Origin of the sequence: Streptomyces sp. SID13666, from assembly GCF_010548325.1 — a bacterium.
Taxonomy (GTDB): Bacteria; Actinomycetota; Actinomycetes; order Streptomycetales; family Streptomycetaceae; genus Actinacidiphila; species Actinacidiphila fildesensis.
Genome location: NZ_JAAGLX010000012.1, coordinates 1 through 55145, shown reverse-complemented (window position 1 = coordinate 55145; position 55145 = coordinate 1). Strand labels below are relative to the sequence as shown.

Sequence of the window (55145 nt, the reverse complement as noted above, 5' to 3'; positions counted from 1 at the left end):
CCGCCCCTTCCGCACCGACGAGTGGTTCCTCTACGAGCAGGAGTCCCCGATCGCGACCGGCGCCCGCGGCCTGGCCCGCGGCCAGATCTACGACCGCTCGGGCCGGCTGCTGGTCTCCGTGATGCAGGAAGGGCTCTTCCGCAAGATCGGCGGCTGACCAGCACCCCACGCGGCGGCGGCAGGCGGCAGCAGGCGCCGCCGTTCAGGGACGCCGGAACAGCTTCTTCCGGCGGCGGGTCCCCGCGCTGTCCCCGGGCCGCTGCAACCGCCAGCCCCGGCGCGGGCGCGGCTCCGGCCCACGCTCGGAACACGGCTCCGGCGCAGGTTCCGGCGCAGGTTCCGGCCGCGGCCGCGACTGCGGTTCGCGCTCGGGCTCGCGCTCGGGACCCGGCCCCGGCTCCGGCTCCGGTCCCACTGCAGGGGCCGGGCGTGGCTCCCGCTCCGCGGCCGGTGCCGGGCGGGGGGCCGGACGGGCCTGCCGGGCGCGGTCGAGGGCCTCGGCCAGGGAGAGCCGGGCCAGGGCGATCTCGTCCGGATGGTCCGCGGTGACCGCCGCGTCGATCAGTTCACGGGAGGCGAACTCTCCGGGCCTGCCCGGTGGCAGACCGGACCGCAACCTGCGCAGATAGGCCCGTTCGTACAGATCCGGCACCACCTCGGCCGCGCCGTCGGTGCCGAGCAGCGCCGCCCAGACCGCCGCCTCCTCCCAGGCGTCGGCCGCGTCCCGCACCAACTGCCCGGCCCTGCGGGCCCGCCAGCCACGTGCCCGGTGGTCCGCGCCGTCATCCAGAGCGCCACGCAGCGTTACCGGCAGCCTGCCGTGCAGCGCTTCAGGATGGTCCCGGGCGTACTGCCCGATCTCGTCGGCCAGATACATCCAGACGACGGCCCGGTAGCGGTTGACGTACCAGCGGACCGGCCGGATGAAGCCGCCCTTCGCCAGCTTGACGAAGCGGTCGCGGCTGACCCCGATGAGCTCCGCTCCATCGCCGCTGCCGACCACGCGCAGCCGGTCGCGCAGCGCCTGCGGGAAGCCCTCGGCCGCTCGCAGCCGGTCGACCTCCTCGCGCATGACGCGCCTGCGGCCCGGCCCGGCCGGTACGGCCCGGACCTCGCCGAGCTGGACGGCCAGCTCGAACTCCCCCGTTTCCAGTTCCAGTTCTTCCCTGGCCCGGTTCATCCCGAGCGCTTCGCCCGCCGGCGCCCCGCCCGCGGGCGATTCCTTACCGACTGCCGCTGCCGCTGCGACGGCGACCCCGACCGCGAGTGACTCCCGTACCACCATGACTTCCCCCACCGCCTCGACTACTGACAGTGACGAATGTAGCGCAGCCCGATGACCCAACCACGTGGCCTGTGGATAACTCCGCCCCCACCGGCACACCGCCTGCGGCAGCAAACATCAACGGCCCGCAGGCTCACCCTCCGGTAGGCGTGATCCCCGGCTGGCGGGGCGCGACCCCGAGGTGCTCGCCCACCCGATGCACGAGCAGCGTCATCTCATAGGCGACCTGCCCGACGTCGGCCTCCATACCGCTCAGCACCGACAGACAACTGCCGTCGCCGGCCGCGGTCACGAAGAGGTAGCCCTCGTCGAACTCCACCATCGTCTGGCGCACTCCACCGACCCGGAACTGCCGGCCGGCACCCTTCGCAAGGCTGTGGAAACCGGACGAAACGGCCGCCAGATGCTCGGCCGTCGGCCGGTCCAGACTGCCGCTGGCCCCGGTCACCAGGCCGTCGTTGGACAGTACGAGCGCGTGCTGCACATGCGGCACCCGCTCTGTCAGGTCGTCCAACAGCCATGCGAGTCCATTGCCCACCGTCATTCCCGGCCTCCCCGTATCGACTGCGGTACGAGACTGTCCTGAACAGCGCGCTACGGCAAGTCCCCATCGAGTCACGACCGGCATCGGTATCCGGCAGCGGGCCCCACCGGAATGGCCTGCCCGCCCTCACCAACAGCCCCCACCAACAGACCTCACCAATAACCCCCATCAGCGGCCCCACCGGTGGGTCCCGTCAGCCGACCCGTCGCAGCTGACGCTCGGCGTGCATCCGTTCGGCGTGCTCGACCAGGGCGATGAGCACGTCCTTGCCGGATTCACGGTCCCGCGCGTCGCACAGCACGACCGGCGTCCCCTCCGTCAGGTCCAGGGCCCGTGAGACGTCCTCGGGCCGGTAGGAGCGCGCGCCGGAGAAGCAGTTGACGCCGACCGCGAAGGGGATGCCGCGGTGCTCGAAGAAGTCGACTGCGGGGAAGCAGTCCTCCAGCCGGCGGGTGTCGGCCAGCACGACGGCGCCCAGCGCGCCGTGGGACAGCTCGTCCCACAGAAACCAGAAACGATCCTGCCCAGGGGTGCCGAAGAGATAGAGCGACAGCCCCGCCCGGATCGTGATCCGCCCGAAGTCCATGGCGACCGTGGTGGTGGTCTTGCGTTCCACCCCACCGGTGTCGTCCACTCCCCGGCCCGCCTCGCTGAGCGATTCCTCGGTGCGCAGCGGCCGGATCTCGCTGACGGCTCCCACCAGGGTGGTCTTGCCGACCCCGAAGCCGCCCGCGACCAGAATCTTCAACGCCAGCGCGGGCTCATCACGCCTACCCGGTTGCTCAGAGCGCCCGAAGTCCATCGATCACCTCTCGCAGAATGTCTTCGCCGGGAAGTTCGGCGGGCGCCACCGGCCGGCGCACCCGGACCCATCCCAGCGTGAGCAGGTCGCCCAGCAGGACGCGTACGACGCCCACCGGCAGGTCGGAGTCGGCCGCGATCTCCGCGACCGACAGCGGATCGGTCCGGCACAGGGCGAGGATCGTGCCGTGTTCCGGGGCCAGGGCCGGGTCGCCTGCGGCGCCGGGCTCCGCGCCCGGTTCGGCGACGACCTGCGCGATCAGGTCGAGATGCGCGCTGCCGCCGTCTCCCCGGGTCCGGCCGCCGGTCAGGGCGTAGGGACGGACCATCGGGCCCGCCTCGTCGTCGTACCAGCGGCCGTCCATCCGTGCTCAGCCGCCTGCCGTGGTGTCGGAGTCCGGCCGGGCGGGCGTCCGCAGATGCTCGCCGACCTGTTTGACGAGCCGGGCCATCTCGTAGGCGACCAGCCCGACGTCGGCCCCGGCGGTCGCGAAGACCGCGAGGCACGACCCCTCGCCCGCGGCGGCCACGAAGAGGAAGCCGCCGTCCAGTTCGACCATGGTCTGCCGTACGTCACCGGCGGCGAAATGCCGGCCGGCGCCCTTGGCGAGACTGTGGAATCCGGACGCGACCGCCGCCAGATGCTCGGCGTCCTCGCGGCTCAGCGCCCGTGAGGCGCCCACCGCCAGACCGTCGTTGGACAGGACCACGGCGTGCCGCACCCCGGCCGCCCGGTCCGTCAGCTCGTCCAGCAGCCAGTCCAGCCGGCCGGAACGGTTCGCCTCGATCATGCCGGGTCTCCCTCGTTCGACGCCGGGCGGCCGGCCGGACGGCCACCGCCGCGCGCCCAACCGCTGCGGTACGCGGTCATGATGGCGCGGATCTGCTCAGGAGTACGCCCGCCCGCGTCCTCCGACTCACCGTCCGACCCGTTGCCCGGCGCATGGCCGTCCCGTTCCGGAGCGGGTCGCTCCAGCAGTTGCGGGGCGAGGTTCGCCTTCCGTACCCGGCGCGGCAGATCGTCGTCGCCGTGCGCGGTGCCGTTCGCCGCCGGACCCACGGGGGCGGCCGGTGCGGCAGGACCGACAGGGCCGGCAGGGCCGTCCGGACCCGGCGGCGGATGCGCGGACGAGGCGGCGAACCCGCGGACCACGACCGGCTCCGCGGACCCGTCGTCCCGCTCGTCGCCGTTCCCCAGCCCCTTGCCGTTTCCGAAAGCTCTACCGCTTCCCGACGCCTTCCCGTTCTCCAACGCCCTGCCGTTCCGCGACTCCGCACCGTTCCGCGACGGAAGCGGCCGGACGACGACCGGGTCCTCGCGGTGGGCGCGCTGGGCGCGGTTGCGCTCGGCGGCGCGGCGGGGGGGGGCCGGGTCGGGAACGTAGCGCTCGATGAGCGCGGTGGGCAGCAGCACGACGGCCGTCGTCCCGCCGTACGGGGACGGGCGCAGCGAGACCTTGACGTCGTGCCGGGCGGCGAGCCTGCTCACCACGAACAGCCCGAGCCGGTCGCTGTCGAACAGGTCCAGCGCCTGGGCGCGGGCGATCCGCCGGTTGGCCTCTTCGAGCGCCCCGCCGCCCATGCCCAGCCCGCGGTCCTCGACCTCCAGCACATATCCGTTGCCGACCTGTTCACCGCTGATCCGCACCTTGGTGTGCGGCGGCGAGAACTGGGTGGCGTTCTCGACGAGTTCGGCGATCAGGTGGGTGAGGTCGGCGACCGCGCCGCCGATGACGGCGGCCTGCGGCAGCCGCCGCACCTCGACGCGCGCGTAGTCCTCCACCTCGGCGACCGCGGCCCGCACCACGTTCTGCAGGGGCACCGGCCGGCGCCAGGCCCGGCCAGGGGCCGCGCCGGACAGGATGATCAGGCCTTCGGCGTGCCGGCGCATGCGGGTGGTGAGGTGGTCGAGCCGGAACAGGTCCTCCAGCTCGCCGGGGTCCTCCGTACGCCGCTCCATGCTGTCCAGCAGCGCGAGTTGGCGGTGGACGAGGACCTGGCTGCGGCGCGCGAGGTTGACGAAGACCCCCGTGACGCCGCTGAGCAGCTCGGCGCGTTCGACGGCGGCGGTGAGCGCGGCACGGTGGACGGTCCGCAGCGCCTCGCCGACCTGGCCGATCTCGTCCGCGCCATGGGTGCCCTGCGGCGCCTCGGCGTCCAGGTCGATCTCCTCGCCCGCGCGCAGCCGGCGCATGGCGGACGGCAGCTTGCGGCGGGCGAGTTCCAGTGCGGTGTTGCGCAGTTCGACGAGTTCGGTGACCAGGGCGCGCCCGATCCGCACCGAGACGATCAGCGAGACGATGACGGCGAGCAGGCCGAGCAGCACCGCCGCACCGGAGGTGCTCGCCAGCCCCCGGATGATCGGGTCGGTGCCGGACGAGGCGGCCGCCGCGCCGCCCGCCGGGTTGTCGATGGCGCGCAGTCCGCCGATGACCGGTCCGGAGGCCGCCGTCCAGGTGCCCGCGGGCGCGGCGGCCGCGGCGCGCGGCCCTGGGTCGGCGCGCAGCACCCCGTCCTCCACGCCGAGCAGTGCGCTGTACGGTGCGGAGCCGCTCAGCTTCTCCCAGGACGAGCGGCCGCCGCCCCCCAGGTCACCGGCCGAGGCGTCGAGCAGCAGCCGCCGGGCCTGTACGGCACCGGTGAAGTCGCGGTAGCGCGGGCCGTCCAGGGTGCCGGTGAGTTCCGCGACGGAGATCAGGGCGTCCTCACGGGCGAGCATCTCGCCCGCCCGCCCGAACTCCAGGGCGACACGGCTGCCGGAGGTCAGGACCGGGTCGGAGCCGGCGGTCAGTACGCCGATGGCGGAGAAGGCGTTCTCGATCGCGTCGCAGTAGCCGCGGTACGTCTCGTCCCAGCCGGCGCTGCGGGCCGTGACCCGTGCCCGCAGCGCGCGCAGCCCGGTCACGCCGTCGATGAACGTCCGCAGCCGGGGCGCGACGTCCGAGGGCAGCTTGATGCCGTCGGCGATCGTGTGGCTGCTCCCCTGCCGCAGCGCGCCGGCCGTCCGGTCGGTGGCGGCGGCGGCGCTGTCGAGCTGCGCCGCGCGGGCGGCGGTCGGGGCGGCCAGGTACAGGGCGGCGGCGCGGCGTTCGGCCTGCAGAGCGGTGACGGAGGCGGCGACGGGGCCGCTGACCTCCTTCTCGACCTGCTGCGTGCGCAGCCGGCCGGAGACGTCCTGGGCGGCGTTGACGGCGGCGAAGGCCCACAGGGCCATCAGCGACACGACGGGCACCATGAGGATGGAGACGATCTTCGCCCGCACCGTCCTCGGCCGCAGCACCAGCCCCGGGACGAACCGCGACCGAACCGGCGGCCCTGCCCCGGGCCGTCGCGGACCACCGGTCCCGGGCCGTCGCGGACCACCGGTCCCGGCAGAAACGTTCGCTCCGACGGAAACGCTCGACCCGACAGGCGCGTCCGCATCCCCATCCGTCCGCGACGGGACATCCGGACCCCCGGAACCCCCCGCCCGGGGTGCGCCCGCGGCCAGCGCCAGCGGTGACATCCGCTCGTCGGCGGGCGGTCCGGCATGCGCGCGGCGGCCGCGCGGAGCGCTCACGCCGCACCCTCCTGCAGCGACTGGGCCGACGCGGAGGCGGCGCTTTCACGGGCGCTCGGGGACAGCGCGACGAACGCCGACGTCAGGAAGAGGTACGAGCCGAGGCCGACCACCAGGGGGAAGAGGAACGCGGTGGCACTCGCGCCCGGCAGCACCTCGGACGACGGAAGGACCGTCACCCGCACAGCGAACATCCCCGTGTAGTGCATGCTGCTCACCGCCGCGCCCATCACCAGCGACGCCCCGGCCACCACGACCGGCCGGTGCACCGTCAGCGCCGCGTACAGCGCGGCGGTGGCGGCGGCCAGCGCGATCAGTACGGACAGCATGACGCGCACCGGGTCGTAGCCGATGGTGCCGTGCAGCCGCAGGGCCGCCATCCCGACGTAGTGCATGGCGGCGACGCCGAGTCCGGTCGCCAGGCCCCCCGCCAGCAGGGAACGGATGCGGCCCCGCCCGTAGCCGACGAGGAACACACCGACGCCCACGACGGCGACGGCGATCAGCAGGCTCAGGACGGTCAGCGGCACGTTGTAGCGGATCTCGGTGCCGGAGACCCGGAAGCCGAGCATCGCGACGAAGTGCATCGTCCAGATGCCGGTGCCGAGCGCGCTGGCCGCGGTCAGCAGCCAGTTGCGCCGGGAGCGGCCGGTCGCGCCGAGCGCCCGTACGGTGCAGCGCAGGCCGAGCGTCGAGCCCACGCAGGCCATCACGTACGACAGCGTCGGGGTCAGCCAGCCGAAGCCGGCTTGGTCCATGTGTCCCATGGGTCCGGGACGCTAGCCCCGTGATGTTCGCAGTCCTTCGGGCAGTTCGGAACCCGACGGTTATTGACCGTCTCGTACGCTGATCCGGCCCCGAACGATCGCGCAACGCTCGAACGTGCGCGCAGGCGGGACGTTTCAGCCACTGCGTGGCGCATACATGATGACGCCCACTCCCACCAGGCAGACCACCGCCCCCACCACGTCGAACCGGTCGGGCCGGTAGCCGTCGGCCACCATCCCCCACACGAGCGAACCGGCGACGAACACACCGCCGTACGCGGCCAGGATCCGTCCGAACTCGGCGTCCGGCTGCAGGGTCGCGACGAACCCGTAGCACCCGAGGGCCACCACACCCGCGACCGTCCAGGCCCAGCCGCGGTGCTCGCGGACGCCCTGCCAGATCAGCCAGGCACCGCCGATCTCCAGCAGTGCGGCAAGGACGAACAGAGCGGCGGAACGCAGCGTGATCATGCGAACATGATGCATGGAGACCGAACGTGAACGAGTCCGCGAATTCTTCGCCGCCAAGGCCGTGGGCTGGGAGAAGCGCTTCCCCGACGACGGTCCCGCCTACGCGGCGGCCGTCGCGGAACTGGGCCTGCGAGCCGGCCGGTCGGCCCTCGACGTGGGCTGCGGCACCGGCCGCGCACTGCCCCCGCTGCGAGCCGCCGTCGGCCCGGCGGGCACCGTGATCGGCGCCGATCTGACCCCGGAGATGCTGCACGAGGCGACCGCGCTCGGCCGCCACCGTTCCGGCGCGCTGATCGAGGCGGACAGCGCCCGTCTTCCGCTGCGCGACGCCTGCCTGGACGCCGTCTTCGCCGCCGGGCTGCTGCACCATCTGCCGGACGCGGCGGCCGGGCTGCGCGAGTTCGCCCGGGTCACCCGGCCCGGCGGCCGGCTCGCGCTCTTCCACCCGATCGGCCGCGCCGCGCTCGCCGCCCGGCGCGGCCATGAGCTGCACGAGGACGACGTCCGCGCGAAGCCCAACCTCCCCCCGCTGCTGACCGACGCGGGCTGGGAGCTGACGGTGTACGACGACTCCGCGGACCGGTACCTGGCCGTGGCTACGCGGGTGAACTGACCGCTGCCGAACCGGCCCCGGCGATCACGGCGGCGAACGCCTCGGGGTTGTCGAACATCATGTTGTGACCGGCGGCCGCCACCGTCTCGACCCCGACACCCGCCGCCACCAGTTCCGCCCGGCCGTCGACGTCCGGGCTCAACTCCCCCACCAGGAAGGTGCGGGGGATGTCCATGGCCAGCAGCATCGTCCGCATCGTGGGTTCGCTGCCCCGCGCCAGCCGGGTGGCGGTGCGGTACAGCGCCACCGGGTCGGCGAGCCGCATCGTGGCTCCCCAGATCGGGCCCACCCGCTCCAGCACGGCGGCGAATCCACCGCCGTCCACGAACTCCCGCTCCTCGTACCGCGCGATACCGCTGCTGCCGGCTCCGACCGGCGGGTTCGGGTCGAGGTTGGCCTCTGCGAGCACCAGCCGGGCCACCAGGTCCGAGCGGCGGTGCGCCAGGACGATCGCGACCGCGCCGCCCATGCTGTGCCCGACGACCTCGGCGCCGCTCACACCGGCCGCTTCCAGGACCGCGGCGACCGCGTCGGCATGCTCCTCCAGCAAGTAGCCGAAGTCCGCGGGCCGGTCGCTGATCCCGAATCCGGGCAGATCGACGAAGAGCGAGTGCCGGCCGGCAAGCGCCGGATGCGCCGCGACATGGGCGAAGTACGGCCCGGAGGCCGAGCCGAGTCCATGCAGGTACACCCGCGCGGGGCCGGTGCCGGCCGCCTCCGTCCAGCGGATGAACGGCCGCCGCTCCTCCGCCGTACCGGCCGCTCCCTGTGCCGCCGGCCCGAATTCCGTCTGCCGCATGACCTGACTCCCCTTCGTCTGCGCCGGACAACGCGTCCACCGGACGATGCGACTATACATCGGCGCCGATGTATAGCGCTATCGATGTACACCGCTGCGCGTGACGATGCGGGAGAATGCCCTCATGCTGGAGCTCGCGATCCTCGGTTTTCTGTACGACGCCTCACTGCACGGCTATGAGCTGCGCAAACGCATCGCCGCCCTCACCGGGCACGTCAAGCCCGTCGCCGAGAGCACCCTGTATCCGGCCATCAAACGACTGGAGAAGGCGGGCTGGCTCCGGCGGGAGACACAGCCCGGCGCGGTCGCCGCTCCCCGCCATGTCCTCACCCTCACCGCCGAGGGACGCACCGAACTGCGGCGGCGGCTGGCCGAGCCCGCGGAGCTCGATCTGAGCGACGAGAACCGCTGGTTCACCCTCCTCGCGTTCCTGCGCCACCTCGACGACGCCCGCCAGGAAGCCGCGGTGCTCCGCCGCCGGCTCGCCTTCCTGGAGCAGCCCGCCAGCTTCTTCTACGACGGCGACCGGCCGGTGCGGGCCGAGGAGCTCGACGATCCCTACCGCAGGGGCGTCCTCACCATCGCCCGCGCCACCAGCCGCGCCGAACTGGACTGGCTGCGCAGCACGTTGACGGAACTGGGCGACGATCCGGGCGCGAAGTAGCGGGAACGGCCCCGGACCGGCCCTACGCCGCGGGCAGGCCGAGCAAGGTGCGGGCCATGATCTCCGGCTCGGTTCCGTGTTCCCGGGCCAGCGTCAGCACCGCGCGCTGCGCGAGCTCGTTGACGCCGAACATCAGGGCGTCCGGGGCGACTCGGCCCACGGCCTCGTCGATCCGGTCCTGGTCGTCGGCGATGCAGGCCACCACATAGGTCGCGGCCGCGTCGAACAGGTTGTGCTCCAGCGGGGCCCGGTCGCCGGGACCCGCCGGGTCGGGTGCTCGCACCGGCAGTCTGAACACGTCGCCGATCCTGTGCAGCAGGCCGGGCATGTCAATCACCTCTCCCCGTCGCCGAGTTCGCGCTCTCCCCTGGGTTATCTCCGCTGCAGCGGGCGGGAACCCGCCTTACCGGGACGGCGGTCGGTGAAGGAGAGGTCGTAGCGGGTCAGGGCGCGCACCACGGGTTCGCCGGTGGCGGTTGCGTGCGCCAGGCGTTCGCGCACCTCGCGCGGGGTCCGCGGACGGAAGCCGGGACCGCCGCAGCAGGACGTGTGGAATCCGACCCCTGCGGTGAGGAGCACGGTGAGTGCCCGCCATGCCGGGGCGTCGCTCCGGCGGGGCGCCGCGAACGCGGAGCCCGCGTGGATCAGCCCGGCCACGCAGCGCGGGCAGCGCCGGGCCCGCTCCGGCCCGTACTCCTGCTTGTAGGAGGCGCGGCACGGGAGGCAGACATAGTGCGTGCGGTGGACACCCATACCCCGCAGGGTAAGGGGCGCCGCGCCTCCGTTCCGAGCGGTTTTTCCTCCGGGCGGGCCCCGCTATCGACGCGGACGTTACCCGCTGGTTAAGGTGCGCGGACCGAAGAGAGGGAGGGGCCCCGTGACCGATACGGACGACTACACGCAGCAGGACGACGACGCGTTGTTCGTGCTCACGGCGGCGATGCTGACGCCGGCGCAGTTCCCGAGCGTGCTCGCCGACGACTACCCGCAGGCCTGCGAGGTGCTCGGCCTGGAGCCGGCGCGGGACGGTTACGGTCTGCTCTTCGGACAGGACGGCGGCGGCGCCCGGTGGACCGTCGCGATCACCGACACGGCCCTGGTCGCGTGCGCGCTGGCGGCCTGGGACTGCGGGCTGGAGTACGACCTCTCACCGGACGAGCGCTACGTCGCCGCGGCCCTGCCGGGCTGGCCGCTGCCGGTGGCGGTCGACGCGCCGGGTGTGCCCGATCCGCACGATCCGTCGGAGGAGGAGGGCGGCCGGCCGCCACTGGCACCGCCCGACCTGGAGACCTGGGGCGGGGCGCAACGGCGGCTGGGCGCGGACGAGATCGCACTGCGGTGGTGGGCCTGGCGCGAACAGCTCACCGATGACGCCGTCGACGAGTCGGCGGCCGGGGACGAAGCAACGACCGAGGACGCTCCGGCGCCCGAAGGCGGAGCGCCCGGCGACGCGACGGCCGGTGACGAGGCGGCCGGTGACGAGGCGACCGGTGCGGCGACCGCACCGGACGCGGCGCCCGATGCCGAAGCCGCTACCGACGAAGCCCCTACGGACGAAGACGCCACGGGCAACGCCACCGCCGACGAGGACGCCACCGACGACGCGGTCGGGAGCGACGACGCCGGGACCGTGGCCCTGGCCGTGCACCATGCTGGCGTGCGCCGGGCGCTGGAGAGCGCGGAGGCGTATCTCAGCTCACCGCCGCCGCCCGGACGCGTCCGGGCCGCCCATGGAGCAGTGCGCGCGGACGGGCCCGGTTGGAGCCTGGTGGCGCGGACCGACGACATGGCGTTCGTACTCCTCGACGAGGAACCGGGCGAGGTCCATCCGGTCCGGCGCGGCCCGGCGCTGCCGGCCCTGCTGGAAGCGCTGGACCGACTGGCCGCCCGGCCCGTCTGAGCACACCGAGCCACCCCACCGGCATCGATATGTCGATACTCCAGCGCCCTCAACCAGCACCTCAGTGCCCCCGCAGTTCCGCCTCCACCTTGTCGGCGGCCTTGCGCGCCGCGACCAGCACCGGGTCCCAGACGGGAGAGAACGGCGGCGCGTAGCCGAGGTCGAGCGCTGTCATCCCGTCGACGGTCATGCCCGCGGTGAGGGCGACGGCGCCGATGTCGACGCGCTTGGCCGCGCCCTCGCGTCCGACGATCTGCAGACCGAGCAGCCGCCCTGTGCGGAGTTCCGCGAGTATCTTGACCGTCATGGTCGCGGCTCCCGGGTAGTAACCGGCCCGGCTGCTGGACTCGATGACGGCGGTGACGAAGCGCAGCCCCGCGGCCCGCGCCTGCGACTCCTTCAGACCGGTGCGGGCGATCTCGACGTCGCAGACCTTGCTGACCGCGGTACCGACGACGCCGGGGAAGGTGGCGTACCCGCCGCCGATGTTGATGCCGATGACCCGTCCGTGCTTGTTCGCGTGCGTGCCCAGCGCGATGTGCTGGTGGGTGCCGGAGACCAGGTTGAGGACCTCGACGCAGTCGCCGCCGGCCCAGACGCCCTCCGCGCCGTGCACCCGCATCGCCAGGTCGGTGAGCAGCCCGTCGTGCTCGCCGAGGGCGAGGCCCGCGCCCCGGGCGAGCGCGGTGTTGGGCCGGACGCCGAGCCCGAGCACCACGACGTCGGCCGGGTACTCGGCGTCCTCGGTCGCGACCGCCCGCACCCGGCCGTCGTCCCCGGTGAGCACCTTGCGCACCTCCGCGCCGGACACCACCTCGATGCCCATGCCCTCCATCGCCGCGCGCACGAGCCGGCCCATGTCGGGGTCGAGCGTGGACATCGGCTGCTCGCCCCGGTCGACCATGGTGACCTCCAGCCCGCGGCGGATCATGGCCTCGGCCATCTCGACGCCGATGTAGCCGCCTCCGACGACCACGGCCCGCCGTGCGCCGCCGCGTTCCAGGGTGCGCAGCACGGCCTCACCGTCGTCCAGGGTCTGCACGCCGTGCACCCCGTCCGCGTCGATGCCGGGAATCCGCGGCCGGGTGGGGACGGCGCCGGTGGCGATGACGAGCTGGTCGAACCCGGTCCAGGACTCGGCGCCGCCCGCCACTTCCCGGGTGCGCACCCGCCGCCGGTCGAGGTCGATCCCGACGGCCTCGGTGCCGAGCCGCAGGTCGATCCCGCGCTCGCGGTGCTCGGCGGCGGTCCGCGCGACCAGCGCGTCCGCCCCGTCGACCTCGCCACCGATCCAGTACGGGATGCCGCAGGCCGAGTAGGACGTGTGATGACCGCGCTCGAAGGCGATGATCTCCAGGTCGTCGGGGCCCCGGCGCCGGCGTGCCTGCGAGGCGGCCGACATCCCTGTCGCGTCCCCGCCGATGACGACCAGTCGTTCCGCCATGTCTCCCACGCTCCTTGTCAGCCTCCGCGGCCACCGCGACCCGCGCCACCGCATGATCACTCAACGGAACCCGGCCCCCGAGAGTTTCCCCGACCCGCCTGTCCGGGCGCGCCGAGGCTGCCGCACACTGGTGCGTCATGGAGCTGCAGATCACCGCGACCGCGCCCGAACACCCGGCGGCCCTCCTCGACCTGCCCTGGGGCATCCCGCTGGAGGAGTGGCCCGACGAGTACCTGGTCGCCCTGCCGCGCGGCATCTCGCGCCATGTGGTGCGGTTCGCCCGCGCCGGCGACGAGGTCGTCGCGGTGAAGGAGGTCGGCGAGTGGGCCGCCGTGCGCGAGTACGGGCTGCTGCGCGATCTCGACCGGATGGCGATACCCGCGGTCGACCCGGTCGCGGTGGTGACCGGCCGCACCAGCGCGGACGGGGAGCCGCTGGAGCCGGTACTGATCACCCGGCACCTCAACGGTTCGCTGCCCTACCGGTCGATGTTCGAGACGACGATGCGGCCCGGCACCGTCAGCAGGCTCCTCGACGCCCTGGCCGTGCTGCTGGTCCGGCTGCATCTGACCGGCTTCGCGTGGGGCGACTGCAGCCTCTCCAACACGCTCTTCCGGCGGGACGCCGGAGCGTACGCCGCCTATCTGGTGGACGCCGAGACCGGCCAGATCCAGCCGAAGCTGACGCGCGGGCAGCGCGAGTACGACATCGAGGTCGCCCGGGTGAACATCTCGGGCGAGCTGATGGACCTGGAGGCGGGCGGCTCGCTGCACCCGTCGGTCGACCCGGTCCTGTTCGGCCAGGCGATCGCCGACCGGTACGAGGAGCTGTGGCACGAGCTGACCCGGGAGTCGGTCTATCCGGTCGGCAAGCGGCACTACATCGACCGGCGCATCCGCCGCCTGAACGAACTCGGCTTCGACGTGGCCGAGATGCAGATCCAGCGGTCGCCGGACGGCGACGCCGTCACGTTCCTCCCCAAGGTCGTCGACGCGGGCCACCACCAGCGGCAGTTGCTGCGGCTGACCGGCATGGACGCCGAGGAGAACCAGGCGCGCAGCCTCCTGAACGACCTGGAGACCTGGATGGCCTCGCAGGACGACTACACGCCGGGCGACCCGCTCGGCGCGCGTCCTGAGGTCCTCGCGCACCGCTGGGTCCGCGAGGTCTTCCGGCCGACGGTCCGGGCGGTCCCGCAGGAGCTGCGGGCCTCCCTGGACACCGCCCAGGTGTTCCACGAGCTCCTGGAGCACCGCTGGTTCCTGTCCGAGCAGGCCCAGCACGACGTGGGTCTCGACGCCGCCATCGAGGACTACGTACGCGTCGCGGCCGCCGGCCGGTCGGCGGCCGGCCATCTCGGGCCCGCCGCCACCGAGGCGGAGACCGACGACGGGAACGACGACGGCAGCGCCCCCGTCACCGACCCGTAGCCGTCAGGTCCGAGCGTCCGACGGGTGCGCCGGATCCGCCGCGAGCCGGGTACGGGCCTCCATGAGCGCGAAGCCGAGCAGGTTGAGGCCGCGCCAGCGGGCCGGGTCCTGGGCGCGTTCGTCGTCTCCGGCCAGTCCGATGCCCCAGATCCGGTCGAGCGGACTGGCCTCGACGAGCACCCGCTCGTTCGTGCCGAGCAGGTAGTCGCGCAGTTCGGGGTGTTGCCCGAACTTGGCCACGCTGCCCTCGACGACGAGCTCGAAGCGCTCCCGCTGCCAGGTCGCGTCGTCGAAACCGCGCACCGAACGCCCCGCGGCCTTGGCGGCCTTGGGGTGAACGGCCGTCACGGCGGCGCGCTCCGCCTCCGCGTCGCCGAAGAGGCGGGCCTTGCCGGCCATCATCCAGTGCTCGGCGGTGGCGTACTCGACGCCGTTCACGGTGAAGGGCGACGGCCACCATTGGCTGAAGCAACCGGCGCCGACGCTGCCGTCGCGCTGCGGCTGATGGCCCCAGAAGTGGACGTACTTGACGCGCCGGCCGGGCCGGGCGTACTCGATCAGGTCCTCGACGGACCGGGCGCCGGCGGCCGTTCCGGCCGTTTCCGCTTCCGCCATGTCACACACGCTCCAGCGGCCGGTGCGGGCCCTCGGGCAGCTCGACCTCGATCGGGTCGCCGGGGTGCACCTCGCCCTCGGAGAGCACGATGCCCATGATCCCGGCCCTGCGGATCAGCTCGCCCGCCTCGTCGCGGAAGACGACTTCCTTGAGCAGGCCGGTGCGGAAATGCTCGATCTGCAGGCACGGGTTGCGCAGTCCGGTGATCTCGACGACCGCCTCCGCACCGAGCCGCAGCCGGGCGCCGACCGGCAGGCCGAGCAGGTCCAGCTGACGGGTGGTGATGTTCTCGCCCAGGTCGCCGGGGGCGATGTCGTAACCGGCGGTCCGCAGCTCGTCGAAGAGCTCGGCGTGGATCAGATGGACCTGGCGCAGGTTGGGCTGTGTCGGGTCCTGGGCGACGCGGGACCGGTGCTGGACCGTCACGCCCAAGTGGGCGTCGCCCTCCACACCGAGACCGGCGAGCAGCCGGATGCTCTCCTCGTTCGGCTTGGTGAAGTGGTGCTCCGCACTGCGGCTGACCGCCGTGACCGTCCCGCCCATGAGCCGTTGCCCCCTCGACCGGTGGATGATTCCACGATCACCCTACTCTCGGCGAGGGGCAGGTCAGCGGCCTATTTCCCGGCGGGAGATCCTCTTGAGCCGACGCCGCTGCGAGGGATCGAGCGTCAGATACGCGGCCACCGGAACACCGATGACCACCAGCAGTGCGAGCCAGAAGGGGACGCCCAGAATCAGCAGGACGATCCCTATGCCCACTCCGCCGATGGCGAGCTTCGCACGATTGGACATCTTCCCCGCCTCCGTCCGCGGCACATGCCGCGCTTGTCAGGAAGAACGCCCAGTGGTCCGTCCTGGTTCCCGGATCCGGCTCACCAGGGCAGCGGCCGGTCCAGCCGTACACGTACCAGGGTAGTCCGCACACCGCTGTCGACCAGGCGTCCGGCGGCGTCGAACGCTCCCGGGCCGTCCGTCATGCCGAAGTCGTTGTCGTTGATCAGGACGAGCGTGGAGCGGTCGACGACGGCGACGCCCTCGATCTTCTGCGGCACGCCCGGGACCGTGTTCAGGTCCACGACGAGCTTCTTCGCCAGGACCGGCACTCCGGCCGCGGCCGGGTCGGCGAGCTGCTCCAGCGAGGGCGCGGTCGCGGGGTCGTCCCAGGACCGGCCGAGGACGTTGTCCCGGCCGCGCAGCGTGACCAGCTGCAGCCGGGCCGCCTTGTCGGTGCGCTCCTCGACGAGCAGCCGGTCCCGGCCGACGGCGACGACCGAGGAACGCAGAGCCATCGGACCTCCCCAGAACGCCAGTACGTCAAGCGCCCCAAGGCTCTGCGGTCCGGCCCAACGCGGCTCCACGTTCCGGTGAACTCCCGCCCAGCACTGGACGAACGGCACCGCCCGCCGGGGCCCTGCCGCTCAGGACACGACGTCCTTCGTCCGGAATCCGCGGAAGGCGAGGGCCGTCAGCACCAGGGCGTAGGAGACGGAGACCGCGGCGCCCTGGATCATGCCGGACCATTCGAGGTGCGGCTGGAGGGCGTCGGCCCAGGAGTACTGCCAGTGGGCGGGGAGCAGATCGCGCCAGGAGCCGAGCGCGGTGACGGCGTCCAGGACGTTGCCGACGATGGTGAGCCCGACGGCTCCGCCGACGGCGCCCAGCGGGGCGTCGGTGATCGTCGAGAGCCAGAAGGCGAGCGCCGCGGTGACCAGCTGGCTGACGAAGATGAACGTGATGACGATGCCCAGCCGCGGCAGCGCCGTGGCGGAGGGCAGGGATCCGCCGGTGGGAATCTGCAGATCGCCCCAGCCGTAGGCGACGGTGCCGGCCGCGAGGGCGACGACGGGCAGTAGGAGCATCGCCGCCGCGCTGAAGCCGAGCGCCACCAGGAACTTGCTGGTGAGCAGCCGCATCCGGGGCACCGGCGCGGCCAGCAGATAGCGCAGCGAGGACCAGCTGGCCTCCGAGGCGATGGTGTCGCCGCAGAACAGCGCCACCGGCACCACCAGCAGGAAGCCCGCAGAGACGAACAGGCAGGTGGCGGCGAAGTTGGCGCCGGAGGCGGTCGCGGTGTCGATGAGGGAGGGCCCGTTGCGGCTGTCGCTGCCGTCGGGCTGGCCGCCGATGGCGAAGGCCGCGATGAGGATGAAGGGCAGTGCGGCGAGCACCGCGCCGACCACGAGGGTGCGCCGCCGCCGCAACTGCCGCATCGCCTCCACCCGCAGCGGCAGGGTGCGCCGCGGGTGGTAGCCGGGGGCCGTGGAGGTGGCGGGAGCGGAGGCCGGGGAAGGTGCCGGGGCGGTGGCGCTCATGCGTTGCCTCCGATGAGGGTGAGGAAGGCGTCCTCCAGGCGGCGCTGCGGTCCGACCCGCGTGACCGGGACGTCCAGCCGGACGAGTTCGACGAGGAGTTGCGGGACGGTCATCCCGTCGAGGGCGATGAGCAGGCCGTCGTCGCCGCGCACCGCGCCGGAGAGCCCCGGCAGCTCGGCGACCTTCTCCAGGACCCCTTCGGGCAGTTCGCCCTCGACCCCGACGAGCAGGGTGTCGGCGGAGCCGGTGATCTGCCCGACCGGGCCCGCGGTGATCAGCCGTCCGCGGTCCATCACGACGAGGTGGGTGCAGCTCTGCTCGACCTCGGCGAGCAGATGGCTGGAGACGATCACGGTGCGGCCCTCGGCCGCGTACCGGATGAGCACCTCGCGCATCTCGCGGATCTGCGGCGGGTCGAGGCCGTTGGTCGGCTCGTCCAGGATCAGCAGGTCCGGCATGCCGAGCATCGCCTGCGCGATGGCGAGCCGCTGCCGCATGCCCTGCGAGTAGGTGCGGACCGCCCGGCGCAGCGCGTCGCCGAGGCCGGCGATCTCCAGCGCCTCCTCGAAGTGCGCGTCCTGCGCGGGCCGGCCGGTCGCCTGCCAGTACAGGTCGAGGTTGGCGCGCCCCGACAGGTGCGGCAGGAAGCCCGCGCCCTCGACGAACGAGCCGACCCGGGACAGCACCGGCGCACCGGGCCTGATGGCCTCGCCGAAGACCCGGATCTCGCCGCCGTCGGGACGGATCAGCCCCATCAGCATCCGCAGTGTGGTGGTCTTTCCGGCGCCGTTGGGGCCGAGGAGTCCGAGCACCTGGCCGCGTTCGACACGGAACGTCAGATCGCGGACGGCGTAGCGGTCGGCGGACTTGGCGTACTTCTTGCTCAGGTCGGTGATCTGCAGCGGTACCCCGGACAGCGCCGGGTCGGGGGCCGGGGTCCGCACCCGGCGGCGGCCGGTGAGGAGCAGCAGCGCGGCGACGACGGCCGCGCCGAGCGGCATGCCCCAGGTCCACCACGGCAGCCCGGCGGCCGCGGTGGCGACCCCGGGGGCGGTCGGCAGCGTCAGCGCGGGAGCGGTGAGCGAGACCGTGTACGTGGCGGCCGGGGCCGGTGAGGCGTAGGCGAGGTCGGTACTGGCCAGGACGAGGCGCAGCCGGTGGCCGGCCGCGAACTGGTGGTCGACGGCGGGCAGCCGCAGCTCCACGCTGCTGCCGCCGGCCGAACCGCCGACGCGTACCGGGGTGACGAGTTGCGCGGGCAGCGACTGGCGGCCGTCCGCGGAGACGTCGTAGAGCTTCGCGAAGAGGACCGCGTCGTCCGCCGCGGTCCTGACGCGCACGGTGACGGTGGGCGAGCCGGTGACGCGGATCCCGGAGGCGAGCGGGGCCGAGTCGAAGTGCGCCGACTGGCCGGGGAAGTCCAGCGAGATGCCGGCGCCGAGGCCGGCCAGCTGGGAGAGGCCGCCGATGCCCGGGAGCGAGGAGATCGCGGGCGGGCTGCCGCCCGCGGGGTTGGCGATGGTCTGCTCGCCGCCGGTGAGCGGGACCGTACGGGACGAGGTGCCGGCCAGGCCCGGGTAGCGGTCCGCGGTCGCGCCGCGCAACACGGCGCGGCCGTCGGTGGAGTTCACCCCGCCGGTGCGGGTCACCCGGAAGGCCGGTCCGGTGCCGGCCGAGGTGTCGCCCTTGAGGTAGCGGTCGAACCAGGCGGCGACGCGGCCGTCCACCCGGGCGGTCTCCAGGTCGCCGCCGTCGTGGCCGCCGGAGATCCAGTCGACGTCGACGGGCGCGCCGTTCGCGGTGATCGCCTTCGCCATGGCGTCGGCCTGGCCGAGCGGGAAGAGCGAGTCGCTCTGGCCCTGCACGATCAGGGTCGGCACCTTGATGCGGTCCGCGACGGCGGACGGGCTGAGCTTGTCCAGCATGGCGCGGGCGTCCGCGTCGGGCTTCCCGGCGACGGCCACGCGCTGGTACATGGCGCAGACGGCCGGCGCGAAGCGTCCGCACGCCGGATCGCCGGCCCGTGCGCCGCTGGAGAAGAAGATCCCGGCCCAGAGCTTCTTGTAGACGTCGCCGGGGAAGAGCGAGTCGGCGAGGTTCCAGTAGGTGATCTGCGGGGCGATGGCGTCGATCCGCCGGTCGTACCCCGCGGCGAGCAGCGAGATCGCCCCGCCGTAGGACGCCCCGGCGACCCCGACCCGGGGGTCGCCCGCCGCGTCGAGCCGTACCTCGGGCCGCTTGGCGAGCCAGTCGACGAGCCGGCTCACATCGGCGACCTCACCGTCCGGCGCGTTGAGGCCGATGGTGCCGGTGGACTTCCCGAAGCCGCGGGCGGACCAGGTGAGCACGGCGTAGCCCCGGCGGGCCAGGTCCTCGGCCTGGTCGCGCATGTCGTCCTTGCTGCCGCCGAAGCCGTGTCCGAGCAGCACGGCGGGGCGGCGCTGCGTCCCGCCGGAGGTGAAGAACGACGTGTCGAGCCGCTCCCCCTGCCCGGGGAGCATCGCGTCCTCCTGGTGCACGGCGGCGCCGGACGAGGCGGCCGACGACGCCACCGCCCACGTTCCGGCGCCACCGAGCAGGGCGAGCACCACCGCGCCGGTGAGCAACCGCTTGCGCCGCGGCAGTCGAAGATCCATGGTCCGATCCTACGGTCGCCTCCACGGCCGGCCTCGAACCGGCCGTGGGATTCCCCGCGTATTCACAGACACCGCGGCAGAGGGCCCCGGACGGCCGCCCCCTTGACTTCTCGAACGGCCCGTGCGATCCATGGCGGTTCCGACCGCCCAACGGCCCCTCGGGGGCCGCGAAGTACCGGGAGCCGCATGCTGACGCTCACCGAAATCTCCGACCGGCTGGAGATACAGGACCTGATGGTCGACTACTGCCACGCCGTCGACACCCGGCAATGGGACCTGCTCGACGAGGTGTTCGCCGCGGGCGCCGTCATCGACTACACCGCGACCGGCGGGCCACGCGGCACCCTCCCGGAGATCAAGGACTTCCTCGGCTCCGTGATGGGGCGGTTCCCCGCCTACCAGCACCTCCTGGGCAACGCCTCGATCCGGCTCGACGGCGACACCGCGACCGGCCGCACCATGTGCCACAACCCGCTGGTCCTGCCCGGCGACCAGGGCGCGGCGGACGGCGGGGTACTGCACTGCGGTATGTGGTACATCGACGCATTCGTCCGCGTCGGCGGCGCCTGGCGTATCGCTGAGCGCTTCCAGGAGAAGTCGTACATGCACTTCGCACCGGCCGCGCCGGGCGGGCCCCGGCAGCCGAAGTCGTCCCGTCAGGCGGCCGGCTGACGAAGAGGCCCGACGAAAAGGCCTGATGGGAAGGCCTGACGAGAAGGGCCCGTGCTCCTGGACAGTCCAGGAGCACGGGCCCTCCGACGCGCTACGGGGATTCCGCCTGCGGGTGGGAACTGGTGGATCAGCTGTGCGAGGAGCGGCGCTTGCGGTTCATGAAGAGCAGGCCCGCACCGGCGGCCACGACGGCCGCGGCGATGCCACCGATGATCGGCGTGGAGCTGGAACCACCGGTCTCCGCCAGGTTGGTCGGCGGGGTGGACTGGCTCGGCTTGACGACGGGCGCGCTCGACGTCGGCGTGGCCGGCGGGGTGGACGGCTTCGTGGACGGCGCCGTGGTGGGCGGAGTCTTGGGCGGGGTGGACTCGTCACCCTTGCAGGGAGCGACCGTCTTGGTCTCGTCCTTGTCGAAGTTGTGCTTGTCCGACGTGTCGCCCGCCTTGACGACGAGGTGCACGGACACGTCCTGACCGTGCTTCGCCAGGTCCAGCGTCTTGTGGAAGGAGCTCTTGAAGCTGGTCGTCGCCAGCAGGTCCTTGCCGTCCACGGTGATCGTGACGGTGTTCTCGACCTTGGTGTTGTACTGCGTGAGGTCGACGGTGACCTTGTCGCAGGTGACCGACCAGACCGGCGTGTGCGCCGATGCCGGAGTGGCGAGAACGCCCGTTCCGACAAGTGCCGCGAAACTGACAGCGGCTATCGCACCGGTACGAACCCGGCCGTGGTGCTTTATCTGCATGAATCCTCCATGAACATCCCTTGGCGGCAGCCCCGTTCAGCCGCGCATGTGCGAGACGCGGACCATACACCCGCCCCTCCCGCATCCCGACACCGCCCCAGGTGTCATGTCCGCACCCGCTCAGCAGTGACCCCCGGCGCCACAGGGGCACCGGGGGTCACGGACGGATCGGCCGGCGGTCAGGAGGCCGCGCTGTGCCACACCGTGGTGATGTTGCAGAACTCGCGGATGCCGTGCCCGGACAGCTCGCGTCCGTAGCCGGAGCGCTTCACCCCGCCGAACGGCATGGCCGGGTGGGAGGCGGTCATCCCGTTGAAGAAGACGCCGCCCGCCTCCAGGTCCCGTACGAAGCGCTCCTGTTCGGCCTCGTCCCGGGTCCAGACGTTGGAGCTGAGGCCGAAGGGCGTGTCGTTGGCCAGCCGCACCGCCTCGTCGAGGTCCGCGGCCTTGTAGAGGGTGGCCACCGGGCCGAACGCCTCCTCGTGATGGATGCGCATCCGCTCGGTGATCCCCGCGAGCACCGTCGGCTCGTAGAACCAGCCCGCCGCCTGTGACGCGGGACGCTGCCCGCCGCAGAGCGCCGTCGCGCCGAGCTTCTCGGCGTCGGTGACGAGTTCCTCCAGGTCGTCCCGGCCCTGTTCGGTGGCGAGCGGCCCGACATCGGTGGACTCGTCCATCGGGTCGCCGATCCGCAGCGCGGCCATCGTCTCGGTGAAGAGCGCGGCGAACTCGTCGTACACGTCGGCGTGCACGATGAAGCGCTTGGCCGCGATGCAGGACTGCCCGTTGTTCTGCACCCGGGCGGTGACCGCGGTCTTCGCGGCCCGCGCGATGTCGGCGGACGGCATGACCACTAACGGGTCGCTGCCGCCGAGTTCCAGGACCGTGTGCTTGACGACGTCACCGGCGGTCGCGGCCACCGCGCGGCCGGCCGGCTCGCTGCCGGTCAGGGTCGCCGCCACGATCCGCGGGTCGCGCAGGATCCCCTCGACGGCGCCGGATCCGATCAGCAGTGTCTGGAAGCACCCCTCGGGGAATCCCGCGCGGTGGAACAGGTCGCCCAGGTACAGCGCGGTCTGCGGAACGTTGGAGGCGTGCTTGAGCAGGCCGGTGTTGCCCGCCATCAGGGCCGGCGCGGCGAACCGGACCACCTGCCAGAGCGGGAAGTTCCACGGCATGACGGCCAGCACCACGCCCAGCGGGCGGTAGCGCACATAGGCGCGCGCGCCACCGGAGTCCTTGACGTCGGCCGGCTCCGGGTGCTCGTCGGCCAGCAGGGCCTCGGCGCGCTCCGCGTACCAGCGCATGGCCTTGGCGCACTTGGCGGCCTCCGCGCGGGCGGCGACCAGCGTCTTGCCCATCTCGGTGGTCATGGTGCGGGCGATGTCATCGCCCTCCTCCTCCAGCAGCGCGGCCGCGCGGCGCATCAGCTCGGCGCGCTCGCCGAAGGAGGTGGTGCGGTACTGGCGGAAGGCGGCTTCGGCCAGGGCGAGCTTCTCCTCTACCCCGGCGGTCCCGAGGGCCTCGAACGTCCTGAGCGTCTCGCCCGTCGCCGGGTTCACGGTCGCGATCGGCACGGCAATGCCTCCTGGGGCTCGGCTGTCCTGATCGTTTGCCCCATTTTCGCGTATGAACCCGCATTCGGCACCGGCGCCGCGCCACCGGGGGCCGGACGGCGGATCCGGGCCGGGAATCCTCAGTGATCCACGGCGTTGAACCGAAGGTGACATCAGCACTCCGAGACACCCCGTTGTCCATCCTGGACCGGTCGCGCACCCGCCAGGGACAGAGCCACTCCCAGGCGCTGCGGGACACCGTCCGCTTCGCCCGGCAGGCCGAGACGCTCGGTTACCACCGGTTCTGGGTCTCGGAGCACCACAGTGTGCCCGGAGTGGCCGGTTCGGCACCGACCGTGCTGGCGGCGGCCGTCGCGGCCGCCACCTCGCGGATCCGGGTCGGGACGGGCGGCGTGATGCTGCCCAATCACCGGCCGCTCGTGGTGGCGGAGCAGTTCGGCGTCCTGGAGGCGCTCTTCCCCGGGCGCGTCGACATGGGCCTGGGCCGGTCGGTCGGGTTCACCGACGGCATCCGGCGGGCGCTGGGCCGCGACAAGGAGGCCGCCGAGGACTTCGGCGCGCAGCTGACGGAGCTGCTCGGCTGGTTCACCGGCGAGCAGCGGGTGCACCCCGAGGTGCACGCCTGGCCCGCCGAGGGCCTGCGGCCGCCCGCGTTCGTGCTGGCCACCGGCTCCGGGGCCGATCACGCGGCGGCGCTGGGGCTGCCGCTGGTGATCGGCGCCGTCCGCGGCGAGGACCCGATGCTGCGCGCCATCGAGCGGTACCGGGACGGTTTCCGTGCCTCCGCCTGGTCGGCGGAGCCGTACGTCGTGGTGTCCGCCGGCGCCGCGGCCGCCGCGACACCGGCGGCCGCGCGCCGGCTGCTGCTGTCCGAGGCCTGGTCGAGCGCGTACTCCCGCACCCATGGGGCCTTCCCGCCGCTCCTGCCGACGGCGGAGGTGGAGGCGCTGGACATGTCAGCGCGTGAGCGCTCGTACTTCGACGCGGCGCTGGAGGGCCAGCTCCACGGGACCGGGGACGAGGTGGCCGCGGCGCTCGGCGCTCTCGTGGGCCGCACCGGCGCCGACGAGATCCTGCTGACCACCAGTACCTTCGACCGCGCGGAACTGCTCGACTCCTTCGGCCGGCTGGCCGTGGCAGCGGGCATGGGCACCCCGGCGGGCGCCCTGTAGCGTCGCCCCATGAACGACTTCAGCGGGCCGGCCGGGCCGGGAGACCTCGACGTCCGGTGGCACGCCGGCTGGCCGTCGGCGAAGCACGACCCCGCGCCGGAGATCCAGGTGCACGCGTACGACGAGCACACGCTGATCCTGCGGCAGAACATGTCGGTGCACTTCGAGGCGCCGTTCGTCTTCCTGTTCCTCGGCGCGGACCGGGCCCTGCTGCTGGACACCGGGGCCACCGCGGACGAGCGGTACTTCCCGCTGCGCCGCACGGTCGACGCGGCGATCGACGACTGGCTGGTACGCCATCCGCGGCCGGGCTACGGGCTGCTGGTCGCCCACACGCACGGGCACGGCGACCACATCGCGGCCGACGGCCAGTTCACCGGCCGCCCGGACACCACCGTGGTGGGACCCGGCCTGGCGGACGTCATCGACTTCTTCGGCCTGACGGGCTGGCCGGACACCCGGGCCGAACTGGACCTCGGCGGCGGCCGCGTCCTGGACGTGATCCCGGGCCCCGGCCACCAGGAGGCGGCCGTCGTCCTCTACGACCGGGCCACCGGTCTGCTGCTGACCGGCGACTCCTTCTACCCGGGCATGCTCTACGTCCAGGACACCGCCGCGTTCACCGCCACCGTCGACCGGCTGCTCGACTTCTGCGCCACCCGCCCGGTGAGCCACATCCTGGGCTGCCACATCGAGATGACCACCACTCCCGGCGACGCGTATCCGCGCGGCACCACGTACCAGCCGGACGAGCCACCGCTGCAGCTGACCACCGGTCAGCTGACGGCACTGCGGAAGGCTCTCACCGAGACCGGCGGCCGGCCGGGTGCGCACATCTTTGACAACTTCATCGTGGACATCACGGGTTAGCGGCGTCCTCGTTGGCCGCCGGGACCGAGTAGTTCACCTCCCGTCGTCCCGCGATCACCCTGTGGCAGTGCAACTCCCCTAACCTGCTTCCCACTTGCTCTTTATGGGAGGCGGCTCATGCGCATGTTCGGACGCACATCGGCAGCGGCGGCACTCGCCGCGGCGGCGGCACTGACCCTTCTCGTCCCGACCGGATCGCAGGCGGCGGGCACCGACACCCTCCCCTACTCCGGCAGCACCGGGGTGGGTGTGCACAACGCGTACGACAAGGCCAAGTACCCGTACTTCGCCGATGCGCTGGACTCCGGTGCCGCGCTGCTGGAACTGGACGTCTGGACCAATGCGCTGGGCGGCGCGAAGTTCCGGGTCTCGCACAGCAACCCCTTCGGCAACGACAACAACTGCGAGAACGCCGCCAACGCCTCCCAGCTGCGCGTCAAGCCGGTCAACCAGAGCTTCGAGGGCTGCCTCGCCGACATCAAGGCGTGGAGCGACGCGCACCCCGGACACGCCCCGGTGCTGCTCAAGGTGGAGATGAAGGACGGCTTCAACGACAAGGGCGGCCTGGGCCCCGACGAGTTCGACGCCCTGGTGGGCAGCAAGCTCGGCAACGCCCTGTACCGCCCGGCGGACCTGGTGGGCGGGCACGGCACCCTCGACGCGGCGGCGCTCGCGGGCGCCTGGCCGACGCGGGCGGCGCTGGCGGGCAAGTTCCTCGTCGACCTGATACCCGGCACCGTCGAGGAGAGCAACCCCTTCGACAGCCTGTGGACCGACAAGGAGTACGCGACGCGGCTGCGGAACCTCGCCGCAGCCGGAACGCTGCCCCAGGCGGCCGCCTTCCCCGCCGTGCACGGCGCCGCGGCGGCCGACCCGCGGACCTCCCGCTACCCGGACGCGACGCTCCGTCCGTGGTTCGTGTTCTTCGACGGTGACGCCGCCGCCTATGTGGACGGTGGGATCGACACCGCCTGGTACGACAGCCGGCACTACATCGTGGTGATGACGGACGTGAACAAGGTGGCGCCCGCCATCGACGGCACCCATCCGACGGAGGCCGAGGCGAAGGCCAAGGCCGCTCAGGTCGCCGCGCGTCACGGCAGCCTGGTGACCGCCGACTGGTACGCGCTGCCGTCCGTACTCTCCTCGGTGTACCCGCGCGGCTGACCCGCTTCCGGATCCGCCACGGTGGTGGGCGACGCGGCCGGCACGTCCCGCAGCGCGTACAGCGCGAGGACGGCCGCCGCGGCGCACACCACCGCGGCGCCGACGGCGGCGGCGTGCAGTCCGCCGACGAACGCGTCGCGCGCCGCGCCCAGTACGGCGTCACCGGTCCGGCCGGGCAGCTGCGCGGCCACCGCCTGGGCGCTGCCCAGGGTCTCGCGGACGCTGTGCTCGTCGTGCTGATGGCCGACGAGGCGGCCGGCCGGGGCGAACTGCCCGAGCCGGGACCGTCCGGCTGGCGGGACCGGCTGGAGCAGGGCACCCGGCTGCAGTGGGCGATGTACCGCCGCCACCCGTGGCTGGCGCAGGTGATGTCGACGACCAGGCCACCGCTGGTGCCCAACGCGATGGCCGTCGTCGAGTGGTCATGCGCGCACTGGACCACCTCGATCCGGCCGACATGATCCATGTGGCGGTCACGATGGTGAACTACGCCCGGGGCACCGCGGTGAACCTGGAGGCCGAGGCGGAGGCCGAGCACGCCACCGGGATCACCAGCCAGCAGTATCTGGACGCCAACGACGCGGCGATGCAGGCCATCGTGGCGTCGGGCCGGTTCCCCATGTACTCCTCCCTCGCCGGGCGCCACGACCTGGAGATCAGCCTCGACACGATCTTCGAGTTCGGGCTGCGCCGCCTGCTCGACGGCATCAAGGCCTTCGTCACCCGATAACGGGTCCCCACCGCCGCGGAAACGGCTGTCGCAGCGCGTGCTTCCGACCTCCGGGTCTCCCGCGCTGCCCTTCGACGCCCTTTTGTGCCATGGGTCTAGCTCTTCCTTGCAATCGATCGTCGCAATATTGCGCTGACTTATGGACTTGCTGCAGGGGTGCTCGTAGTCTCTCCCACGCCCGGCCGAAACCCCCACGACACGTGCCCGAAGCGCAGCCGCAACGCGCGCCTCCCGCCCCCCACCTTCGACCTGCAAGGACGTGCCTCTGTGATGCATGCACCCCCAAGTCCCCGCCTCAGGCGCAGTACCACCGCGATCGTCTCCCTCGTCGTCAGCGCGGCCGCCGCGCTGACCGGGGTGGGCCTCGCCACCGCGCCCGCCGCGCACGCGGCGGGCGTCGCCGCGCTGTCGCCCCTGGATGTTCCGAACCGTGGCGCGGTCGTGCCGTTCAAGGAGCAGGAGGCGGAGTACGCCGCCACCAACGGCACGGTGATCGGGCCGGACCGGCTGTACGGCAATCTGCCGTCCGAGGCGCAGGGCCGGCAGGCCGTCACACTGAACGCGGTCGGGCAGTACGTCGAGTTCACGCTGAGCGCCCCCGCGAACGCCATGTCGTTCCGCTACAGCCTGCCCGACACGTCGAACGGCGCCGGGCGGGACGCGGCCATCGACCTGAAGGTCAACGGCTCCACGCTGAAGAGCGTGCCGGTGACCTCCAAGTACAGCTGGTACTACGGCGGCTACCCGTTCAACAACAACCCGGGCGACACCAACCCGCACCACTTCTACGACGAGACCCGGACCCTGCTCGGCTCGACGCTGCCGGCCGGGACGAAGATCCGGCTGCAGGTGGCCTCGACCGCCGCCTCCCCCACCTTCACCATCGACCTGGCCGACTTCGAGCAGGTCGCGGCCCCGATAGCCAAGCCGGCCGGCGCGCTCGACGTGGTCGCCGACTTCGGCGCGGACCCGACCGGCGCCGCCGACTCCACCGCCAAGTTCCAGGCCGCGGTCAACGCCGGCCAGGCCCAGGGCAGGACCGTCTACATCCCGCAGGGCAACTTCACGCTCTACGACCACGTGGTCGTCGACGGGGTCACCCTGGCCGGCGCGGGGCCTTGGTACAGCGTGCTCGGCGGGCGCGACCCGGTGAACCGCAACCGCGCCGCGGGCATCTACGGCAAGTACGTCCCCGGCGGCGGCTACACCGGCGGGGTGCGGCCGCAGGAGGCCAACGGGCCGAGCCGGAACGTCACCCTCAAGGACTTCGCCATCATCGGCGACATCCGCGAGCGCTCGGACGACGACCAGGTCAACGCCCTCGGCGGCGCGATGTCCAACTCCGTGGTCGACAACCTGTGGATCCAGCACACCAAGGTCGGTGCCTGGATGGACGGCCCGATGGACAACTTCACCATCAAGAACAGCCGCATTCTGGACCAGACCGCGGACGGCGTGAACTTCCACACCGGGGTGACCAACTCCACCGTCACCAACACCTTCCTGCGCAACCTCGGTGACGACGGGCTGGCGTCCTGGCCGGAGCGGGTCGCGAACGTCGGCGACTCCTTCACCCACAACACGGTGATCCTGCCGATCCTGGCGAACAACATCGTCACCTACGGCGGCAAGAACTTCACGATCTCCGACAACGTGATGGCGGACACCATCTCCAACGGCGGCGGCCTGCACATCGCCAACCGCTACCCAGGGGTCACGTCCGGGAACGGCACCGCCGTCGCGGGCACCATCACCGCGGCCCGCAACACCCTGATCAGAACCGGCAACAGCGACTTCAACTGGAACTTCGGAGTCGGCGCGATCTGGTTCGACGGTCTCAACGAGGCCATCAGCGGCGCGGTCATCAACATCACCGACACCGACATCCTGGACAGCTCCTACGAGGCGATCCAGACCATCGAGGGCGGCGTCAGCGGCGTCAACTTCACCAACATCACCATCGACGGCGCCGGGACCTATGCCATCCAGGCCCAGGTGCAGGCCACCATGAAGTTCACCAATGTCACGGCCAAGCACATCGGCCAGGCGGCCACCCCGATCCACAACTGCGTCGGCCCGAGCTTCGTGATCGTCGACGGCGGCGGGAACTCGGGCTGGAACACCGGTTCCACCTGCACCGGCAACTGGCCCGCCCCGATCTGGACCAACGGCGGCATCCCGTCGGACCCCTCGAACCCGCCGACCACCCCGCCCACGACGCCGCCGACCACTCCCCCGACCACCCCGCCGGCCTGCGTCCCGGGCACCGGCAACCTCGCGCAGGGCAAGCCCGTCACCGCCACCAGCGCCAACGGCAGCTACAGCGCGGCGAACGCCGTCGACGGCAACGCCGGCAGCTACTGGGAGAGCAACAACAACGCGTTCCCGCAGTCGCTGACCGTCGACCTCTGCGCGGCCACCGGCGTCGACAGCGTGACGTTCAAGCTGCCGCCGGGCTGGGAGTCGCGCTCGCAGAACATCGCGGTCCTCGGCTCCGCCGACGGAACGAACTTCAGCCAGCTGGCCGCGCCGAAGGCGTACGCCTTCGACCCGGGCGCTGCGAACACCGTCACCGCCGGCTTCACCACGGCGAATGTGCGCTATGTCCGGGTGACCGTCTCGGCCAACACCGGCTGGCCGGCCGCCCAGCTCTCCGAGCTGGAGGTCCGCCTCACCGGTACGCCGCCGACGACTCCGCCCACCACTCCCCCGACCACCCCGCCGGCCAACAGCAACCTGGCCGCGGGCAAGAACATCAGCGCCACCAGCAGCAATGACGTCTACGCGGCCCGCAACGCCAACGACGGGAACTCGGCCAGCTACTGGGAGAGCGCGAGCAACGCCTTCCCGCAGTCGGTGACCGTCGACCTGGGCGCGGCGACCGCGGCCGGCCGGATCGTCCTCAAGCTCCCGCCGCCGTCGGCCTGGGCCACCCGCACGCAGACCCTGAGCGTGCTCGGCAGCGCCGACAACTCCTCGTGGAGCACCCTCAAGGGCCCCGCGGGCTACACCTTCAACCCGGCGAGCGGCAACAGCGCGAGCATCACGCTGCCCGCCGGAACCACCACCCGCTATCTGCGGCTGACGTTCACGGCGAACACCGGCTGGCCCGCGGGCCAGCTCTCCGAGTTCGAGGTGTACGCGTCCTGATCCCCGCTCCACCGGCCCGGCCGGCAACCAGCACCACGCCGGCCGGGCCTCCGCGCGTCACGTCACTTCAGGCCGGCCGGTACACGTCCAGGCGGGCGGTGACGCGCTTGCCGCCGTGGACGCGCTCGGCGGTGACCTGCCGGCACAGCCGGCGGACGATCTCCATCCCGTGACCGCCGATCCGCAGCGGGTCGGGCTCGAACCGCCGGGGCAGCTGGGAGCTGGTGTCCCAGACCGTGATCTCGACGGCGCCGCCGCAGTAGCTCAGCTCCATCTCGTACGGCCCGGGGGCGTAGCGTCCGGCGTTGGTCACCAGCTCGCTCACGACCAGCAGGATCTCCTCGGCACGCTCACCAGGCACGGGGGCGGCGCGGTCCGGGGCGAGGTCGTCGAGGAACGCGGCGGCCGTGTCGCGGGCGGCCGCGATGCTGCCGTCTCTGCCCGAGTAGCGGACCGATCGCCGCAGAGGCTCCGTCACGGTGGTGAGTACATCCAGCATGTGGGGTGAGCCCCTTCTGCCTCGCCGGTCACGTGCTCGTTCTCTTCGCCCTCTGCCCCAGCGGCGGTGTTCCATGCGTGGCGGGAGCCGCCGGGCGGTCGCCGTCCGGCTCGCCCGGGCCGATGCCCGCCCGGCGGGCCGCGCTCTCCAGGGCGCGCACGGCCAGCCACAGCACGCCGATGTCGTCGATCAGGATCGGGTCGGGCAGCAGATCGACCGGGCAGACGAGATAGGCGATGGCTCCCCAGAACATCGCCTTCCCGGTCAGCGGAACATGGGCGGCCACCAGCAGCCGGCGCACCCGGACCAGGCGCACGGCCAGCCGTACGGCGATGACCAGCATGACCACGACGGCCAGTGCCGCCAGGGTCCATACCAGGGTGGTGTCGCTCATCCGGTCCTCCAGTCGGCGGGCCGGCCCGGCGGGCGCCCGTCCGGAGTCTTGTACCCGCTCCGGCCGCGCCACTCGCCGGTGGCCACCTCAGTGTTCCCCGGACATCCGTCCGCGGCTTTCTCCGCCCGTCCGCCCGCGGCGTCCGCGGTCAGCGGCGGCGCCGGCGGCGGCTGGGGACGGACCATCCGGAGCCGAGTCCCGCCAGGTGGAGGGCGACCAGCACCAGCCCCACGAGCTGGAGGCTACCGGGTGCGAATACGATGTCCGTCGAGGTTTCGGTCGCGTTGATGATGAAGGCGACCGCGAAGACGACGGCCGCGGCGATGGCGAGCATCCGGACTTCCTTTCCCAAGCTTTTTTGAGCCTCCCGAGCACACCGGAGGTTCACACGATGTCCACAACTGATCGGTCATCCCTGCGTCTTGCCCGCATTCGGCCCTTCAACCGCCGGATGCCCGGCAACCGTGTCCGGCTCCGGGTCGGGCTGGACCGGCCGTTCCCGGGTATCCGACCGGCAGACCGGCACACCGCCGACTCCGTACCGTTCAGCGAGCACCGTCTCGACGGGCACCGTTCCACCGGGCAGCATCCGCTGCACACCGTTCCACCGAGGAGCCGGAATGATCGACGAGCAGGCCGTACTGGCCCTGGGGCCCACCGGCCGCGAGCCCGCGGCGGTCGCCCGGGCGACCGGACGCCGGCGGCTGATCCTGACGGCGCTGCGCGGCGCGGCCGTCGCCGCCTGGGACGAGGACGCCTCCGAGCGGGCCGCGGCACTCACGTACTACGCCATGCTCGCCCTGTTCCCCACCCTCCTGGTGACGGTCTCGGTGATCGGCCTGGCCGGGACCGCCTCGACCAGCGATCTCATCGCCCAGGTCACAGCGGTGGTGCCGGCCGAGTCGCGGCAGCTCGTCGCGGGCACCATGAAGGACATGGCACAGGAGCACTCGGCGGCGTGGTTCCTGGCGGCCAGCGGCACGGTGGCGGCGATGTGGTCCGCCTCCAGCTATCTCGCCGTCTTCCGGCGGGCGCTGCACTCGATGTACGGCGTGACCGACCACCGGCCGGCCTGGCGGACCGCGCCGCGCATCGTCATCACCGCGCTGGTGCTGCTCACCCTGCTGGTCTGCAGCGCGGTCACCCTGATGGCGACGGGTCAGCTGGCCCGTCGTGCCGGACAGGTGCTGGGGATGGACGAGGCGGCGGTGACCAGCTGGAACGTGGTGAAGTGGCCGCTGCTGCTGTGTCTGGCGACGGTTCTGGTCCTGATCCTGTTCCGCTCGGGACCCGCCAGGTTCCGGCCCCTGCGCGCGATGGCGCCGGGCGGTGCGCTGGCCGTCGTGCTGTGGCTGCTCTCCTCGGTGGGGTTCGCCCTCTACGTCTCCGTCTTCGGGACGTACAACCGGCTGTACGGGTCGCTGGCCGGGACCGTCGTGTTCCTGGTCTGGCTGTGGGTGTCCCACATCGCGCTGCTCGTCGGCGCGCATTTCAACGCCGAGCTGGCCAAGGGGCGCAGCGCCCGGGCGGTCTCCGACGACCGGTCAGATCCGCTGTCCGAACAGGTTTCTGAGGGCGCGTAACCCGCCGGGGTTCCTCCGTCCGGCCGCTTGCTCCACCGTATGGAGCAGGTCACCGCGCAGAACGGGCGAAAGCGTTCCTACCGTGAACCCATGACTGTTTCCGGTCCTGCCCGCACACCGTCCCTCCGGTCCCGCGCGGCGGTTCTCACCGCCGTCTGTCTGACCGTCAGCTGCCCGGCCGCCCCGGCGTTCGCCCACGGTGACGACGGCCACGGACCCGGCCGTACCGTCATCGGCGGCGCGACGCTGGCGCGGCCGGGGGTGCACGTCCTGCCGAAGTCCGGCTCGCCCGCGCTGCCCGCCGGCCTGTCGGCCCTGTCCTGGCTGGTGGCCGACGCGCGCACCGGTCAGGTGCTCGCGGCCAAGGACGCGCACCGCGCGCTGCCGCCGGCCAGCACCCTCAAAACCCTCTTCGCCGTCACCGTCCTGCCGCGCTTCGCGCAGGAGACCACCCACACCGTGACCGAGGACGAGCTGTCCGGTATCGGAGCGGGCAGCAGCCGGGTCGGGGTGCAGGCGGGGCAGACGTACACGGTGGCCGACCTGTGGCGCGGGGTGTTCCTCAGCTCGGGCAACGACGCGGTCCATGTACTCGCCCGGATGAACGGTTCGGTGCCCCTGACGGTCGCCCAGATGCAGGCCAAGGCGCGGATGCTCGGCGCCGACGACACCGAGGTGGTCTCGCCCGACGGGTACGACGCCCCCGGCCAGGTCTCGTCGGCCTACGACCTGACGCTCTTCGCCCGTGCCGGACTCGCCACCCCGTACTTCGCCGGCTACACCTCCACCGCCACCGCGATGTTCCCGGGCGGCACCGACTCCAGGGGCAGGGAGGTGCCGCCGTTCCAGATCCAGAACACCAACCGCCTGCTGACCGGGGCCGACGGTGTGGGGACGTACCCGGGGATCATCGGGGTGAAGAACGGCTACACCACGAACGCGGGCAACACCCTGATCGCCGCCGCCCAGCGCGGTGACCGCACGCTGATCGCCACGGTGATGAACCCGCAGTCCGGGGTCGCACAGGCCGTGTACAAAGAGGCCCGCGCCCTGCTGGACTGGGGCTTCGAGGCCGCCGGGGTGAACGGCTCGGTCGGCACGCTGAACACCGTCACCCGCGCCGTGCCCGCCTCGGCGCCGCGCCGGTCGGCGGCCGCCGCGCTGGCACCGGTGATGACCACCGCTCCCGCCTCGGAATCCGCCTCGCTCCGGAACGGCTGGACCTGGTCCGCCGCCGCGGGCGCCCTGGTGGCGGCCGCCGCCGGTACCGTTTTCGCCCGCCGCCGGTACCTCCGCTCGCGCTGACCGCGACAGGCCGGAAAGAGCGGTGGAAGGCTGTTCCCGACGGCTTTCCGACGGCCTTCCGACGGCTTTCCGGCGGAATTCCCCCGGCCACCCGAAGCGGCGTGCTACAGTGCGAACAGCACTTGAGTACGCCGCTTCTCGGCGCCGGTGCTTGTTCCACTCCCCGCCGTGGCGAATTCCGTCCTTCTGGACCGGCCGCCCGGCAGTGAATCTCCTTCCTTCTCCCTCGTGGGTCGGCAAGCCAGTGGTGCGTGACACGTCCGCACCCTCACTCCGCCCCCGCCGGGACCCTTCTTTGGCATGTCCGTGAAAGGACCCAGCATGACCACCACACTCGAACACCCCCCTGCCAGAACCACCCGCACCACCCTCCCGACGCCGGTCACCGGCGTCCTCGACATCGTCGGCAACCAGGGCTTCCTGCGCACCGGCGGTTACCACCCGACGCCCGACGACCCGCAGGTGACAACGGCTCAGATCCGCAAGTACGGCCTGCGCAAGGGTGACCTCGTCGAAGGCACCACCGACCGGCCGCGTGCCCTCGGCACCGTCGAACGGATCAACGGCCGCGAAGCCGGCGCTCCCGGCGTCCGCCCGCACTTCGGTGATCTCACCCCCGTCCACCCGCGTGAGCGGCTGCGGCTGGAGACCTCGCCCAGCGCCCTCACCACCCGGCTCGTCGACCTCGTCGCACCGGTCGGCAAGGGCCAGCGCGGGCTCATCGTGGCCCCGCCCAAGACCGGCAAGACCCTGCTCCTGCAGAGCCTGGCCAACTCCGTCGCCGTCAACCATCCCGATGCCCACCTCATGGTCGTCCTCCTGGACGAACGCCCCGAGGAGGTCACCGACATGCGCCGGTCGGTGCGCGGCGAGGTGCTCGCCTCGACGTTCGACCGCCCGGCCAAGGAGCACATCGCCCTCGCCGAACTGGCCGTCGAACGCGCCAAGCGCCTCGTCGAGCTCGGCCAGGACGTGGTGATACTCCTCGACTCCATCACCCGGCTGTGCCGCGCCCACAACAACGCGGCGCCCGGCAACGGCCGCACCCTCAGCGGCGGTGTCGACTCCGCCGCGGTGCAGGCGCCCAAGCGGCTCTTCGGCGCCGCGCGCTGCGCCGAGGAGGGCGGCTCCCTGACCATCCTCGCGACCGCGCTCGTCGACACCGGCTCCCGGGCCGACGACTACTTCTTCGAGGAGCTGAAGGGCACCGGCAACATGGAACTACGGCTGGACCGCTCGCTCGCCGAGAAGCGGATCTTCCCGGCCATCGACGTGACCCCGTCCGGCACCCGGCGCGAGGAGCTGCTGCTGCCCGCCGCCGAGCTGGCGGCCGTGCGCGGCCTGCGCCGGGCCCTGCAGTCCAGGGACACCCAGCAGACCCTCGAAATACTGCTCGACCGGATGCGGCAGTCCCCGGACAACGCCACGTTCCTCCAGCAGATCCACCGCACGGTCCCCGGCGCGTGAACGTCTGAACACCTGAACACCTGAGCCGACCGTCCGGGCGTAACCCCGACCGGCTCCCTCCGGCCGTACTCGACCGGAAGACGTTTGGCAGTGAATAATAATTCACCTCATCTGGTGAACGTCCATTCACCTCTCTCACGTCTCATGGAGCGCGCCCCGTGGACTTCCGGAAACGGCTCATGGTCCCCGTCCTGGCATTCGGCGGAATCCTCATGGCGATCATGCAGACCGTCGTGGTGCCGCTCCTCCCCGATCTGCCGCGCCTCACCGGCGCCTCGCCCGCCGGCGTCTCCTGGATGGTGACCGCGACCCTGCTGGCCGGAGCCGTCCTCACCCCTGTTCTGGGCCGGGCCGGCGACATGTACGGCAAGCGCCGCGTGCTGCTGATCGCGCTCGGGCTGATGACCTTCGGTTCCCTGCTGTGCTCCGTGACCTCCGACATCCGGCTGCTGATCGCCGCCCGCGCCCTGCAGGGCGCCGCCGCCGCTGTCGTACCGCTGTCCATCAGCATCCTGCGCGACGAGCTGCCCCCGCACCGGACCGGCTCCGCCGTGGCGATGATGAGTTCGACCGTCGGCATCGGCGCCGCCTTCGGACTCCCGCTGGCCGCCCTGATCGTGCAGTACGCCGACTGGCACGTCATGTTCTGGGCCACCACCGCCCTGGGCGCGCTCGGCCTCGGGCTGGCCTGGTGGGTCGTGCGCGAGTCGCCGATCCGCTCCCCCGGCCGTTTCGACTTCACCGGCGCCGCCGGACTGGCGGCCGGACTCGTCTGCCTGCTGCTGGCGGTCTCCCAGGGCGGCCAGTGGGGCTGGACCAGCCCGGCCGTGCTGAGCCTGGCCGTGGCCTCCGTCGTCATCCTCGCCGGGTGGCGGTGGCAGCAACTGCACGCCACCAGCCCGCTGGTGGACCTGCGGCTGGCCGCCAGCCCGCGCGTCGCGCTGCCGCACATCGCCGCGCTCCTCTCGGGCTTCGCCTTCTACGCCAACTCGCTGGTGACCGCCCAACTGGTGCAGGCGCCCAAGGAGACCGGCTACGGGCTGGGGCTGTCCATCGTGGCGAGCGGGCTGTGCCTGCTGCCCAGCGGCATCATCATGCTGCTGCTGTCCCCGGTCTCGGCCCGGATATCGGCGGCCCGCGGCCCGAAGTTCACCCTCGCCGCCGGAGCCGTGCTGCTGACCCTCGGCTATGTGCTGCGCATCGCGGACAGCCGGCAGCTGTGGGCGATCATCGTCGGCGCCTCCGTCGTCGCGTCGGGGACCACGCTGGCCTACTCCGCCCTTCCGACGCTGATCCTGCGCGCCGTCCCGGCCGGCCAGACCGCGTCCGCCAACGGCGTCAACGTCCTCATGCGCACCGTCGGCCAGGCCACCTGCAGCGCCGCCGTCGCGGCGATCCTGATCCACCACACGGCGCCGATCGGCGGCCTGGAGATCCCGACGCTGCGCGGCTACCTGATCGCCTTCACCGTGGCCGGCGGCGTCGCGATCCTCGCCTTCCTCGCGGCCGTGTCGATCCCCGGCGGCCGGCGCGGCACTCCGACACGGCCCGCGCAGCGCTCCGAGGCCACCGCGGACCCCGCGCTGGAGGGAGCATGAGTCCCATGACGACAGCCGCCCCCGACACCCCGCGCCGTGACGCCGACGCCACCAAGGCCGCGATCCTGCGCGCCGCCCGCACCATGCTGGGCCGGCGCGCGTACGGCGACATCACCCTCAAGGCCATCGCGGAGCGGGCCGGGGTGAGCGCGCCGCTGATCGTGAAGTACTTCGGCAACAAGGAGAAGCTCTTCGCCCGCATCATCTCCTTCGAGTCGGACGCGGAAGCACTCCTGGACGCCCCGCTGGACGCGCTGGGCCGGCATATGGTCACCCAGGTCCTCACCAGCCAGAACGAGCGCGGCATCGACCCCATCCTGCGGATCGTCTTCGCACCGCTGCACTCCGCGGAGGGCCAGGGCGACATCCTGCGCGCCAATTTCCGCGAGCAGGTCATCGCCGGCCTCGCCCAGCGGCTGAGCGGTCCCGAAGCCCAGCTGCGGGCCGAACTCACCGTGGGCATGCTGCTGGGCCTCGGCGCCGTCTACGGGATCGCGCGCGGCGAGGCGGTCCGCGCGATGACCGTCCCGGCCCTCGTCGAGCGGTGTGCCCCCGCGCTCCAGGAGCTCATCACTCCGGCCGGAAACCCGTTGGCTCCCGCCGCCCGGTAACGGTGAGGATGGTCGGGTGGACCCTACGACGATCGAACAGTTCCTCGACAACGGCTTCATCAGGATCGAACGGGCCTTCTCCGAGGAGACCGCGCGAGCCTGCGCGGAGCTGCTCTGGGCGAAGACCGGCACCGATCCGGACGACCCGGCCTCGTGGACGGAACCGGTGCACTGGGTCTCCGACATGTCGGACGCCCCCTTCGTCGAGGCCGCCAACACCCCGGTTCTGCACGACGCGTTCGACCATCTGGTCGGCCCCGGCCGCTGGGTGCCGCGGCCCTCGCTGGGCTCCTTCCCGCTCCGTTTCCCGCACCCGCAGGAGCCCGACGACGCCGGCTGGCACATCGAGGGCAGCTACTACCGCGAGGGCGAGAAGTGGCCGTTCGCCAACCTCCGTTCCGAGGGCCGGGCGCTGCTGATGCTGTTCCTCTTCACCGAGACCGGCCCCGAGGACGCGCCGACCCGGATCCGGGTCGGCTCGCACCTGGACGTTCCGCCGGTCCTGCGGCCGTTCGGCGAGGAGGGGGCGTCGATCCTGGAGATGGCTCCCCGCATCGACGAGGTGAGCGCGCACCGGCCGGTGGCGCTGGCCACCGGCAGCCCCGGGGACGTCTATCTGTGCCATCCCTTCCTGGTGCACGCGGCCCAGCCGCACCACGGCAGCCGCCCCCGGTTCATGGCCCAGCCCCCGCTGTTCCCTGCGGTCCACTACGAGCTGGAACGGTCCAACGGCGCCTACTGCCCGGTGGAGACCGCGATCCGGCGGGGCCTGGAAGGCTCTCCCGGCATCGGCGGCGGCCGGACCGTTGGATAGCGTTCAGGGCATGTTGCACGGGCGTACCGAGGAGCAGGCGGCGATCGGGGAGCTGCTGGCCGCTGCCCGGGCGGGCCGCAGCGGGGTGCTGGTGCTGCGCGGCGAGGCGGGCATCGGGAAGACGGCGCTGCTCGACGACACGGTCGACGCGGCCGGCGGGATGACGGTCGTCCGCGGTTCCGGCACCGAGTTCGAGGCGGAACTGCCCTTCGCCGGGCTCCAGTTGCTGCTGCGTCCCGCGATGGGTTCGCTCGGCGCGCTTCCCGAACCCCAGCGGCTCGCGCTGGAGGCGGCGTTCGGGATGACCGTCGGGGCGGCCCCTGACCCGATGTTCGTCGGGCTCGCCGTGCTGTCCCTGCTGTCCGCGCACTCGGGCGACGGACCGCTGCTGTGCGTCGTGGACGACGCGCAGTGGCTGGACCGGGTGTCCGCCGACGCGCTGATGTTCGCCGCCCGGCGGCTGCACGCCGAGGGGATCGTCCTGGTCCTCGCGGCGCGTGACGGCGAGGGCAGTTTCCCTGCCCCCGGCCTTCCCGAACTGCGGCTGCGCGGACTGCCGCCGGCGTCGGCGGGCGCCCTGCTCTCGCTGCACGGCGACGGGCTGTCCCCCACCGTCCGGCACCGCGTCCTCAGCGAGGCCCAGGGCAACCCGCTGGCGCTGTTGGAACTGCCGGTCGCGTTCCAGGCGGAGCGCCCCGACGGCCGGTTCCGGCCGGGCGCGCTACCGCTCACCAGCCGGCTGCACATGGCGTTCCACGGCCGGGTCAGCCATCTGCCGCCCGCCACCCAGCTGCTGCTGCTCGTCGCGGCCGCCGACCACACCGGTGATCTGCGGGCCGTCCTGCGGGCGGCCGGGGCGCTGGGCGCCGGCGCGGCGGACCTGCTGCCCGCGCAGGAGGGCGGTCTGATCCGGCTGGACGACGACCGGCTGCTCTTCCGCCATCCGCTGGTCCGGGCAGCGGTCTACCAACGTGCGCCACTGGCCGACCGGCTGACCGTTCATCAGGCACTGGCGGCGATCCTGGACGCCCCGCAGGACGCGGACCGCAGGGCCTGGCATCTGGCGTCCGCCGCGACCGGCCCCGACGAGACGGCGGCCACCGCGCTGGAGGACACCGCGGGACGGGCCAGGGACCGCAGCGGCTACGGGGCGGCCGCCCTCGCCTTCGAACGGGCCGCCCGCCTCAGCACCGACCCCGCGGCGACGACCCGGCGGCTCGCCCTGGCGGCCGAGGCGGCCTCCGAGGCAGGTGAGCTCGACCGGGCCCGCGACTTCGCCGAACAGGCCGCGCGCCGGACCGACGATCCCGGGCTGACGGCCCGGCTGCACCACGTCCGGGCCCTGGCGGACTTCCTGAGCGGCTCCTTCCCCACCGCGCACCGGCTGCTGATCGACGGCGCCGATCACGCGGCCGCCGCCGATCCCCAGCGCGCCGCGCGGATGCTCATGCAGGCCGCCCACACCGCCTGGTACCTCGGTGAACAGGACGTCGCGGACACGGTGGCGCGGCTGGACGCGCTGGTGCTGCCCGCGACGGATCCCGTGACACCGGTGGCCCGTTTCATCACCGCCGCCCTCGGCCCGCCGGCCGCCGGCGGGCCGCCGGACCTGACCGCCGCCGTCAGCGCGGCCCGCGCCGCCGGATCCCGTGATCCGCGCGACCTGATGCTGCTGTGCGGCGCCGGGCTGGCCGTCGGGCAGGACGACGAGGCCCATGAACTGGCCTCCGCGCTCGCCGCCGAGAACCGCGACCGGGGCGGTATCGGCCGGCTGCCGACGGTGCTCTTCTTCATGGCAGAGGCGGAGGTGTTCGCGGGCCGGCACCGTGACGCGCTGGCCACCGCCGAAGAGGCGCTGCGGATCGCCGGGGACACCGGACAGCAGCAGTGGACCAGCCAGTTCAGCAGCGTGCTGGCCTATCTGGCGGCCGTCGAGGGTGACGAGGAGCGCTGCCGGACTTACACGGACGACGCGCTCGCCGTCGTCGCCGGCGCCGCGATGCCGCCCGGCGCGCCCTGGTCGTACTGGGCGCAGGGCATGCTCGATCTGGGCCTGGGCCGGGCGCAGTCGGCACTCGACGGCCTGGTGCGGCTCACCCATGAACCGCTGCGGCACCACTTCTGCGCCACCCGCAGCACCCCCGACCTCGTCGAGGCGGCCGTCCGGCTGGGTCTCGGCCCGCGCGCCGCCGGGCCGTTCGCCCGTTTCGAACACTGGGCGGCCCGCTCCCGGCAGCCCTGGTCCGACGCGCTGGTGCTGCGCTGCCGGGCGCTGCTCGCCGCGGACTCCGAGGCCGAGGCGCACTTCACGGCGGCGCTGAAACTGCACGACGAGCACCGCCGCCCGCTGGAGCACGCGCGTACCGCGCTGCTGTACGGCGAATGGCTGCGCCGGGCCCGTCGCAAGAGCGAGGCGAGCGGCCAACTGCGGGCCGCGCTCGACGTGTTCGAGCGGCTGGGTACCCGGCCGTGGGCGGACCGGGCGCGCAGCGAACTCGGGGCGACCGGCACGGTCGCCCCGCAGAGCCGGGAGCCGGGCGTACTCGCCGGGCTCACGCCGCAGGAGCTGCAGATCGCCCGGCTCGCCGGGCAGGGAATGTCCAACCGGGACATCGCGGCCCGGCTGTTCCTCAGCCCGCGCACCGTCGGCTACCACCTGTACAAGGCGTACCCGAAGCTCGGTATCGCCTCCCGCGGCGAACTCTCCGCCCTTTTCGAATGATCGCCCCCGGAGAACGGGCCGGCCGGGAGATGCTGACCGGATGAACGCACCTGATCAGGCTCCGAGAACCCCGGGAAGTGTCCTGACCCTCCACGTCGACGATGTGCCCACCACCGAGATCGGCCCCGGCATCCTGCTGCGCGAGCTGCCCGGCCCGGCCCCGCTCAGCTTCTGGGTGGTGGACTTCGAACCCGGCGCCCGGTGGCCCGGCGTCGATGTGCACGAGACGGTCGGCGAGGGCTACTACGTGGCCGAGGGCGAGGTGATCGAGGGCGACCTGCGGCACGGCCCCGGCACCTACGTCGTGCTCGAACAGGGCTCCAGCCACCAGCCGCGTTCCGAGACCGGGGCGCGGGTGTTCGGCTACAACCACCCTGCCGGCTGACCGCGCACCGGTACCGGAGCGCGGCGGAACGCGGAAGTGCCCGCCTGTCCTGGGTCAGTTCCAGGACAGGCGGGCACTGCGCGTCTCACGAGGCGCGCGAGTTCACGCGCGGCGTCGCGGGACGGGTCAGACGGTCACGCCGTGCTCGTTCAGGTACGCGACCGGGTCGATGTCCGAGCCGTAGTCGGGACCGGTGCGGATCTCGAAGTGCAGGTGCGGGCCGGTCACGTTGCCGGTCGCGCCGGACAGACCGATCTGCTGGCCCTCGGTGACGGTCTCGCCGGCCGAGACGGACAGCGAGGACAGGTGCGCGTACTGCGAGTACTTGCCGTCGCTGTGCTGGATGACGACCTGGTTGCCGTACGCGCCGCCGTCGCCCGCGGAGATGACGGTGCCCGCGGCGATCGACTTCACGGTGGTGCCGGTCGACACGACGAAGTCGACACCGGTGTGGTAACCGCTGGACCAGCTGGAACCGGACTGGTGGTACGGGGTGCCGATGTTGGCGCCCGAGACCGGGAGGGTGTAGCCGGAGGAGGAGCTCGCGGCGGCGGGGGCCTTGTCGGAGGAGGACGAGGACTTCGCGGTCGAGTCGCTCTTGGCCGGGGCCTTCTTCGCCGGGGCCTTCTTCGTCTCCGAGGAGGACTTCGCGGACGACTTCGGCGCCGGGTCGGCGGACGGAGCGGAGTTCGACGGCACGGCCTTGGAACCCAGGGCCAGGGTCTGGCCCGGGAAGATCAGGTCCGGGTTGCCGCCGACGGTCTGCTTGTTGTCGGCGTACAGCTTCTGCCAGCCGCCGCTGACGTGGTGCACGTCGGCGATCTTCGACAGGCTGTCCCCGCCGACGACCTTGTACTTGTGGGCGGTCTTCGCCGGCGCGGCCTTGGCGGCCTTGGCGGCCGGCTGCGCGGCGTGTGTCGGGGCGGTGGCGGCGACGTTCGCGGCGGTCACGTGCGTGTCAGCGGCGAAGGCGTTCGACGACATCGCCAGCGGCAGGGCGAGAGCGGCGCCACCGGTGCCGGCCGCGACGCAGATCTTGGTGAGCCGGCTCATGCGGCCAATACGGTGCTTTCCCTTTGCGGGCATGGGGGAGTTCCTCTCCTACGCCGGCGAGGTGAGCTGTCGGGTTCGGGCTGGAGCTGCCCGGTCGCGGCATGCGCCATGGACGCGCGGCGCATTGCGACTTAACCCCAAGCCGTTCCTGACCTTCGGGAACGGCACTTACCTGGGTCCCCCGCTCCTGCCGTAGAAGTTTGGTGTTCAAAGCACCGGGCAGCGGCAGGACTAGGCGTTCCACCCGGTGGGATCCTGCGAGCATTTGACCCGCAGGAGAGCGAAGCTAAGCGAACTCCCGAGGGCGGGGCAAGATTCGGGCATGAGCCGCATATCACGTGCGGAGCCGCCCGTGCATTTCGGTGACCCTGAGTCGCTCGGCCCGGTCTGTACGTGTGCGATTTCTTCACTTTCAGTGAAGCGACACATGGAAGGCGTAATAAAAGGCGTATGCCGGGAACGCACCGTGGAGAAGGCGGCAGCTCTGCGTATCACACGCGTGAGCCCGCTCACTCGGCGGGCCCGGTGTGAGCGCGGTCACGTGCCGAGCGGTGCCCGGTCCTGCCCCTGGGCCCGTCCGGCGACTTGCCCGGCGGCGTACCCCGGGCGGATCCGCGGGTCGAGGACACGGCTGAGGCGGTAGGCCGCGACCCGGAAGCCCACCGCGGGCCAGTGCCCCGCCGCCAGCGGCGAGGCGGAGTGCCAGCGGGCGCCGATGTGCCGGTACTCGTGGTCGTACGCCCAGGCCGCCGCGGTGGCCAGCAGGATCCGGCTGACGCCCTCGCCCCGCGCGGACGGCTCGACGTACGCCTCGGCCAGCTCCACACAGCCGTCCGGGGTGACCGGACCGGCCGGGGACGGGGCGAGCAGCACCATGCCGATCTCCTCACCGCCGCGGCCGGCGATCCAGGCCGCGCAGCGGGGATCGGAGAGCGTGTCGGTGTACCGGGTGCGCATCGCGGCCAGGGCGGCGTCGGACTGCGGCAGGAACATCGCCGACTGCCGCTGGTAGCGGGCCGACTCCGCGGCCATCCGGCCGATCTGCGGCAGATCACCGGGGCCGGCCCGGCGAATGCTCAGCCCGTCCACCCCGCGCGGCTGCCGGCCGCGGGGCTTGACGGCCATCAGCCCGTACATCTCCTCGAACCCGAAGCCCAGTCGGCACCAGTCCATCGCGGCGGTCCCGGACGCCGGCAGTTCGACGTAGTGGACCAGCCGGCGCTGGGCGACGAGCCGGGCGGCGGCCTCGGTGTACAGGGCGAGCAGCGCGGCGTTGTCGCGCTGCCCCGGCGCGGGTGCGTGCCCGCCGTGCCGGACCACCGCGGAGCGCGGGTGGCTGCGGAGCGCGGCGGGGGTGTCCTCGGCGAGGTCGAGCGGGGAGGCGGCGAGATAGCCGGCGGGCCTGCCGCCGCTGTCCCGGGCGAAATAGGCCTCGGTGTCCGGTTCCGCGAGCAGTCTCCCGAGCAGTTCCTCGCCGGTCGGGGCACCCGGCGGCCGGCCCTTGCGGGAGTGTCCGGACCAGCGGTCGTACAGCGCGGCGGCCTCGGGTATGTGCTCGGCGCTCATCGGCGCGATCGCGAAGGTCATGGTGGGTGGCGACGCTAGTCGTCCGCGCGGTCCGGCGGCAAGGGATGTCCGCTCCACGCCGGGTGCCGGGGATCGTCTGCGTGCACCAGGACGTCCGCCGCCTCCGCCGGACGGACCTCGTCGGCGTACCGGCCGAAGGCGGGCAGCGTCCAGCGGTCCTCGTCCGGGGTGCGCCGGGCCAGGGCCGCCGGGGAGAGCCGCAGATGGACCGTCAGGTCCAGGCCGAGCCCCTGGCCGAGCAGGAGTTGACCGTCCAGCAGCAGGACGCCGCCGGGCGGCAGTTCGACGTAGCCGGCCCGGGTCGCGCGGTCGGTGGCCGCGTCCCACAGCGAGGGCAGCACCCGGCCGCTGCCGCCGGGCGCCAGTGGGTCGAGGACCTCGCGGCGCAGCGCGCCGGTGTCCAGCCACAGGTCGTAGTACGCGTCGGAGTCCTCGCGGCCGTACTCGAAGCGCAGCGAGGCCGGCCGCCAGAAGTCCGCGGCGCGCACCCGCAGGACGCGGTGACCGCGGGCGGGCAGCTCACCGGCGAGCGCGTCCGCCAGGGCGGCGGGCCCGGCGGCCGGGGCGCCGTCGACGGCCACCCGCAGCCACGGCCTGGCGGCCGTCGGAGTGAGGCCGGCCACCCGGTCGGCGAGGGTCCCGGCCAGCCGGGGCCAGGTGATCGGAGTCAGCCGCATGGGCGGCATCGTCGCATACGCGGTGCCACGTCCTGGCCCTGGATCGGCGGGGTCACTCGGCCGTCCGGGCGACATGGCTGCGCCATCGGCGTGACGGCGGACATGACCCGCGGCGGGCCCGGCAATGATCGCGCCGAGATCGCTCCGGCGGGCTTCCGGAACGACCATCCGGGGGAAATTTCCTACAAATCACCCATTTACCACTTTCCAGTACCCATTACTTTTTGTGAGCCTGGAAGAACTCATGGTGACCGTCCCCATCACCCAGGAGAAAGCCCAATGATCCTGTCTATCTCAGGCGTCGTTCTGCTCGGCGTCATCGCGTTCCTGTTCTTCCGCAAGGACGGACTGAAGGTCTCCCACCTTCTCGTCTGCGCCCTCTTCGGCTTCTACCTCGCGGGCACCGGCATCGCCCCGAGCATCAAGGCCGGCGGAGCCAGCCTTGCGAGCCTGCTGGGCGGGATCAGGATCTAGCGGGGCCGTCTACGACGGCAGCCCCAGGGCCCGGGGCCGCATGCCGGCGCTCCGGGCCCCACCTCGTCACCCACGACCCGCCACCCTCCCGCGAACCCACCCACTGGAGCATCCGTGGCCAGGCGCCCCCTCCCCAGCATCCTGAGCAGCAGGCCGTCGTTCGCGACCATCGTGAGCAGCAGGCCGTCGCTCGCGCGCAGCCGCGAACTCGCGCGGACCGCCGCCGACAGTGCCACCGACGTGCTCCATCCGCTGATCACCATCACCCGGGGCATGCGCATGCAGGCCGGCTGGGCGCGCAGCTGGTGGGCCCGCACCCCCAAGGACCGGCGCGGCCCCGCGCTGCTGCTCGGCGCCGCCGCGATCGTCGTCGTCGCGCTGATGCCGTACGGCCCGCTGCTGGCACTCGGCGCGCTGCTGGCCTGCGCCGGCTGGATGGGCCGCGACCGCACCGCCCCGGCGCCGACCGGACCCAGCGAGGCCGAGTCCGGGAAGCTCCAGGCGCTGTACGAGGCGCTGGTGCCGTATCTGTCCGACCCCGACGACCCGGCACCGCTGTACGCGCGCGACGGCGGCTGGGACAGCGCCTTCACCGAGTACACCTTCGAGGAGGGCCGGCTGGCCCGGCTGCATCTGCGCTACCCGGCGTACTTCACCGACGGCGAGGCCACGGCGCGGTCCCGCGTCGAGCAGCTGCTGCACGCCAAGGCGGGGCGCGGCCGCGAGTACCGCTTCGACTGGAACGAGGAGGAGAACCACCTCACCCTCACCGCGCTGGGGCCGCTGTCCACCGGCATCACCGCCCAGCGCTTCGTCACCGCGCCCGGCGAGACCGTCCTCGGCTTCACCGACTCCGAAGCCGTCCAGCGCACCGTCCCGGTCGCCGACGGGGACGAGGTCCGCGACGCCCCGGCCGTCGTCTGGCGGACCGGGCCGCGCGCCACCGAGCCGCATCTGCTGGCGCTGGGCCGGCCGGGCACCGGCACGACCAGCCTGCTGCGGTCGATCGCCCTGCAGGCGCTGTGCCACGGCGATGTCGTGGTCATCGACGGCAGCGGCAGCGGTGAATACGCCTGCCTCGTCGGACGTCCCGGCGTGCTGGCCGTCGAGAGCGGCCTGGCCGGGACCTGCGCCACTCTCGAATGGGCGGCGCACGAGACCGAACGACGGCTGATCGCCGTCAACCGGGCCCGCCAGGCAGGGCATCCGGCGCCGGAGGACACCCGCCGCCCGCTGTGGATCCTCGTCGACCGGCCCACCGCGCTCACCCAGCTCGCCCACGCCGAGGGCCGCCCCGACCCGCAGCTGCTGCTGGATGTCCCGCTGCGGCACGGGCGCACCGCCAACGTGGCGGTGGCCGTCGCCGACCAGATCGACGCCGCCGAGGTACTGACCCCGGCCGTCGTCACCCACACCCGCGCCCGCGTCCTGCTCGGCGCGCTCGACCCCGAGCACGCGCGGGCCGTCCTCGGCGCCCCGCAGTGCACCACCTCGGCGGCCGAGGTCCCGGCCGGCCGCGGCTACGCCCGGCTCGGCACCGGCCCGGTGCTGCGGCTGCAGGTCCCGGCCACCCCCGACCCGTACGACGAGGAGACCGGCGAGGCCGAGCGGGAGGCCGTCCTCGCCCTGCTCCCCCAGGCCGACGCCCCCGCCGACGCCCTGGAACACGAACCGGAGCACGAACCGGAGCGGGAGCCCGACCGGGAATCGCTGCCGCAGCCGCTGATCCGCCGGACGGCGGACCTGGAGCGCTGACGCTCCGCGCGGTCAGGCCACGAAGAGGCCGGCGCCCTCGGCGTCGGAGCCGCCGCCGGAGCGGACGATGTGGGCGGCGGCGGCCAGCCGGGAGACGGCCTCCTTGGCGGTGGCGCCGCCGACCGTGAACGGCAGCCGCACGTAGGACTCGAAGGCGCCGTCGACACCGAAGCGAGGTCCCGACGGGACACGGACGCCGAGCCGTTCGCCGGCCACCGCGAGCCGGGAACCCGACACGTCACCGGTCCGCACCCACATCGTCATACCGCCGGCCGGCACGGTGAACTCCCAGTCCGGGGTCTGCTCGCGCAGCGCCGCCACCAGGTCGTCACGGTGTCCGGCCGCGCGGGCCCGGCGGGTGGCGACGGCCTGGTCCCAGCCGCCGCCGCGCAGCAGCCAGGCGACGGCGAGCTGGTCGACGACGGGGGATCCGAGGTCCAGATAGGCGCGGGCGGAGACCAGCCGGCGGACGACGTCGGGCGCGGCCCGGACCCAGCCGATCCGCAGCCCCGCCCAGATCGCCTTGCTCGCGGAGCCGACCGTGATCACGGTGCCGCCCCGGTCGAAGGCGGCCATCGGCCGCGGCATGTCCGTGTCCGCGTCGAGCACCAGCTCGGCCATCGTCTCGTCCGCGACGACAACGGTCCCGGAGGCACGGGCCGTCTCGACCAGGGCGCGGCGCTGCTCGTCGCCGACCAGGGTGCCGGTCGGGTTGTGGAAGTCGGGCATGACGTAGGCCATGCGCGGCGCGGCGTCGCGCAGCACCCGCTGCCAGGCGTCGATGTCCCAGCCGCCGAGGCCGTCGCGCATGGCCACCGGCACCAGCCGGGCGCCGGTCTCGCGGAACAGCTCCAGCACGTTGGCGTAGCTCGGGGACTCCACCGCGACCCGTTCACCGAGCCCGACGAGCCGGCGGGCCGACGCGGCAATGGCGCCCATGGCGCCGGTGGTGACCATGATCTGTTCGGGCATGGTGGGCACCCCGCGGGCGGTGTAGCGGTCGGCGATCGCCTCGCGCAGCACCGGAAGTCCGGCCGGGAAGTCGCCGTGGGTGGCCGCGTAGGCCGGGAGCTCGGCCAGGGCGCCCTCCATCGCGCGGGTCAGCCACGGCTCGGGGGCGGGCAGGGCCGCGCAGCCGAGGTCGATGACGGTGCCCGCGGAGTCCGGCGGGAGCGGGTCGAGGATCCGGCTCGGCAGCGCGTGCCCCTCCGGTATGGCGGTCCAGCTGCCGGCGCCCCGCCGGGAGCGGGCGAACCCCTCGGCGCGCAGCGCCTCGTACGCGGCGGCGACGGTGGTGCGGCTGACGCCCAGCGCGAGGGCGAGCTCGCGCTCGGCGGGCAGCCGGGCGGCGACCGGTACCCGGCCTTCGAGCACCAGCAGCCGTACGCCGTCGGCGAGTCCGCGGTAGGCCGGTACGCGACGGCCGCCGCCACCGGGAGCCGGCCGGGGTTCGAGCAGCCGGGCGAGCGGAGCCGCTCCTACCGATGCAGTCCACTGCGACATGGAATTCAGTCCACCTTTCGCGGATTGGCTGTGGCGGTCACCCACATCCATGCCACAGAGTGCCACGTATCTTGCCACCTTCACCAGGGGGTCACCGTGCACACCGGTCGCCGCATCGTCCATCTCTATGCCGGTCTGGTGCTGTACGGCGCCAGTGACGGCCTCCTGGTCGGCGCCGGTCTCGGTCTGGACCCGTGGGACGTCTTCCACCAGGGGATCTCCGGTCATTCCGGGCTGAGCATCGGCATGGTGTCGATCGTCGTGGGCGCGGCGGTGCTGCTGCTGTGGTGGCCGCTGCGGCAGCGGCCCGGCATCGGCACCGTGTCCAACGTCTTCATCGTAGGTCTGGCCATGGACGGCACGCTGCGGCTGCTGCCGGAGGTCCACGCGCTGGGCGTCCGGATCCCGCTGCTGGTGGCGGCGATCGTGCTCAACGGAGTGGCGACCGGCCTCTACATAACGGCACGCTTCGGACCCGGCCCGCGCGACGGGCTGATGACGGGACTGCACCGCAGGACGGGCCGGTCGATCCGGCTGGTCCGCACCGGCATCGAACTGACGGTGCTGGCCGTCGGCTTCCTGCTGGGCGGCAGCGTCGGGGTGGGCACCGTGCTGTACGCGGTGGCGATCGGACCGCTCGCCCAGTACTTCCTGCGGTTCTTCGAGATCCCGCAGCCGGCCGCTCAGCCGACCGCTCAGCCGGTCACCCCGCCGGATCCGGACCTCGAACCGGACCGGGAACCGGACCTGCGGCCGGAACGCTCGCCGGCCGTCGCGGCCTGCGGGGACCGCCCGGTGGCCGGGGCCGCCGCGGACCCGGCCATACTGCCGTAGGTGAGCGCACCTCCCCCTCCCCCGGTCCACCCGTATCTGGACCATCCGGCACCCCTCGCCTTCGCCCATCGCGGAGGTGCGGCGGACGGCCTGGAGAACACCCTGACCGCCTTCCGCCGTGCCGTCGACCTCGGCTACCGCTATCTGGAGACCGACGTCCACCTGACGTCGGACGGCGTTCTCGTCGCCTTCCACGACGCGACCCTGGACCGTGTCACCGACGCGCGCGGCGCCATCGCCGCCCTACCGTGGAGCGAGGTCTCCCGGGCCCGGGTCGCGGGCCGTGAGCCGGTCTCCACGTTCGCGGAGCTGCTGGCGGCCTTTCCCGAGGCCCGGTGGAACGTGGACGTGAAGGCGGAGGCCGCCGCCGGACCGCTGCTCGACGCGATCCGTACGGCGGACGCGTGGGACCGGGTGTGCGCCGGATCGTTCTCCGAGGCCCGGGTGGCCCGGCTGCGGGCGCTCGCCGGACCCCGGCTGGCCACTTCGCTGGGCACCCGGGGGGTGGCGGGCCTGCGGCTGCGCTCGTACGGCGGCCGGCCGCTGGAGCGGCTGCCCGCGCGGCTGCTGGACGCGGCGGTACGGCAGGGCGCGGTCTGCGTCCAGGTGCCGGAGTGCGTCGCGGGCGTGCCGGTGGCGGACCGCAGGTTCATCGACGCCGCCCACCGGCGGGGTCTGCAGGTCCATGTCTGGACGGTCAACGACCCCCGCCGGATGACCGCGCTCCTCGACCTCGGAGTGGATGGCATCATGACCGATCACATCGAGGCACTGCGCACGGTGTTGTCCGAGCGGGGGACCTGGTGGACACGGCGGTAACGGAGACGGCGGTCGCGGAGCGCGCACTGGAGCGGCGCCGCGAGCAGCACGGCTGGTATTTCTACGACTGGGCCAACTCGGTCTTCTCCACGAGTGTGATCACGGTCTTCCTCGGCCCCTATCTCACGGAGGTCGCGAAGGCCGCCGCCGACGCCGACGGGTATGTGCACCCGCTGGGCATCCCGGTGCGGGCGGGCGCGTACTTCGCGTACACGATCTCCGCCTCGGTGCTGCTGTCGGTGCTGGTGATGCCGCTGGCGGGCGCGGTCGCGGACCGTACCGGCCGCAAGAAGCCGCTGATGGGCGCGTTCGCCTATCTGGGGGCGGCGGCGACCGCCGGGATGTTCTTCCTGTCCGGCGACCGCTATCTGCTCGGCGGCGCGCTGCTGATCGTGGCGAACGTCTCGTACGCGGCGTCCGTGGTGCTCTACAACGCCTTCCTGTCGCAGATCGCGGAGCCGCACGAGCGGGACGCCGTGTCGTCGAGGGGCTGGGCCTTCGGGTACGCGGCGGGCGCGCTGATGCTGGTGGCGAACCTGGGGCTGTTCCTGGGCCATGACGCCTTCGGCGTCTCCAAGGGCACGGCGGTGCGCATCTGCCTCGCCTCGGCGGGGCTGTGGTGGGCGGTGTTCACGGTGGTGCCGCTGCGCCGGCTGCGGGACCGCCCGTCGCCACGCTCCGCCGCCGGCCCGTCCGCCGGCGACGCCGGGTCGGGCGCGCTCGGCCAGGGCTGGCGGCAGCTGGCGGCCACCGCCCGGGACATGCGCCGCTATCCGCTGACGCTCGCCTTCCTGCTGGCGTACCTCGTCTACAACGACGGCATCCAGACGGTGATCTCGCAGGCGTCGGTGTACGGCTCGGAGGAGCTGGGCCTGGAACAGGGGACGCTGATCACCGCCATCCTGCTGGTCCAGGTGCTGGCCGTCGTCGGCGCGCTGGTACTGGGCCGGCTGGCCGCCCGCTACGGGGCCCAGCGCACCGTGCTCGGCTCACTGGCCGCCTGGACCGTCACCATCGGCGCCGGATATTTCCTTCCGGCGGGTGAACCTGTGTGGTTCTTCGCGCTCGCTGCGGCCATCGGGATGGTCCTCGGCGGCAGCCAGGCACTGTCCCGATCGCTCTTTTCCCACCTGGTGCCGCGGGGCAAGGAGGCCGAGTACTTCTCCGTGTACGAGGTCAGCGACCGGGGAACGAGCTGGCTCGGACCTCTGCTTTTCGGGCTGACGTACCAGCTGACCGGCAGCTATCGCGACGCGATCATCTCGCTGGTGGTCTTCTTCGCGGTGGGGTTCGTGCTGCTGGCCCGGGTGCCGGTGCGCGCGGCGGTGGAGGCCGCGGGAAATCGCGTCCCGGACACAATTTAGGTATTGGGGGTCGCGGGCCGGTAGTGTACGCGGTTGTCCCGCCGGGTTGACCGTTACTGCGCGCCAAAGATAGCTAAGCGCCGGGTGACATCTGGTAACAGATGTGACAAAACGGTCAATGGTGGGTACAAACAGGGGCGGCACGACGGTAGGAAAAAGCGCGGCGCGCAGCGCCCTCCTAGAAAGGGTGGCGGTGGGCGACGGGCGGGCGCATGTCCCTCAACGGGAATCTTCACCGCCGACCGGACGTTGACCGGATGACGACGACAGCGACACCTGTCCTGTGGGCGACAAAGCCCGGGAGGCACGATTCATGAGTGAGCGAGCTCTCCGCGGTACGCGACTCGGGGCCACTAGCTACGAGACCGACCGTGGTATCGATCTGGCACCTCGCCAGACCGTTGAGTACGCATGCCGGAACGGACATCGCTTTGAGATGCCGTTCTCGGTTGAGGCCGAGATTCCGTCGGAGTGGGAGTGCCGTGCATGCGGCACCATCGCACTTCTGGTGGACGGAGAGGGCCCGGAGAAGAAGGAAACCAAGCCCGCGCGCACGCACTGGGACATGCTCATGGAGCGGCGCACGCTCGAGGAACTCGAGGAGGTGCTGGCCGAGAGGCTGGCCGTCCTGAGGTCCGGAGCGATGAACATCGCGGTGCATCCGCGCGACAACCGCAAGAGCGCCTGACCAACAGGCATCGGGCCCGTGGTGACACACGGGCCCGCCCAACACTTCTGCCCCGTGGCGGAGCGCCGATTAGCGCTCTGTCCCGGGGTTTTTGCGGTCCGGGTCCACGACCTCGCCCTGGATGACCTCGCCGGGGATGACCTTGCCGTCGGGGCGGTGGATCCGGATCTGCTCGTTGGCCACCCGCGCCTGCTGGAACAGATCACCGATCGAACCGGAGTCGTAGCTCTTGCGGCGCCCGAGGGCGCGGTCCGCCGCCTTGCGCAGCAGCGCGCGGGTCGGCGGGAAGAGGCACAGCAGCCCGGCCGCGTCGGACACGAAGCCCGGGATCATCAGCAGCAGACCACCGAGCATGCCGAGCGCCGCACCGGTCGCCTCGCTCCCGGACGGGGCGATGCCCGGAGCGCCGGGGGCTCCCGGGGCACCGGGCTGCATGGAGACGGTCAGGCTGCGCCAGGCGCTGCGCCCGGCCCGCTTCACCGCGAGCGCACCGAGCACGAACCCCGCCACGAGCAGCAGCAGAACGGTGAGGCCGCTGGTGGCCGAGGCCACCACCGTCAGCAGCCAGATCTCCAGGACCGCCCAGGCCGCCACCACGAGCGGCGCGAAGGTGCGGACGCGCGAGCGCCGGGGACGGACGGGGGGCGGGGTGCTGGTAGTCATACGGTCAATTGTGCCTGGGCCCGGATAAAGCCACGATCATCGGCGGACATCGCCGATCACGCCCGCCCGGATCGCACCCCGCCGGACCGCCCTCAGCGGGACGTACGGCCGAAGACCCGGCTCGCCCGTGAGCCCACGCCCCAGGCGGTGACCCGCCACAGCGCCTCGACCACGATGTTGCGGCTCATCTTGCTGTCGCCGCGCTCGCGCTCCACGAAGGTGATGGGGACCTCGACGACGTGGAAGCCGGCCTTGACCGTGCGCCAGGCCAGGTCGACCTGGAAGCAGTAGCCGGCCGAGGCCACCTCGTCCATGCCCAGGCCGGTCAGGGTCTCCTTGCGGAAGGCCCGGTAGCCGCCGGTGACGTCACGGATCGGCACGTCCAGCAGGATCCGCGAGTACGTGCTGCCGCCGCGGGAGAGGAACTCACGGGACTTGGGCCAGTTGACGACCCGGCCGCCGGGGATCCACCGGGAGCCGAGGACCAGGTCCGCGCCCTTGAGGGCGGTGAGCAGCCGGGGCAGCTCCTCGGGCTGGTGCGAGCCGTCGGCGTCCATCTCGACCAGGACGCCGTATCCCTGGTCGATGCCCCAGCGGAAGCCGGCCAGGTAGGCGGCGCCGAGGCCTTCCTTGCCCTGCCGGTGCAGCACGTGGACGTGATCGTCACCGGAAGCCAGTTCGTCGGCGAGCTTGCCGGTGCCGTCGGGGCTGTTGTCGTCGGCGACCAGGATGTGCGCCTCGGGTACCGAGGACCGGACCCGGGCCACGATCGGCTTGATGTTCTCGGCTTCGTTGTAGGTCGGGATGATGACCAGAACCGTGCCGAGCGGACCGAAGTCCCTCCCCTGGGCTCCGCCATGGGGAACCCCACCGCCCTCGTTCACTGCTGCCCCTTCGCTTTTGTGGCTTCGCGCCTGCCGAGCGCGATGGCGACAGCGCAGGACAGAATCCCCACCATAGCGAGAGTCCACTCGGGAACCGTACCGACGCGGTCGGCCACCGTGAGCTCGTCGCGCAGCGGGATCCGGGCACTCAGGACATCCTGGGTGAATTCCTTCGTGCGCTGCTCAATGGTGCCGTCGGGGGCCACCACGGCGCTGATGCCGCTGGTCGCGGCGGTGACGATGGCGCGGCCGTGTTCGACGGCCCGCAGCCGCGACATGGCGAGCTGCTGCTCGGGCTGTCCGGTGCGGCCGTACGTCGCGTTGTTGGTCTGGACGATGATCGCGCGCGCCCCGGCCTTCACGGTGTCGTGCACGATCTCGTCGTAGGCGACCTCGAAGCAGATGACGTCGCCGAGCGTGGCGGGGCCGATCTTGAGGACGCCGGTGTTCCTGCCCGGGTAGAAGTCCCGCGGGATCTGGTCGAGCCGGTGGATGACCTTGGTGAGCTCGGTGCGGAAGGGCACGTACTCGCCGAACGGCACCGGGTGCTGCTTGGTGTACGAGGCGCCGGGCCCGGAGACCGGGTCCCAGACGATGCCCTCGTTCTGCACATGCCGGGCGTCCGGGCCGTCGACCAGCGCGCCGACCAGGACCGGGACGCCCACGGCCCGCACCGCGCCGGTGATCCTGTCGTACGCCTGCGGGTTGCTGAACGGGTCGAGGTCGGAGGAGTTCTCCGGCCAGATCACCAGATCCGGCTTGGGCGTGCGCTTCTCCTTGATGTCCCTGGCCAGCTTGAGGGTGGCCGCGACATGGTTGTCCAGGATCTGCATCGGCCGGCCGAGGAAGTGCATCCCGGGCTGCTGGACGTTGCCCTGCACGATGGCCACCTTGACGAAGTCGGTGGCGTCGGTGGGCACCGGTACCGCGTAGCCGGCGGCGAGGAGGGCGGCCGCGAGCACGGCGGTCCCGGCGGCGGGCAGCAGCGTCCGGGCGGTGCGCGCGGTCCCGGCGGTGCGCAGCCGCAGGGCGGCGAGCACGGCCGCGGCCAGCAGCGTGCCGGTCAGCGCGACGGCGAAGGTGACCAGCGGGGCCCCGCCGAGGGCAGCCAGCGGGGTGTAGGGCGAGCCGGTGTTGGCGAAGGCCAGGCGTCCCCAGGGGAAGCCGCCGAAGGGCAGCCGGTCCCGGGCCAGTTCCTCGGCCACCCACAGGCAGCCGCCCCACAGCGGCCAGCCCGGCAGCCGGGAGGTGATCGCCAGGCCGGCTCCGAGCGCGGCGATGAAGAGCGCCTCCAGCACGGACAGCCCGAAGACCGCGTCGTAGCCGACGACCCGCAGCCACAGCAGCAGCCACAGGAAGAAGGGCAGCGCGAAGGCGAAGCCGAGCCAGGCGCCCTGCCGGGCGGTCCTGCCCCGGGTGAGGACGGACAGCCCGGCGACCGCGGCGATCGACAGCGGCCACAGGTCGTAGGGCGGGAACGCGGCGGCGAGCGCCAGTCCGCAGAGCGCGGCGGCGGCGCTGCGGGCGGCGGCGCGGCGGGCGGCC

Annotated in this window: 55 protein-coding genes, 2 pseudogenes and 1 riboswitch (1 of these 58 running past the window's edge); of the genes and pseudogenes, 26 read left to right on the top strand and 31 right to left on the bottom strand. The window is 72.6% G+C overall.

What is annotated here, in order from left to right:
- Positions 1-157 carry the 3' portion of an acyl-CoA thioesterase II gene (locus tag G3I60_RS17875; protein WP_138353095.1) on the top strand. 710 nt of this gene lie to the left of the window's left edge, so 157 of the gene's 867 nt are visible here — the last part of the coding sequence; its start codon lies off the left edge, out of view; the stop codon is at positions 155-157.
- Positions 158-202: 45 nt separating this feature from the next.
- Here the strand turns inward: G3I60_RS17875 and G3I60_RS17870 are convergent, their stop codons facing one another.
- The 8 genes from G3I60_RS17870 to G3I60_RS17835 form a co-directional block, all read right to left on the bottom strand.
- Entirely contained in the window at positions 203-1285 is a 1083-nt protein-coding gene (locus tag G3I60_RS17870) for a DUF6397 family protein (RefSeq protein WP_164294287.1), read from the bottom strand.
- Between the two features lie 133 nt (positions 1286-1418).
- Positions 1419-1829 carry a roadblock/LC7 domain-containing protein gene (locus G3I60_RS17865; RefSeq protein ID WP_138353093.1) on the bottom strand — a complete coding sequence of 137 codons (411 nt, stop codon included), beginning with the start codon at positions 1827-1829 and terminating at the stop codon, positions 1419-1421.
- A 193-nt stretch (positions 1830-2022) separates the two neighbouring features.
- Entirely contained in the window at positions 2023-2631 is a 609-nt protein-coding gene (locus G3I60_RS17860) for an ATP/GTP-binding protein (protein WP_138353092.1), read from the bottom strand.
- Positions 2612-2995 carry a DUF742 domain-containing protein gene (locus G3I60_RS17855; protein WP_138353091.1) on the bottom strand — a complete coding sequence of 128 codons (384 nt, stop codon included), beginning with the start codon at positions 2993-2995 and terminating at the stop codon, positions 2612-2614. The genes G3I60_RS17860 and G3I60_RS17855 overlap by 20 nt, the downstream gene beginning before the upstream one ends.
- A gap of 6 nt (positions 2996-3001) precedes the next feature.
- Complete coding sequence (locus G3I60_RS17850; RefSeq protein WP_138353090.1) at positions 3002-3421, bottom strand: roadblock/LC7 domain-containing protein; 420 nt, start codon at positions 3419-3421, stop codon at positions 3002-3004.
- Positions 3418-5865 (bottom strand): nitrate- and nitrite sensing domain-containing protein, encoded by a 2448-nt coding sequence (locus G3I60_RS17845; RefSeq protein WP_343241953.1) that lies wholly within the window; start codon positions 5863-5865, stop codon positions 3418-3420. The genes G3I60_RS17850 and G3I60_RS17845 overlap by 4 nt, the downstream gene beginning before the upstream one ends.
- A gap of 320 nt (positions 5866-6185) precedes the next feature.
- Positions 6186-6956: an MHYT domain-containing protein gene (locus G3I60_RS17840; protein ID WP_164607454.1), complete on the bottom strand. Its 771-nt coding sequence runs from the start codon at positions 6954-6956 to the stop codon at positions 6186-6188.
- 135 nt (positions 6957-7091) lie between these two features.
- Positions 7092-7427 carry a YnfA family protein gene (locus G3I60_RS17835; protein ID WP_138353088.1) on the bottom strand — a complete coding sequence of 112 codons (336 nt, stop codon included), beginning with the start codon at positions 7425-7427 and terminating at the stop codon, positions 7092-7094.
- A gap of 13 nt (positions 7428-7440) precedes the next feature.
- On the opposite strand from G3I60_RS17835, the gene G3I60_RS17830 reads away from it, so the two are divergent.
- A complete protein-coding gene (locus G3I60_RS17830) occupies positions 7441-8040 on the top strand; it encodes a class I SAM-dependent methyltransferase (RefSeq protein WP_164607452.1) in 600 nt (199 codons plus the stop codon).
- Here the strand turns inward: G3I60_RS17830 and G3I60_RS17825 are convergent.
- On the bottom strand, positions 8024-8839 hold the full coding sequence (locus G3I60_RS17825; RefSeq protein ID WP_164607450.1) for an alpha/beta fold hydrolase: 816 nt from the start codon (positions 8837-8839) through the stop codon (positions 8024-8026). The genes G3I60_RS17830 and G3I60_RS17825 overlap by 17 nt on opposite strands.
- A gap of 124 nt (positions 8840-8963) precedes the next feature.
- Between G3I60_RS17825 and G3I60_RS17820 the strand changes: the two genes are divergently transcribed.
- On the top strand, positions 8964-9503 hold the full coding sequence (locus tag G3I60_RS17820; protein WP_164294328.1) for a PadR family transcriptional regulator: 540 nt from the start codon (positions 8964-8966) through the stop codon (positions 9501-9503).
- A 22-nt stretch (positions 9504-9525) separates the two neighbouring features.
- Here the strand turns inward: G3I60_RS17820 and G3I60_RS17815 are convergent, their stop codons facing one another.
- Positions 9526-9831 (bottom strand): hypothetical protein, encoded by a 306-nt coding sequence (locus G3I60_RS17815; protein WP_232485046.1) that lies wholly within the window; start codon positions 9829-9831, stop codon positions 9526-9528.
- A gap of 44 nt (positions 9832-9875) precedes the next feature.
- A complete protein-coding gene (locus G3I60_RS17810; RefSeq protein ID WP_164607448.1) occupies positions 9876-10256 on the bottom strand; it encodes a deoxyxylulose-5-phosphate synthase in 381 nt (126 codons plus the stop codon).
- 187 nt (positions 10257-10443) lie between these two features.
- Between G3I60_RS17810 and G3I60_RS17805 the strand changes: the two genes are divergently transcribed.
- Positions 10444-11403 (top strand): hypothetical protein, encoded by a 960-nt coding sequence (locus G3I60_RS17805; RefSeq protein ID WP_239069960.1) that lies wholly within the window; start codon positions 10444-10446, stop codon positions 11401-11403.
- 61 nt (positions 11404-11464) lie between these two features.
- On the opposite strand, the gene G3I60_RS17800 is transcribed toward G3I60_RS17805, so the two are convergent.
- Positions 11465-12847, bottom strand: coding sequence for an FAD-dependent oxidoreductase (locus tag G3I60_RS17800; RefSeq protein ID WP_164607443.1), 1383 nt, complete (start codon positions 12845-12847; stop codon positions 11465-11467).
- Between the two features lie 137 nt (positions 12848-12984).
- On the opposite strand from G3I60_RS17800, the gene G3I60_RS17795 reads away from it, so the two are divergent.
- A complete protein-coding gene (locus tag G3I60_RS17795; RefSeq protein WP_164607441.1) occupies positions 12985-14277 on the top strand; it encodes a DUF4032 domain-containing protein in 1293 nt (430 codons plus the stop codon).
- Positions 14278-14280: 3 nt separating this feature from the next.
- Here the strand turns inward: G3I60_RS17795 and G3I60_RS17790 are convergent, their stop codons facing one another.
- The 6 genes and pseudogenes from G3I60_RS17790 to G3I60_RS17765 form a co-directional block, all read right to left on the bottom strand.
- Positions 14281-14892, bottom strand: coding sequence for an NADAR family protein (locus G3I60_RS17790; protein WP_164607439.1), 612 nt, complete (start codon positions 14890-14892; stop codon positions 14281-14283).
- Position 14893: 1 nt separating this feature from the next.
- A complete protein-coding gene (locus G3I60_RS17785; protein ID WP_164607437.1) occupies positions 14894-15436 on the bottom strand; it encodes an MOSC domain-containing protein in 543 nt (180 codons plus the stop codon).
- Between the two features lie 63 nt (positions 15437-15499).
- Positions 15500-15685, bottom strand: a complete 186-nt coding sequence (locus tag G3I60_RS17780; protein ID WP_138353079.1) for a hypothetical protein — start codon at positions 15683-15685, stop codon at positions 15500-15502.
- 80 nt (positions 15686-15765) lie between these two features.
- Positions 15766-16170: pseudogene (locus tag G3I60_RS17775) on the bottom strand (esterase-like activity of phytase family protein); the annotation flags it as partial.
- Positions 16171-16311: 141 nt separating this feature from the next.
- Positions 16312-17205, bottom strand: coding sequence for an ABC transporter permease (locus G3I60_RS17770; protein WP_164294297.1), 894 nt, complete (start codon positions 17203-17205; stop codon positions 16312-16314).
- Positions 17202-19841, bottom strand: a complete 2640-nt coding sequence (locus G3I60_RS17765) for an alpha/beta fold hydrolase (protein WP_203673217.1) — start codon at positions 19839-19841, stop codon at positions 17202-17204. The genes G3I60_RS17770 and G3I60_RS17765 overlap by 4 nt, the downstream gene beginning before the upstream one ends.
- Before the next feature lie 186 nt (positions 19842-20027).
- Here G3I60_RS17765 and G3I60_RS17760 point away from each other — a divergent pair, with 186 nt between their 5' ends.
- Positions 20028-20513, top strand: a complete 486-nt coding sequence (locus tag G3I60_RS17760) for a nuclear transport factor 2 family protein (RefSeq protein WP_164294298.1) — start codon at positions 20028-20030, stop codon at positions 20511-20513.
- 127 nt (positions 20514-20640) lie between these two features.
- On the opposite strand, the gene G3I60_RS17755 is transcribed toward G3I60_RS17760, so the two are convergent.
- Positions 20641-21255 (bottom strand): LAETG motif-containing sortase-dependent surface protein, encoded by a 615-nt coding sequence (locus G3I60_RS17755; RefSeq protein ID WP_164294299.1) that lies wholly within the window; start codon positions 21253-21255, stop codon positions 20641-20643.
- Between the two features lie 179 nt (positions 21256-21434).
- Positions 21435-22832: an NADP-dependent succinic semialdehyde dehydrogenase gene (locus tag G3I60_RS17750; protein ID WP_164607434.1), complete on the bottom strand. Its 1398-nt coding sequence runs from the start codon at positions 22830-22832 to the stop codon at positions 21435-21437.
- A gap of 146 nt (positions 22833-22978) precedes the next feature.
- Here G3I60_RS17750 and G3I60_RS17745 point away from each other — a divergent pair, with 146 nt between their 5' ends.
- From G3I60_RS17745 to G3I60_RS17735, 3 genes are all read left to right on the top strand, one after another.
- A complete protein-coding gene (locus G3I60_RS17745; RefSeq protein ID WP_164607432.1) occupies positions 22979-24004 on the top strand; it encodes an MsnO8 family LLM class oxidoreductase in 1026 nt (341 codons plus the stop codon).
- 9 nt (positions 24005-24013) lie between these two features.
- Entirely contained in the window at positions 24014-24874 is an 861-nt protein-coding gene (locus tag G3I60_RS17740; RefSeq protein WP_138353072.1) for an MBL fold metallo-hydrolase, read from the top strand.
- Between the two features lie 117 nt (positions 24875-24991).
- Entirely contained in the window at positions 24992-26041 is a 1050-nt protein-coding gene (locus G3I60_RS17735) for a phosphatidylinositol-specific phospholipase C domain-containing protein (RefSeq protein WP_239069951.1), read from the top strand.
- Here the strand turns inward: G3I60_RS17735 and G3I60_RS17730 are convergent.
- Positions 25969-26232, bottom strand: a complete 264-nt coding sequence (locus G3I60_RS17730) for a hypothetical protein (RefSeq protein ID WP_138353071.1) — start codon at positions 26230-26232, stop codon at positions 25969-25971. The two genes, G3I60_RS17735 and G3I60_RS17730, sit on opposite strands and share 73 nt — an antisense overlap.
- A gap of 33 nt (positions 26233-26265) precedes the next feature.
- Between G3I60_RS17730 and G3I60_RS46420 the strand changes: the two genes are divergently transcribed.
- From G3I60_RS46420 to G3I60_RS17715, 3 genes are all read left to right on the top strand, one after another.
- The gene (locus tag G3I60_RS46420; protein ID WP_164294304.1) at positions 26266-26502 is read left to right on the top strand and encodes a TetR/AcrR family transcriptional regulator C-terminal domain-containing protein; all 237 of its coding nucleotides are present in this window, start codon (positions 26266-26268) and stop codon (positions 26500-26502) included.
- Complete coding sequence (locus tag G3I60_RS46415) at positions 26466-26771, top strand: TetR/AcrR family transcriptional regulator C-terminal domain-containing protein (protein WP_164294305.1); 306 nt, start codon at positions 26466-26468, stop codon at positions 26769-26771. Before G3I60_RS46420 ends, G3I60_RS46415 begins: the two co-directional genes overlap by 37 nt.
- Positions 26772-27041: 270 nt before the next feature.
- A complete protein-coding gene (locus tag G3I60_RS17715) occupies positions 27042-29921 on the top strand; it encodes a discoidin domain-containing protein (protein ID WP_164607428.1) in 2880 nt (959 codons plus the stop codon).
- A 67-nt stretch (positions 29922-29988) separates the two neighbouring features.
- On the opposite strand, the gene G3I60_RS17710 is transcribed toward G3I60_RS17715, so the two are convergent.
- From G3I60_RS17710 to G3I60_RS17700, 3 genes are all read right to left on the bottom strand, one after another.
- A complete protein-coding gene (locus tag G3I60_RS17710; RefSeq protein WP_343241047.1) occupies positions 29989-30399 on the bottom strand; it encodes an ATP-binding protein in 411 nt (136 codons plus the stop codon).
- A 49-nt stretch (positions 30400-30448) separates the two neighbouring features.
- Entirely contained in the window at positions 30449-30814 is a 366-nt protein-coding gene (locus G3I60_RS17705; RefSeq protein WP_138353067.1) for a DUF1232 domain-containing protein, read from the bottom strand.
- 148 nt (positions 30815-30962) lie between these two features.
- The gene (locus G3I60_RS17700) at positions 30963-31148 is read right to left on the bottom strand and encodes a hypothetical protein (RefSeq protein ID WP_138353066.1); all 186 of its coding nucleotides are present in this window, start codon (positions 31146-31148) and stop codon (positions 30963-30965) included.
- 286 nt (positions 31149-31434) lie between these two features.
- Between G3I60_RS17700 and G3I60_RS17695 the strand changes: the two genes are divergently transcribed.
- The 8 genes from G3I60_RS17695 (at position 31435) to G3I60_RS17660 (ending at position 41299) form a co-directional block, all read left to right on the top strand.
- The gene (locus G3I60_RS17695; protein WP_138353065.1) at positions 31435-32397 is read left to right on the top strand and encodes a YihY/virulence factor BrkB family protein; all 963 of its coding nucleotides are present in this window, start codon (positions 31435-31437) and stop codon (positions 32395-32397) included.
- 90 nt (positions 32398-32487) lie between these two features.
- Positions 32488-33702: a D-alanyl-D-alanine carboxypeptidase family protein gene (locus tag G3I60_RS17690; protein ID WP_164607426.1), complete on the top strand. Its 1215-nt coding sequence runs from the start codon at positions 32488-32490 to the stop codon at positions 33700-33702.
- 321 nt (positions 33703-34023) lie between these two features.
- Positions 34024-35169 (top strand): transcription termination factor Rho, encoded by a 1146-nt coding sequence (gene rho, locus G3I60_RS17685; protein ID WP_164294309.1) that lies wholly within the window; start codon positions 34024-34026, stop codon positions 35167-35169.
- A 179-nt stretch (positions 35170-35348) separates the two neighbouring features.
- Positions 35349-36767, top strand: a complete 1419-nt coding sequence (locus tag G3I60_RS17680; protein WP_164294331.1) for an MFS transporter — start codon at positions 35349-35351, stop codon at positions 36765-36767.
- Positions 36768-36772: 5 nt separating this feature from the next.
- On the top strand, positions 36773-37378 hold the full coding sequence (locus tag G3I60_RS17675) for a TetR family transcriptional regulator (protein WP_164294310.1): 606 nt from the start codon (positions 36773-36775) through the stop codon (positions 37376-37378).
- A gap of 16 nt (positions 37379-37394) precedes the next feature.
- Complete coding sequence (locus G3I60_RS17670; protein ID WP_164294311.1) at positions 37395-38192, top strand: phytanoyl-CoA dioxygenase family protein; 798 nt, start codon at positions 37395-37397, stop codon at positions 38190-38192.
- 10 nt (positions 38193-38202) lie between these two features.
- Positions 38203-40914: a helix-turn-helix transcriptional regulator gene (locus G3I60_RS17665; protein ID WP_164607424.1), complete on the top strand. Its 2712-nt coding sequence runs from the start codon at positions 38203-38205 to the stop codon at positions 40912-40914.
- A gap of 40 nt (positions 40915-40954) precedes the next feature.
- The gene (locus G3I60_RS17660) at positions 40955-41299 is read left to right on the top strand and encodes a cupin domain-containing protein (RefSeq protein ID WP_138353059.1); all 345 of its coding nucleotides are present in this window, start codon (positions 40955-40957) and stop codon (positions 41297-41299) included.
- A 126-nt stretch (positions 41300-41425) separates the two neighbouring features.
- Here the strand turns inward: G3I60_RS17660 and G3I60_RS17655 are convergent, their stop codons facing one another.
- From G3I60_RS17655 to G3I60_RS17645, 3 genes are all read right to left on the bottom strand, one after another.
- Positions 41426-42385: a LysM peptidoglycan-binding domain-containing M23 family metallopeptidase gene (locus tag G3I60_RS17655; RefSeq protein WP_138353058.1), complete on the bottom strand. Its 960-nt coding sequence runs from the start codon at positions 42383-42385 to the stop codon at positions 41426-41428.
- A gap of 5 nt (positions 42386-42390) precedes the next feature.
- Positions 42391-42568: riboswitch (cyclic di-AMP (ydaO/yuaA leader) on the bottom strand.
- 321 nt (positions 42569-42889) lie between these two features.
- A complete protein-coding gene (locus G3I60_RS17650; protein ID WP_164294313.1) occupies positions 42890-43939 on the bottom strand; it encodes a GNAT family N-acetyltransferase in 1050 nt (349 codons plus the stop codon).
- A 14-nt stretch (positions 43940-43953) separates the two neighbouring features.
- Positions 43954-44616, bottom strand: a complete 663-nt coding sequence (locus G3I60_RS17645) for a uridine kinase (RefSeq protein WP_164294314.1) — start codon at positions 44614-44616, stop codon at positions 43954-43956.
- 279 nt (positions 44617-44895) lie between these two features.
- On the opposite strand from G3I60_RS17645, the gene G3I60_RS17640 reads away from it, so the two are divergent.
- The gene (locus G3I60_RS17640; protein ID WP_138353055.1) at positions 44896-45090 is read left to right on the top strand and encodes a hypothetical protein; all 195 of its coding nucleotides are present in this window, start codon (positions 44896-44898) and stop codon (positions 45088-45090) included.
- A 141-nt stretch (positions 45091-45231) separates the two neighbouring features.
- Positions 45232-46845 (top strand): hypothetical protein, encoded by a 1614-nt coding sequence (locus G3I60_RS17635; protein WP_239069956.1) that lies wholly within the window; start codon positions 45232-45234, stop codon positions 46843-46845.
- 12 nt (positions 46846-46857) lie between these two features.
- Here G3I60_RS17635 and G3I60_RS17630 read toward each other — a convergent pair whose 3' ends face one another.
- Positions 46858-48348, bottom strand: coding sequence for a PLP-dependent aminotransferase family protein (locus G3I60_RS17630; RefSeq protein ID WP_164294315.1), 1491 nt, complete (start codon positions 48346-48348; stop codon positions 46858-46860).
- A 96-nt stretch (positions 48349-48444) separates the two neighbouring features.
- On the opposite strand from G3I60_RS17630, the gene G3I60_RS17625 reads away from it, so the two are divergent.
- From G3I60_RS17625 to G3I60_RS17610, 4 genes and pseudogenes are all read left to right on the top strand, one after another.
- Positions 48445-49182 carry a hypothetical protein gene (locus tag G3I60_RS17625; RefSeq protein ID WP_343241048.1) on the top strand — a complete coding sequence of 246 codons (738 nt, stop codon included), beginning with the start codon at positions 48445-48447 and terminating at the stop codon, positions 49180-49182.
- Positions 49183-49986, top strand: a pseudogene (locus G3I60_RS17620) (glycerophosphodiester phosphodiesterase); the annotation flags it as partial.
- Complete coding sequence (locus G3I60_RS17615) at positions 49872-51365, top strand: MFS transporter (RefSeq protein WP_343241051.1); 1494 nt, start codon at positions 49872-49874, stop codon at positions 51363-51365. The pseudogene G3I60_RS17620 and the gene G3I60_RS17615, both read left to right, overlap by 115 nt.
- A gap of 313 nt (positions 51366-51678) precedes the next feature.
- Complete coding sequence (locus tag G3I60_RS17610; RefSeq protein ID WP_138353051.1) at positions 51679-52053, top strand: RNA polymerase-binding protein RbpA; 375 nt, start codon at positions 51679-51681, stop codon at positions 52051-52053.
- 69 nt (positions 52054-52122) lie between these two features.
- On the opposite strand, the gene fxsA is transcribed toward G3I60_RS17610, so the two are convergent.
- The 3 genes from fxsA to lnt all read right to left on the bottom strand — a co-directional run.
- On the bottom strand, positions 52123-52716 hold the full coding sequence (gene fxsA, locus G3I60_RS17605) for an FxsA family membrane protein (RefSeq protein WP_164294318.1): 594 nt from the start codon (positions 52714-52716) through the stop codon (positions 52123-52125).
- 92 nt (positions 52717-52808) lie between these two features.
- A complete protein-coding gene (locus G3I60_RS17600) occupies positions 52809-53600 on the bottom strand; it encodes a polyprenol monophosphomannose synthase (RefSeq protein ID WP_138353049.1) in 792 nt (263 codons plus the stop codon).
- A partial coding sequence (gene lnt, locus G3I60_RS17595; RefSeq protein WP_164607422.1) for an apolipoprotein N-acyltransferase occupies positions 53597-55145 on the bottom strand: 1549 nt, incomplete at its 5' end. The genes lnt and G3I60_RS17600, both read right to left, overlap by 4 nt.

Excerpts from the sequence above, each read along its gene's own strand:
- G3I60_RS17870 (WP_164294287.1), bottom strand. The coding sequence starts at position 1,285 with ATGGTGGTACGGGAGTCACTCGCGGTCGGGGTCGCCGTCGCAGCGGCA.
- G3I60_RS17865 (WP_138353093.1), bottom strand. The coding sequence starts at position 1,829 with ATGACGGTGGGCAATGGACTCGCATGGCTGTTGGACGACCTGACAGAG.
- G3I60_RS17860 (WP_138353092.1), bottom strand. The coding sequence starts at position 2,631 with ATGGACTTCGGGCGCTCTGAGCAACCGGGTAGGCGTGATGAGCCCGCG.
- G3I60_RS17855 (WP_138353091.1), bottom strand. The coding sequence starts at position 2,995 with ATGGACGGCCGCTGGTACGACGACGAGGCGGGCCCGATGGTCCGTCCC.
- G3I60_RS17850 (WP_138353090.1), bottom strand. The coding sequence starts at position 3,421 with ATGATCGAGGCGAACCGTTCCGGCCGGCTGGACTGGCTGCTGGACGAG.
- G3I60_RS17845 (WP_343241953.1), bottom strand. The coding sequence starts at position 5,865 with ATGGTGCCCGTCGTGTCGCTGATGGCCCTGTGGGCCTTCGCCGCCGTC.
- G3I60_RS17840 (WP_164607454.1), bottom strand. The coding sequence starts at position 6,956 with ATGGGACACATGGACCAAGCCGGCTTCGGCTGGCTGACCCCGACGCTG.
- G3I60_RS17835 (WP_138353088.1), bottom strand. The coding sequence starts at position 7,427 with ATGATCACGCTGCGTTCCGCCGCTCTGTTCGTCCTTGCCGCACTGCTG.
- G3I60_RS17830 (WP_164607452.1), top strand. The coding sequence starts at position 7,441 with ATGGAGACCGAACGTGAACGAGTCCGCGAATTCTTCGCCGCCAAGGCC.
- G3I60_RS17825 (WP_164607450.1), bottom strand. The coding sequence starts at position 8,839 with ATGCGGCAGACGGAATTCGGGCCGGCGGCACAGGGAGCGGCCGGTACG.
- G3I60_RS17820 (WP_164294328.1), top strand. The coding sequence starts at position 8,964 with ATGCTGGAGCTCGCGATCCTCGGTTTTCTGTACGACGCCTCACTGCAC.
- G3I60_RS17815 (WP_232485046.1), bottom strand. The coding sequence starts at position 9,831 with ATGCCCGGCCTGCTGCACAGGATCGGCGACGTGTTCAGACTGCCGGTG.
- G3I60_RS17810 (WP_164607448.1), bottom strand. The coding sequence starts at position 10,256 with ATGGGTGTCCACCGCACGCACTATGTCTGCCTCCCGTGCCGCGCCTCC.
- G3I60_RS17805 (WP_239069960.1), top strand. The coding sequence starts at position 10,444 with ATGCTGACGCCGGCGCAGTTCCCGAGCGTGCTCGCCGACGACTACCCG.
- G3I60_RS17800 (WP_164607443.1), bottom strand. The coding sequence starts at position 12,847 with ATGGCGGAACGACTGGTCGTCATCGGCGGGGACGCGACAGGGATGTCG.
- G3I60_RS17795 (WP_164607441.1), top strand. The coding sequence starts at position 12,985 with ATGGAGCTGCAGATCACCGCGACCGCGCCCGAACACCCGGCGGCCCTC.
- G3I60_RS17790 (WP_164607439.1), bottom strand. The coding sequence starts at position 14,892 with ATGGCGGAAGCGGAAACGGCCGGAACGGCCGCCGGCGCCCGGTCCGTC.
- G3I60_RS17785 (WP_164607437.1), bottom strand. The coding sequence starts at position 15,436 with ATGGGCGGGACGGTCACGGCGGTCAGCCGCAGTGCGGAGCACCACTTC.
- G3I60_RS17780 (WP_138353079.1), bottom strand. The coding sequence starts at position 15,685 with ATGTCCAATCGTGCGAAGCTCGCCATCGGCGGAGTGGGCATAGGGATC.
- G3I60_RS17770 (WP_164294297.1), bottom strand. The coding sequence starts at position 17,205 with ATGAGCGCCACCGCCCCGGCACCTTCCCCGGCCTCCGCTCCCGCCACC.
- G3I60_RS17765 (WP_203673217.1), bottom strand. The coding sequence starts at position 19,841 with ATGGATCTTCGACTGCCGCGGCGCAAGCGGTTGCTCACCGGCGCGGTG.
- G3I60_RS17760 (WP_164294298.1), top strand. The coding sequence starts at position 20,028 with ATGCTGACGCTCACCGAAATCTCCGACCGGCTGGAGATACAGGACCTG.
- G3I60_RS17755 (WP_164294299.1), bottom strand. The coding sequence starts at position 21,255 with ATGCAGATAAAGCACCACGGCCGGGTTCGTACCGGTGCGATAGCCGCT.
- G3I60_RS17740 (WP_138353072.1), top strand. The coding sequence starts at position 24,014 with ATGAACGACTTCAGCGGGCCGGCCGGGCCGGGAGACCTCGACGTCCGG.
- G3I60_RS17735 (WP_239069951.1), top strand. The coding sequence starts at position 24,992 with ATGCGCATGTTCGGACGCACATCGGCAGCGGCGGCACTCGCCGCGGCG.
- G3I60_RS46415 (WP_164294305.1), top strand. The coding sequence starts at position 26,466 with ATGCGCGCACTGGACCACCTCGATCCGGCCGACATGATCCATGTGGCG.
- G3I60_RS17715 (WP_164607428.1), top strand. The coding sequence starts at position 27,042 with ATGCATGCACCCCCAAGTCCCCGCCTCAGGCGCAGTACCACCGCGATC.
- G3I60_RS17705 (WP_138353067.1), bottom strand. The coding sequence starts at position 30,814 with ATGAGCGACACCACCCTGGTATGGACCCTGGCGGCACTGGCCGTCGTG.
- G3I60_RS17700 (WP_138353066.1), bottom strand. The coding sequence starts at position 31,148 with ATGCTCGCCATCGCCGCGGCCGTCGTCTTCGCGGTCGCCTTCATCATC.
- G3I60_RS17695 (WP_138353065.1), top strand. The coding sequence starts at position 31,435 with ATGATCGACGAGCAGGCCGTACTGGCCCTGGGGCCCACCGGCCGCGAG.
- G3I60_RS17690 (WP_164607426.1), top strand. The coding sequence starts at position 32,488 with ATGACTGTTTCCGGTCCTGCCCGCACACCGTCCCTCCGGTCCCGCGCG.
- rho (WP_164294309.1), top strand. The coding sequence starts at position 34,024 with ATGACCACCACACTCGAACACCCCCCTGCCAGAACCACCCGCACCACC.
- G3I60_RS17680 (WP_164294331.1), top strand. The coding sequence starts at position 35,349 with ATGGTCCCCGTCCTGGCATTCGGCGGAATCCTCATGGCGATCATGCAG.
- G3I60_RS17675 (WP_164294310.1), top strand. The coding sequence starts at position 36,773 with ATGACGACAGCCGCCCCCGACACCCCGCGCCGTGACGCCGACGCCACC.
- G3I60_RS17665 (WP_164607424.1), top strand. The coding sequence starts at position 38,203 with ATGTTGCACGGGCGTACCGAGGAGCAGGCGGCGATCGGGGAGCTGCTG.
- G3I60_RS17660 (WP_138353059.1), top strand. The coding sequence starts at position 40,955 with ATGAACGCACCTGATCAGGCTCCGAGAACCCCGGGAAGTGTCCTGACC.
- G3I60_RS17655 (WP_138353058.1), bottom strand. The coding sequence starts at position 42,385 with ATGCCCGCAAAGGGAAAGCACCGTATTGGCCGCATGAGCCGGCTCACC.
- G3I60_RS17650 (WP_164294313.1), bottom strand. The coding sequence starts at position 43,939 with ATGACCTTCGCGATCGCGCCGATGAGCGCCGAGCACATACCCGAGGCC.
- G3I60_RS17645 (WP_164294314.1), bottom strand. The coding sequence starts at position 44,616 with ATGCGGCTGACTCCGATCACCTGGCCCCGGCTGGCCGGGACCCTCGCC.
- G3I60_RS17640 (WP_138353055.1), top strand. The coding sequence starts at position 44,896 with ATGATCCTGTCTATCTCAGGCGTCGTTCTGCTCGGCGTCATCGCGTTC.
- G3I60_RS17630 (WP_164294315.1), bottom strand. The coding sequence starts at position 48,348 with ATGTCGCAGTGGACTGCATCGGTAGGAGCGGCTCCGCTCGCCCGGCTG.
- G3I60_RS17610 (WP_138353051.1), top strand. The coding sequence starts at position 51,679 with ATGAGTGAGCGAGCTCTCCGCGGTACGCGACTCGGGGCCACTAGCTAC.
- fxsA (WP_164294318.1), bottom strand. The coding sequence starts at position 52,716 with ATGACTACCAGCACCCCGCCCCCCGTCCGTCCCCGGCGCTCGCGCGTC.